The organism is Luteimonas huabeiensis HB2, assembly GCF_000559025.1.
Lineage (GTDB): Bacteria > Pseudomonadota > Gammaproteobacteria > Xanthomonadales > Xanthomonadaceae > Luteimonas > Luteimonas huabeiensis.
The window spans coordinates 1-54905 of the sequence record NZ_JAAN01000052.1 but is presented as its reverse complement, the minus strand read 5'-3'; the positions used below and the strand labels follow the sequence as shown (position 1 = coordinate 54905).

The window sequence follows — 54905 nt, the reverse complement described above, 5'->3', positions numbered from 1 at the left end:
CTCCGCGATCCGGGGGAAGTCGTGCCGGGCGGAGAGTCCACGGGAACGGGCCCACAGATCGATGACGTCGCCGCCTTCGTCGGTCGCAAAATCCTTCCACAGCCCACGCCGTTCACCATCGAGCTCGACCACCAGGCTCTTGCCGCGATTGCCGTCGATATCGCCGACATAGAATTTACCGCCGCGGATGCGGCCCTGCGGGAACAGGTAGAGCAGCACCGCCTCCAGGCGCTCGAGCAGGCCTCGGCGCAGCGAATCGGTATCGGGGAGTGCCATTCCCTGCTGTTCGGGTGCGTCGTTGTAGTCGAGCCAAATGACGTCTGCCATCAAGCCGACCCCCAACACCGGTCCTGCCAAGGGCACGACTTGCATGTGACATGGGTCGGCGTAGTGGCGTGCCGGGGCAGCAGCTCGCCCGCCTCGGTGGCGGTGATGACGCGCACGGCCCGATCCGACATGCGCTGCGCGAGCCCGCCATCGAACGGTACGAGTTCGAACCAGATCTCCTCGCTGTCCTTGTTGATGGCGGTGAACAGCGCGGGATTGCTCGCGATGCCCGGCACGGCGCCTTCCATGTAGGCCTGGTAGACGGCAATCTGCGCGGCATAGATCGGCTTGGCACGTGTCACGCCCTGCTTGACGGTCTCGCGCCAGGACTTGTCGTTCATCGTCTTGCACTCCCACAGCGCGGGATAAGCAAGCTCGATGTCGGCAGGGCCGGCGGCGAGAATCCCGTCGACGTGTCCTTGGATGCGGCCGCCGGCGACGGAAAAACCAAACTGCCCGCCGTCCGCCTTGCGTGTGTAGAGATCGAAGCCGGCGAGGCGCAGCCAGCGGATCGCCAGATCCTCCAGGGCATGGCCGACCTCGAACACCCGCAACACCCGCCCGGGCAGCTCGCGCCCCGGATCGACCGCGGCCTGGGCGTACTCGTACTGCAGGGCGCGCTCGCAGGCCACGCCGAGCCGGGAGGCACCGAGGTAGGTCCGAGATACCTGTGCTGCCCGTTCACGCGCCAGCGCTTCGTCGATGACAGCGTTGACGCGCTCGTGGAACCTGGGGCGGTGGTTGTAATCGAGCATCACCGCCTCCTCAAAACGGCACATCGTCGGGCGTGCGCTCCCGCAGGTTGTCGAAGTAGGCGGTGAGCACCACATCGACCAGTTGCAGGACCTCTTCCCGGGTGTAGCTCGCGAGCGACCGGTCCATGCCGGTGGACGCCACGTACTCGCCGAGCGAGGGCAGGACCGCCTCCATCGCGGCCTTCTCGTTATGGGTGGGATCGATCACGACACCGCCTCCCGCCTTCAGTCGTTGCAGATGAATGTCCTGGCAGCGCATGGAGCAGAAGCGCTTGAACAGGCGCTTGCCGTCCGGCGCACGCGAGCCGTTCCTCGGCGACAGCCAGCAGAAGCCGCGTCCCTCTCGTCCGCAGATCGCGCATATCACGCCGCCCTCCGGTGTTCGTCGTTGGCTGCCAGCACGAGGCGATGGATCGACGACTTGTTGAACTGGAACGCGAGCAGCGCCGAGGCCTGGTAGCGGGTGAGCCCGAAGTCGGCGCGCATGGCCTGCGGCAGGTAGCGCAGCTGCTTCTCGGTGGGCGGTTCGTTGAGCCAGCGGCGGGTCTTGTGGGCGGTGTCGAGGGACTCGTTGTCGTTGAGCCAGTCGTCCGCCTTGGCCATGCAGACGCTGCGGTCGCCGACCGCCAGCAGACGGGGCGGAAGACTCCGGCCGCCACCGACCGCGTGCCAGCGCCCGTTGAGGAAGAAGATGCCGCCCCAGGCTTGGAGGCCGGTGGCCATCAAGGCATCGTCGCAGCCGAAGAGATCGCACCAGCGGAAGTTGGAGCGCTTGAGCAGGTCGATCTCCGTCATGACGAAGTCGTCCATGGCTTCCGCCTGCTCGGCCGGATCAATGGTCCACTCGAAGCCGCACAGTGGGCATTCGCGGCAGCCGAGCGGGACCAATGCCTCGCAGGAGGGGCACTCCTTGGTGGGCGCCTGCCCCTGGTGCTGGTGGCCGTCCAGGTTGGCCTCCTGCTCCAGCGAGCCGTGCATGAGGGTCGCGGTGCCGAAGTCGAGGACGATGCAGTCGGTCTTGACCACGCCGGGATGCTCGGTCGGATCGATAGTCCGCAGCCCACGACCGATCATCTGGGTCAGCGTCGACTTGTGCGAGCTCGGGCGCAGCAGCACCACGCAGGAGGTGGGCGTGTAGTCGTAGCCTTCGGTCAGCACCGCCACGTTGACCACGACCTGGGCATCGCCGGTCTCGTACTCGGCCAGGCGGGTTGCGCGCTCGGCATCCGACAACTCGCCGTGAATCAGTACGGCGCGGATGCCTGCGGCGACGAACGCCTCGGCCACGCACTGCGCGTGCGCCACGGTCGAGCAGAACACGATGGTCTTGCGCTCACCTGCCTTCTCGCGCCAGTGGCGGATCACCGCGTCGGTGATCGGCGTCTTGTTGAGGATCGCCTCCACCTCGGTCATGTCGAAGTCGGTGGCTGTGCGACGCACCTGGGCGAGGGCCGATTGCGCGCCGACATCGATGACGAAGGTGCGCGGCGGCACCAGATGGCCAGAGGCGATGAGCTCGCCCAGGGTGATCTGGTCGGCCACGTTGCTGAAGACCTCCCGCAGCCCCTTGCCGTCGCTGCGTGCGGGCGTGGCCGTGGCGCCGAAGATCAGCGCCCTGGGGTTGCGCGACAGCACGCGATCGATCACGCGCCGATAGGACTTTGATGCGGCATGGTGCGCCTCGTCGACCACCAGCAGATCGAGCGTGGGCATCGCGTCGAGATGCGCGTCGCGTGAGAGCGTCTGCACCATCGCGAAGGTGGCGCGCCCGGCCCAGGACTTCTCCTTGGCATCGAACACCGAGGTCGCGACGCCCGGATTGACCCGGCCGAACTTCTCCCGGTTCTGGGCGGTGAGCTCATCGCGGTGCGCGAGGATGCAGGCCTTCGCGTCGGGCTCCTCCAACACGCCGCCGGCGACCGCCGACAGCATGATGGTCTTGCCGGAGCCGGTCGGGCCGATGGCCAGGGTGTTGCCGTGCAGGTAGAGCGCGGCGAGCGAGCGCTCCACCAGCAGGGCCTGACGGGGACGAAGCATCATGCCCGCAGCCCCCCTTACTGCGCCCAGCTCGGGCGGCCCGTGACCGGAGCGCGACCCGTAGCCTGGGCATAGGCGTTCGGGGTGGTGGTCGACGGCACCGGTGCACGCGCTGCCCCCATCAATGCGGCGTAGTCCTTGTGATCGGGCTGGATCGCCTGCTTGATGACTGCCTTGTCCTGGCCGTTCTGGTCCTTCTCCCAATCGACCTTGCCGAGGAACTCGATGCCGTCGAGGTCGGCGAACCCGGCGATGCGCCGGGCGTTCTGGGCCTGGGGACTGGCGTCGCCCGGATGGACGCCGCGCGCGGAGTTCAGGATCGCCTTGACGAAGGCGCGGCCCATATTGGCCCACTCGGGGCCCTTGGGGCTATGGAGGCCGATCAGCGACCACATCTTGCGGCGGGCGTACTCGCCCTCCATCACGACGAACTCGCAGTTGAGGTACACCGAACCGGTGTTGTCGTTGCGGGTGGCGTAGCCGCCGGTCCAGCCCCGGCTCGCATCGTCGAAGCCGCCGGGGCGGATGGTCATGCGCACGCGCACCAGCGTGCCCTTGGGGATCAGGTCGAACGAAGACTGCTCGTTGGCATCGTTGAAATCGAAATAACTCATGGTCGTGGCTCCTTATTGCTGTACGGGTTCGGAAGGCGCGGGGCGCGCGAAGTCGAGGCGTTCGAGGGCGGGGCGCGCGGGGCCGGCGATCTTGGCCATCAGCCGGCCAAGATGCGGCTCCTCGATCTGGTCCAGGCGGCCGGAGCGGTCCTTGGCGGGGTAGCCCCAGGGATTGAGCGTGTGGCAGACGAAGGCGCGGTAGGCGGTGCCGTCGTCGGCCTTGAGCTCGGCCAGCGTCACCACCTCGTCGACGATGCCGGGCAGCTCGAGCCCGGTCTTGGAGCCGTCGATCTGCAGCTGGAAGACGCGGCGATTGAAGTCGTCGAGACGCTCGTCGAGGATGCCGACGAACCACACGTTCTTGCCCCGGGTGTGCTGTAGGTGGGTGAGCCAGGCGATCATCTCCTGGCCCATCAGGCCGTAAGCGCCGCGTGTGTCCGGCTTGCCGGTCTTCTCCGAGTAGGCCTGCGGCTGGCCCTTGCACCACTGCAGGCACAGACGCCCGGCGACGGTGATCGAGTCGACGAACACGGTGTCGTAGCGATCGAGCACGGTCGGGTCGCCGAAGCGCGCGCAGACGGCATCGAAGTGGGCCTGGCTGAAGGGCTGGTCCTCGCGCAGCGCCGGGTTCGGACCGCCGATGAACACCGCGAAGTCGCGGCACTCCTGCCAGGTGCGCGGGCGGATGGTGTCGCCGGCCCACCCCTCGACGGCGAGGTCGCCCGCCTCGAGGTCGAAGAACAAGGTGGACTCGGGCACCAGGGTCCAGAGCTGCGAGGTCTTGCCGATGCCGCTCTTGCCGACCAGCACGCCCTTGACGCCGCGCTTCTCGGCCAGGCGCTGGTCGGCGGAGATGATGGGAAGGGTCATGAGCGGCCTCCTTTGTCGGCGAAGGCGTCTCCGATCCGGTGCGCGCCGAGTGCGCCGTTTTTGCGGGCGAGGTCGTAGAGCTCCCGCAGAGCGTTCATGCGGCGGCTGATGGGCCGGACCTCGTTTTCGAGGGCGATGACGGCGAAGGCGATCTGGTCCAGGGTGGCGCTTTCGAGCGGCATCTCGATACCATCCACGCGGACCGTGGCCGGCAACTCGTCCAGCAGGTAGGGATGCTTGTTCTTCAGCTTCTCGAGCAAAGTGCGGTTCTTGAACATGGCGGTCACTCCTTCATCAGGGCGAGGCGGAAGCCGGGCTTGCCGGTCTTGAGCGTGCGTGCGGGCGCGAAGGCGCTCTTCAGCGACTCCGGCCAGGCGTTGAACTTGGTTTCCGAGACGCGATAGCTGATCTCGACGTACTCGGCCGGGTCCTCGCCGCCGTTGGCGATGCGGCGAACGACCTCGGCAAGGCGCCGCTGATCCCACTCGACCCGCTTGGGTAGGTCGGCAGTGACGCGCACGTGGCCGTCATCGAAATGCACGATGCCGGTGTCCTTGCCGGCGGCCAGGCGCAGGGCATGGGCGCGGTCGGCGTATTTCAGTTCGAGTGCCCGGTCGATGTGCTCGACGATGGCGCGGGCCACCGAGAGCAGATCGGCGGCATCGTTCTTCAGCTGGAACAGCGCCTCGCTTTGCAGCGCGGCCAGCTCGCCGGCCGGCGTGGCGAGAACCTGGTCGGGGGTGAGGCGGCTCATGCGACACCTCCCGCGCCGACGCGCTCGGAGGTGCTCTTGCGCAGGCACTCCGCCTCGTAGGACTCGACGTCCTCGACGCGGTAGAGCACGCGGCCTTGGATCTTCAGAAAGACCGGCCCGATCCCTTCGGAGCGCCAGCGTTCCAAGGTGGCTTCGCTGACGCCCCAACGGTCGGCCAGTTGGCGTTGGTTGAGGTGTTTGATACTCACGTTTTTCTCCTTTCGGGTGATTGCGAAAACGTGAGGTCAGTGTCGGATTCGTGATGTGCGGGCGTCCGCCACCGCCATGTACGGGCGGATGTACGGGCGCGGCCGAAACGGGGAAATACGGGCCACAGAAAACAAAAAACCGCCCGAAGGCGGTCATGCGGAACAGGGACGGGAAGATGCTGGGGTCAGTCGAGCAGGAACCCGTACTTGCCCTTCTCGGGGTTGGCGATGTAGTCCTCCCACTCGGTGTTGCCGCTGAAGAGGTTCTGCATGCGCTGGCTGCGGGCGGTTTTCTTGTCCGGGTATGCGGCCCCCAAGATTTCGCCGGCTGGCAACAGCCAACGGTCGTTCATTGCCTGCTCGTACATGTAGCGGACGGCCGCCGCTTGGCGTTCGCCCTTGATCACCCAGGGCTTGTTGCTCTTGCTGCGGATGGTGAGCGTGTTGGTGTACTCGTCGAAGTGGACCGGTAGGAGCGGGCGAAGCATCCCGTCCGCAGGCGTCGCCAGGATGCGATGGAGCAGGTCCATGTCCACGGTGGGTGTTGTCACGTAGTCGACGAGTACCTGGCGCACCGCCGCGAATCGGTAGTTCCTGGGGGGACGCACGAACTCGGGCAATGGCTGTCCCGACGTCAGGATCAGGCCTTGATCCGGCAGGGTCGGGGAATGGAAGTGCCGGAAGATGTCTTCAACCGATTGCGCGAGGCCGCGCGCGAACCAGACGTCAGTGTGTGCCGGGCCGACCCGAGCTTTGCCGAGATTCCAGAGCACTCCATCAATTGAGGGCGAGTCGATCCCTTTGCGCAGCGCCTTCGGAATGTCGAGCAGGTCGGCGACCACGCCGAGAAACGCGGTGGGGCGAACGGCATAGACTGCCGCTTCCGCGGCTTCGAGGAATTTCAGCCGGAAGGTTTCCGGGCAGCGATACCGGTACCGGGATGGATCGTCGTCTTCCTCCAGTTCGACGGGAACGTGTTCGTCGCGGCATGGCGCCGGGTAGGAGCCGGAGTACCCGATGCATTCGAGCCACGCATCCCGCTCCTTGGGCGGCATCCGCGTCATACGTGCGAGGTCCCAGCCAGGGACGCCGTGTAGGCGTTGTCCCTCGACATCGACGAGCGGCTGCCGAGATCGCTCGAACAGGTCGATCAGGTCAAGCAGCGACTTCGTCGACAGGCGCTTCGACGACATCGCCGATCTCCTTGACCAGCTGCCATTTGGCGAGCAGCCGATCGCACAGCGCGCGGTCCTTCTCGCGCTTGGTCTTGATGTTGCACTTGTTGTCGTCGCGCAGGATCACGGAGATCGTTCGCGCCCGCTCCCGCCCGACCTTCTTCAAACGGATCGACAATCTGGCGTAGGTCAGGCGGTGATGGCGGAAGTCGAAGGATGGGCCGATCAGCGACTTCGCGGCCGTGTGGATGTCGTCGGGGTCCTTGGCCCAGATCTTCACCAATAGCGAGCGGTGGTTTGAGTCCGAGTAGCCGAGCTCGGCCACCTTGACCGAGGCGACGTTTTCGCCTGAGAGGTCGAAGCTGCGCGGCGCCGCGAGGCTTTGGTAGTCGTACTGCTTGAGCGGGATCCTCTCGCCCGAGAAGGGAGACTGCAGCAGACAGTCCGCAGCGATACGCGCCAGCGCCTCGCGCCCGTCGGTCTCCCTGGACAGCACCTCCAGGTGGCCGTTGGCCGGCTCGTAGGTAATGTGGGAGGATACGGCGCGAACCACTTCCTGGGCCACCAACTCGCTCGCCTGCACGCAGTCGATGATCTCGGGCGGGCGGTTGTTGTGGACGCTGATCTGGTACAGATCGACGTCCTCGCCGGTCTGCGAGTTCGGCCGCAGCCGCTTGAAGATCTGAATGGCGACGTCGTCCTTGGCGCAACCGAGCTGCCGCGCCACGTTCTCGTGGAACGCCTCCTTCGCCTTCTCATCAGTGGCCATGACGAGAGCCTTCGGCGCGACGAAGCCCGAGTAGCACGTGACGCTCTGGCGGAACACGTCGGCCTGCCGGGCATCCAGCGCTTCCTTGAAGATCTCGGCGGCGTTCGCGTACAGCCACAAGGCACGTTCGTATTGGTCGCGCAAGGCATCGAAAGCTTCACGATCCGCATCATCGAAGATGCCGTCCCGGAATCCGTCGACGACATCCTGACCTGCACCGTCAGTCAACAGGATGATCTTCTCGGCGACCTCCTCGATCCTCTGCCGCTCCAGTACGGGCAAGGCGGCCAGCACAGCCTCCATGACTTGGCGATGTTCCGTCTTGGTCTTCTTCTTTTCGAGTTCTGGCATGACGAGCCCGAACTCCTCCGCCATGAAGGCGCGAAACAGCTCGGGCTTCAGGTGCCCGAGCAGCTTGGCCAAGTTTTCAGCATCGTTCATTCGTTCTTGTTCTCCCATGTGACGAAGAATCCTTTCCGGGCGTCAGTGCCGGCCGCTCAATCTTGCTTCGCGGTGAAGAGGGCGAGCCGCTTATTGATCTCGGCATTCGGCAGCCGTGTCCGCGGGTCGTCCAGCATGCCGCGCAGCGCCTTGGCGAGCGTGGGCTTGCGCACGATGCGGTGCTCGGCAAACCGGTCGATGACCCACAAGACGCCGTGCACCTCGAGGTGCTCTTCGTCGGCGAGGGCACGCATGCGCTTGTCACCCGTCAGCAACGGCCAGTCGTTCGTCACGGCCAGGGTGACGGCAAGGCAGTCGTGGAGGGTGAGCTTGGGCCGGGCCGTCTGATAAGTGACGGCCCGGGCCATGCCTTCCGCATCCAGGGACTCGACCCGCAGGCCCAACCCCTTGAGCTGCTCCCGATCGATCTCACCGAGATCGATGAGCTCGTCCTCGTACAGGGCGTCGGGTACCGCAAACTCGAACGGCAGCTTGAAGAGCGCCTCGAGGAGGGACCATTTCGCCAGCTCAATCAGAATCGAGGCGTCGCTCACCAATACCCGCACGATAGGTCACTCCGCGGGTCCTGACATGATCCGGCTCACCTCGCCCGTGCTCGTGCGCAGCAGCTCTGCGGCTTTGGGAAGCGAGATGATGTCCTCAGCAAGGGCGCGGAGCACCAGGCGCTGGAAGCGCCGGGGTTCCTCGTTTTCCGGGAGCGGCTCGGGCTCGGCCTTGCGCCAGGTGCGGCCGATGCCGCGAAACACGGCCTGCAAGGTCCCCTCGGTGATGACGCCGAGATCGCGCAGCCGGACGATCAGGGCGGCGGCGCTGACGCCGTACATGCGCTTGATCTCGATGATCTCGGCATAGCCGAAGGCATGGCGGCGCTGCCCGACCTCGAACAGCAGGTCCTCCCGGGGCATCAAGAGGGCGCTGGCGAAGCGCTGGCACGCTTTCTCCTCGTCCAGGTCGCCGTCGATGGCCATCACCATATGGCCGAGCTCGTGAGCCAGGGTGAAGCGCCGGCGTTCCACCGATTTCGCCACCGAACCCACGATGACCGGTACCTTCTCCTGGCCCGGCCGCGCCACCCGGCAGGTCAGTCCGTCGACCGAGAGCGGGAAGTCGAGCTTGAGCACCTTGATGCCGTGCTCTTCGAGCAGCTCGGTAACGTTGGGGATCGCGTCGCCACCCAGGTTCCAGGCCTTGCGGACGCTCTCGGCGGCGGTCTCCGCATCATCGAGGTCGGAGACCTTGAAGGGAGCCCCTTCGGGCTTGTCCCACACATGGCTGCCGATCTCCAGCAGGTCTTCGACGAGCAGGTAGCGGTCGAGGCTGTCCAGGACGGCGGCTTCCACCATGGCGCGCTCCTGGGCCCGGGTCGCAGCGGTCTTGCGAAACTCCACCCCCTCGAGGCGGATCTCCGAGGGGCTGAACAGGTAGCTCAGCGGGACGCCGAGCGCCTTGGCGAGTTTCAGGGCGGTCGCCGAACCGGGCAGCATCTCGTTGCGCTCATAGCGGCCGATCGCCTGGGCACTGACCGCATGGTTGATGGCATCGGCCAGTCCCCGAAGGGACAGGCCGGAGCGCTTGCGGGCCAGTTTCAGTCTTTCGCCAAACATTGGGGAGCGTCCTCTTTTGTTTACAGTTTACGTATGAAGCTTTGTTTCGTAAACATCGCCAATTCTGTTCGCTTGGCGCAACCCGATCCCGCGAACTCCTTCGCACCAGCCCCCATCGGTCCGCACCGGCCCGAAACTCCCTGATGGCCGAGGTCACGGCCTGACCGGACAATCTCGTCATCGAGCGAGTTGGACGTTCAGGACCGATACCGATGTGCACGATCAACCACCTACCACCCGAACGGATGACGCCGGAGCAGCGCCGGCAAGAGGTCGCGTCCTTGCTGGCGCGCGGCCTCGTCCGACTGCGCGACGCCGCGGTCGCGCAGTCCGCAGGTCACCCCACGGAGAGCGAGTTTGAGCTTGGCTTCTCCGGCCGGAAGCAGCCTCATAGCCACCCCGTCAACAACACTTTGGAGGAGGCTCCATGAAGGCAAGCACCGTCCCACCCACCCCGCCGAGCGTCGCCGCCCGGATCGCCGGGCTCCCGGATCTCTCGATAGAGGAAATGAGGGCGCTTTGGCGAGAACTCTTCGGCAGCGACAACCCGACGCCCAATCGCCAGTTCATGGAGCGGCGGATCGCGTACAAGCTGCAAGAGATCGAGTTCCGCAAGGTCGATCCCAGCCTCTTGGAGCGCAACAAGCGGCGCATCAAGGCCCTGGTGGAGACCGGCAAGGCGCGCAAGCTCGATCGCGACATCCGGCTGATGCCCGGTACCGTGCTCACCCGGGAGTACCAGGGGATCGAGCACCGGGTGACGGTCGCCCAGGACGGACAGTATGAGTTCGAGGGCAGGCGCTACCCGAGCCTGTCCATGATCGCCCGCGAGATCACCGGCACCCGCTGGTCCGGGCCGCTCTTCTTCGGCGTGAAGGCACCGGCCAAGGCGAAGAATCCGAAGAAGCAGGGAGGTCGGCGATGAACGAAGCCCTGAAGCGCCGCCTGCGCTGCGCCGTCTACACTCGGAAGTCCACCGACGAGGGGCTCGACCAGGAGTACAACTCCATCGACGCCCAGCGTGACGCCGGCCACGCCTACATCGCCAGCCAGCGCGCGGAGGGCTGGATTCCGGTGGCCGACGACTACGACGATCCCGCCTTCTCCGGTGGCAACATGGACCGGCCGGCGCTCAAGCGGCTGCTGGCCGACATCGAGGCCGGCAGGATCGACATCGTGGTGGTCTACAAGATCGATCGCCTGACGCGATCGCTGACTGACTTCTCGCGAATGATCGACGTCTTCGAGCGCCACGGGGTCTCCTTCGTCTCGGTCACCCAGCAGTTCAACACCACCACCTCGATGGGGCGGTTGACGCTCAACATCCTGCTCTCCTTCGCGCAGTTCGAGCGCGAGGTTACCGGCGAGCGCATCCGCGACAAGATCGCCGCCAGCAAGCGCAAGGGCATGTGGATGGGTGGCGTGCCGCCGCTCGGCTACGACGTCGAGAACCGGCGGTTGGTGCCCAACGAGCGCGAGGCCAAGATCGTCCGCCACATCTTCCAGCGCTTCGTCGAGCTCGGGTCCTCGACCCTGCTCGTGAAGGAGCTGCGCCTCGACGGCGTGACCTCCAAGGCCTGGACTACCCAAGACGGGCGGGTGCGCGATGGCAAGCCCATCGACAAGAGCCTCGTCTACAAGATCCTCAACAACCGCGTCTACCTGGGCGAGATCCGCCATCGCGATCAGTGGTATCCGGGCGAACACCCGCCCGTCGTCGAGCGCAGGCTGTGGGATGCCGCCCAGGCGATCCTCGCGCAGAACTCGCGTGTGCGAGGCAACAACACCCGCGCCCGGGTGCCGTTCCTGCTCAAGGGGATCGTCGTGGGGATCGATGGCCGGGCGCTCACGCCCTGGTCCACGCGCAAGAAGAACGGACGTATCTACCGCTATTACCTGCCGACGCGGGAGAACAAGGAGCACGCCGGCGCCTCCGGGCTGCCGCGCCTGCCGGCCGGTGAACTGGAGGCCGCCGTGCTGGAGCAGATGCGCCGGGTGCTGCGCGCCCCGGCCATGGTCGCCGGGGTGGCCGAGCGCGCCGCCCGGCTCGATCCCTCCCTGGACGAGGCCCAGGTCACGGTGGCCATGACCCGGCTGGATGCGATCTGGGATCAGCTCTTTCCGGCCGAGCAACAACGCATCGTGCGGCTCCTCATCGACAAGGTGGTCGTCTCGCCGAACGACATCGAGGTGCGGTTCCGGCCCAACGGCATCGAGGTGCTCGCCCTGGAGCTGCGCCCCGAGACCACCCCGGAATCCCTTGAGGAGGCCGTGGCATGACAAATTCGTCGGGAACGAATTTGGACAGCCGCAAGGCTGGTCCCGTAGGGACGGGCTCCAGGGATGGAGCCCGCAGCGAAATCTTGATCGACAAGACCGGTCAGCCAGAGGTGATCACCGCGAGCGACGGCAGCCTCACCGTCACCGTGCCGATCCGGATCAAGCGCCGTGGCAGCCGCAAGGCCGTGGCCCTGCCGGACGGCAGCGCCGTCCAGCCCCGTCCCTGGGACGACACGCCGACGCCGATCCAGCTCGCGCTCGCCCGCGGCCACCGTTGGCTGGCGATGGTGGAGTCCGGCGAGGCGCGCACGCTATCCGAGGTGGCCGAGCGCGAGGGGATGGATCGGGCCTATGTGAGCCGGATGGTGAACCTCACCACCCTGGCGCCGGACATCGTCGCCGCCATCCTCGACGAGACCCTGCCGCCGGAGGTGACCCTGTTCGATCTGGCGTCGGGGACGCCACTGCTATGGGACGAGCAGCGGGCCATCATCAATCCCTGATTACCGTCGCACGTGCATCCTTCGGGTTGGATTACTTGTCGAGAGACCAGCCTGACGCCTTGATCAGCTGCAGAACCCGTCCAACTTCCGATGAGGCCGGAGTCGTGTCGATGGACGGAAAGAGTTCTTTCAGCATGTCGCCGAAGGTCAGTATCTCGATGGGGTTGCCGCCGAGATTCTCGCGGAACGTCGCGTTGTCCTGCCACGCCGCTCGGCTGCCCACGACTTTCGTGACGGCCGTGATGTAGGTGAACGAGGACGAACCCGTCAGTTCGGCGACCATCGTCCTGAACGCTGCGGCCCACTTCTCCCTGGTCAGTTCGCGAAACCCGCGCCAGGCCTCACGCCCCGAGACCACCTTGTTCTTGGCGATCGCATCGACCCAGTATTCGGGACGAAAGCCACCCTGCCAGCTCTTGCAGCTCACGACCATCACCCGACGCGCGCCGTCGAGTCGCGGATGGATGCCGATCACGTCGATGTCGCTATGCACGGCATCCTGGCGGGTGTCGTACTCCACATGATCGCCGGCAGGTCGAAACTTGATGTTGTGCCGGGTGAAGTACCCTTTGTGCTGCAGGTACTCGTCCACCATTTGTTCGAGGATGTCCTCTTTCATGCCTGTCCGCCCTCGCGATCGATCCGTTGGCTGGCAAATCCCTCGAACTCAGGCCGGAGGCGGCACTGCAGAAATGCCTCGAGGAGGTTGAGGACGTGGACACCGAGCGACGCATCGAGGATGAAGTTCACCCGATCGGTGTGCTCCCTGATCCAGCCGGGGACGTTCGTTTCGTTCAGGCCGGCGACGCCGATGCGCTCGCCGTGTTTGATCAAGGAGGCTGCCAGAGTGCTCTTCGCGCTGCCGGCGTTGTAGTGTTGAGCCGTGTAGCGAGCAGCGCTGTTGGGGCCGACCTTCCCGACCTTCAGCACATGAGGCCCAAACGAGAAGACGTACACCGCCATGGTGCCGGGCGGTAATGTCTTGGGCGGCACGTGCGGCGCAGGGCACCGCTCGATCGCGATGGCATCAAGCGCCAACGAGACGCCAGCCATGCCGGCGACACGGTGAAAATCCTCCAAGAGCAGATCGGGATTCCAGGTCATCGGCCCGATTCCTCGCCGCTCGACATCCACCCGTTTCCGGCAAGCCATGTTTGCGGAAATGCAGCACCTTGCTGGAGCGCGTCCAGCGGGAATGACAGGAAGGCACGCAGACCGGCAACGACCTCGGAAAGCTGAAGCTCGTCCAAGGCATTCTTCCTCAAGAATGCTTGCCACTGAGTCTGCTTCTGCCGATCCTGCGCGAATTCGTCGCTCAATCCGAAAGGGACGCCATCCGGCAGCGGTGTCCTGCGGCGCTCGAAGGTGGCGTGGATCGCCTTGCACAGGAGCGCGCCGTCGAAGTCGGTGTAGCGCGACAAGATCCAGAGATCGAAGTAATCCTTCATGCGGCTGTTGGCGATGCCGAGCGACACCAGTGCCTCCAGCTTCTCGGCGACAACCGTGTAGCGGGGGTAGGCGCGCAGCTTCGGGGCTGGCATGTCCGGCAGCATTACCGGGTAGTCGACGGCCTCGGGGCCGGGCGTCACGGCGTCGCCGAAACCCACGTCGACCTGCACGTGGCATCGGGCACCGTCCAACAGGCCGATCAGCGTGACCCGGACACCGGAGTAGTTGGCTTCCTTGCGGATCTCCTCCGCGTGTACCGAGTCAGGCTGGAAGCGTATGCCGTCGTCCAGTTCCACCGTACAGATGTCCCGAAACGCCGCCTCGACATGCGGGATCTCGGCCGAGCCGAAGCCCAGCAGATCGGCGTCGCGTGTCGGACGATGCGGGATGTCGAACCACAAGTCGAACAGCAGCGCACCTTTCAGCAGGAACTGGTCGGCGTGGGGGGAGATGCTGAGCCGGTAAAGCAGGCGCTCAAGCGCATAGCGGGTCAAGATCAGATTGAAGTCTTGCCGGGTCTCGCGGGCGCGGTTGAGCAGGCGGGCGCGCACCGAGGCGGCCATGTTGCGCTGGTTCATGACAGGCTTTCCATGTAGGGGCGCATCACATTGGCCACACGGCACAGCGCAGCAAAACGCCAAAGTTCATCCATGCTGACGCGCTTGGCACGCCAGGACTCCTGTAGCGCCTCCAGCGCGACATCGAGGCCGATCTTGTTGCGGAACTTGAAGCAGTCAGCCACGGTCCGGGCGACGTTGGTCACGCGCACCGGCACACCATCGATGAGGTGCTCCTCGACCCCCTCCGTCAGCGCGGCGCCAGAGAAGCGCACGATGCGCAGCGGGGGATAGTCCATCTTTGGCGCGCGTGCCTTGTTGGGAATTGCCAGCCAGACCTCGAACGGCGACTGTGTGGTGAGTTCATGTAGGCGCAGTGCCGACAGCAGGCAGACGATGGCTTGCGGGTGCTTGCGTGCCACCTCGGAGAGTGCGCCGTGTTCCGAGACGGCCCGGTCCGGAATTGCGTACAGGCCCCGTCCCACGCGCTGGAGCAGCCCTTGCCGCACCAGCCGCGTGAGGGCGATCGTGGGCAGCCCACGCTCATTGAGATCGCGTGGGCGAATAAGGCCGCGCTGGGCGGCAAGATCCAGAATGCTCTGGTGCGAACTGTCCATGTCGTCATAATGTTGCGAAACGTCGGTAGCTGTCAAGAAGTACCGACAAAACACAACGGCCATGGTTTCCTTTGCCTGCCGATGCCGCAATCCAACCGTTTGATTCGTCAGCACGTAACCCATTGATCTGTATAGGTCCACGTTGCGGCCTCTGCGGACTTCGGCCCTTAGCCGGCGAGCGAGGCTGGAGAGAAGAATGGCCAGGAGAGAGCGAAATGGGGCCGAGATGGGCGAGACGACCGGAGGAAGGAAGTCCGCAGGAATCCGCAGGAGTCCCCGCGAACACGCGGGAGCGCGCAAGAAAAAAGGCCAACAGCGAACTGTTGACCTTTGTGTATTGGTGGCGGAACACGGAACCGAACCCGCGCCCACTTCTCGCGCAGGATCGAAACGCCTTGGCCTTGAGGGTGCGAGTTCGATGCATCGCACCGCCCCCTTGGTTCTCACGGATGAGCCGGTTGATCAGGTAGAGCACCCGTCGGTGGTTGATGGGCCACCTGATCTGTGGCCGATACCGTATCGGTGGCGACCAGATAGGCTGTCAAGCCGACCTCTGTGAGTAAGTATTCGACGTGCGTCGGCAAATAGCACTTGATGGCGTAGCCGCGGGTAACGAGCGCTGTCAACACCGCCTGCCTGGCAGCTCCCCTGATGTACGAAGGCAACGGTTCGAGCGCTCGGCTCGGGCGCGACGCCGCCAGTCGGACAGCTTCGTACTGGGCCGCTGTCAACCGATGGGCATTGGTCATGGTGGGTGATCCCGAATGTAGACGAGACCTGGCCTTGCGTTGGCGATATATCGCGTGATATAAAGCCAACCATGGAGCACGCGAGCGCAACATGAATCCCGAGCAGATCCGCCATCTCCGGAGGACCCTGGACCTCACGCAACAGCAGTTCGCAGATCTGCTGGGCGTCTCGTTCGTCACCCTGAATCGGTGGGAGAACGGGCAGTCCAAGCCCTCCGCGATGGGGTTGGCCAAGTTGCGGGAGCTTGCGGGTCGGTCAGGTGGTCATTCAGCGGGGCCGGGGAAGCTCAGCAAGAGTGCGACACCTCCTGACACGGACGATGCGACGCCCCGACTCGATTTCCTGGGGGACGCGAACGCGCTGCGCGTGCTTGTTGAAGGCGAGCGGCTGTCCTACGGACATCTGTTCAACCCGGCATTCGCGACCGAGATCAGCGAAATCGACCCGCTGCCGCACCAGCGGATCGCGGTCTACCAACGCATGCTGCCCCAGCACCGTCTGCGCTTCCTGTTGGCCGATGACGCCGGCGCCGGCAAGACGATCATGACCGGGCTCTACGTCCGCGAGAGTCTGTCACGCAGGACGATCCGCCGCGTCATGGTGGTGGCGCCAGCCGGTCTGGTGGGCAACTGGTACCGCGAACTGCGTAAGCTGTTCCAGTTGCCGTTCAAGATCGTGACCGGCAACGATGCCAAAGACGGCAATCCGTTCGTCGGGGCTGGCAGCGAGCTCGTTGTGGTCAGCATTGACAGCCTCCGCGCACCGCGCCTGTTCAACGCGCTGCGCGACCCTCAAGTCGTGCCCTATGACTTGGTGGTGTTCGACGAGGCGCACAAGCTCTCGGCGAACCGCGACTTGGATGGGACGTTCAGGGCGACCGACCGGTATCGGCTGGCCGAGGCCATCGCCGGGGTACGCGAACTACCCGAGGAGTGGCGCATGCCGTGGGCGGCCCACCACCTGCTGCTGCTCACCGCCACGCCCCACATGGGCAAGGAGTACCCGTATTACTGCCTGTGGCGGCTGCTGGAGCCGGAGCTGTTCAGTACCGAGACCGCCTTCGCCAAGTTTCCGCGCGAGTCGCGCGAGCGCTACTTCATCCGTCGGGTCAAGGAGGAGATGGTCGACCTCCGTGGCAAGCCGCTCTATCCCGAGCGCCTTTGCGACACAGTGAGCTACGACCTCACCAAAGGCCAGATTAGCGAGCAGGCGCTTTACGACCGCACCACCGCGTACATCCGCCATTACTACAACCAGGCGCGGCTGTTGAACCGCCAGGCCGCGCGGTTCGCCATGACGGTGTTCCAGCGGCGCATGGCCAGCAGCACCTGGGCGCTGCTCTGCTCCTTCCGCAACCGCCTGGCAAAGCTCGACGCGCTGATCGATGACATCCAATCTGGTCGAGTGCCTGAGGAAGAGCTGCGTAGCCAGCAGGAGCGCTTGAACCGCAAGGTCCGCGAGGGGCGGCTGGTGGACGTGCTGGCCGCGAAGACCGCCGATGAGGAAACCGAATCGGCAGGCGTCGAAGAGCACGAGGAGAGCGAGGCGGAGGCGCTGGGCGCCTTCATCGCCACCAGCCTCGCGGAGCTCATCGACGAGCGCAACCAGGTGCAGGAGCTGATCGCACTCGCCGAGGCCGTTCACGTGAGCGGCCAAGAGTCGAAGTTCGAACGGATGGCGGAACTGCTGCGCTCGCCGCAGTATCGTGACCAGAAGGTCATCATCTACACCGAGCACCGCGACACACTTGAGTTTCTCGTTCGGCGCCTCGAAGGCATGGGCTACGCCGACCAGGTGGCCTACATCCACGGCGGTCTGGGTTTCGAGGAGCGCGACGCTCAGGTCGAGCGCTTCCGGCGACCTCATGACGCCGATGGCAAAGGAGCCCGCTTCTTCATCGGCACCGACGCGGCAGCCGAGGGCATCAACCTGCAGTTCTGCTGGATCCTGATCAACTACGACGTGCCCTGGAACCCGGCGCGGCTGGAACAGCGCATGGGGCGGATTCACCGCTATGGCCAGAAGCGAGACCGCGTTGCCATCATCAACCTCGTTGCGGGCAAGACGCGAGAAGGACGGGTCATCAAGACTCTGCTGGACAAGCTGGAGGAAATCCGCAAGCAGCTCGGTTCGGACAAGGTGTTCGATGTGGTCGGCCGCATCTTCGAGGGTATGGCCATCACCGAGTACATCCAGCGGGCCATCGAGTCGGATGACGAGGCGGACAAGAAGGCGCTCGAACTCGCCGGCCAGCTCACGCCGGAGCAGATCAAGGCCATCGAGGCCCGCGAGGCATCCCTCTACGGCAAGGGCGGCGACGTCCGCATCGACCTGCCCCAACTGCGCGAGGCCATGGCCATCGAGGAGATGCGCCGCCTTTTGCCGGGGTACGTCCGCCGGTATCTCGAGCACGCCGCGCCGGTCATTGGCATCGACCTTGTCGGCGATCTCGATGGTGCCTTCTTCATCCGGCCGCGCAAGCGGGGGGTGCTCGACAGCCTCCTCCCGGTGCTCGAGACCTACCCAGAGTCGGCGCGCAACCGGTTTACCGTCTACCGTCCTGACGATGGGCGCGATGCCATTTTTCTGCATCCGGGTGAGCCCGTCTTCGAGCGTCTCTCGGCCATAGCCATTGAGCGCGCCCGTCACGATGCCTTGCGTGGCGCCATCTTCACCGACGTCAGTGCCACCGCACCCTACCTGTTCCATGTCGCCCGCGTCAGCGTGGAGCGCGGCGTGGATCCCGGCTTGCCCGCGTTTCTCCAGCCTGAGGTCATCGAACAACGCCTCGTCGGCCTCAAGCAATACGCCGATGGCCGGCTGATCGAGACGCCCGTTGAGCACCTACTGCTCCTCAAACCCACCGACAAACCCAGTCCTGGCAGCGTGGTGTTTCTCGCCCAAAGCGACACGTGGCGGCTGGCCGCGCAGGAACACATCCAGCGCGAGGTCGTCGGCCAGCTGGCTGAGCTACAGCGCATGAAAGCGACCCAGCGCCTCGCGGAGACCCAGGAGTATCTGCAACGGGCGTTCGACTACCAGGAGTCGGAGCTGGCCGCCGCGCGCAAGCGCTTCACCGAGAAGGCCCGTGACGGCAACCGGGCAGCGGCAGCCGAGCTGGAGCGGATCAAGGCGCAACAGAGAAGTCTCGCGCAGCGCCGTGAGCAGGCCTTGCTTCAAGCGCGCCGCGAGGTGGACCTGATCCAGCCTGGCCGCGTGGAAATCCTGGCCTCCGCGCTGGTGCAGCCCTCTACCGATCCCGAAGACATCAAGGCGCGCGACGCCGAGGTCGAGCGGATCGCCATGGAAGTGGCGATCGCCTTTGAATCGGCGCAGGGCGCGGACGTGCGCGACGTGTCAACGCCCGACAAAGCCCGTCTGGCCGGGCTCACGGACTACCCAGGCTTTGACCTGCTGTCCAAACGGACTGGCGAGGAGCGTGGCATCGAAGTCAAAGGGCGTGTAGGCGTCGGCGAGATCGAGCTGACCGAGAACGAATGGGCACGCGCCTGCATCCTGCGTGAACGCTACTGGCTGTACGCCGTGTTCGATTGCGGTGGCGCCCAGCCCCGCCTGCTGCGAGTGCAGGACCCCTTTGCCAAGCTGATCGCCAAGGCGCGTGGCAGCGTGGTGATCGGATACAGCGACATCGTTCGCAGCGCGTCGGAGTAAGGAGCAAGCATGGCAATTCCCGAAAGCCAATTGGAAACCTGGTCGCATCAGGGTGCAGTGACGTCCGCATCCGCGATCTACCAGCGAATCCGAGATGCGTTGCAAGCTGATACCACGCTGTCGGTCCGGAACTTCGACGTGTTCCTTCAGGGCTCATACCGCAACAGTACGAACATCCGTGGCGACAGCGACGTGGATGTGGTGGTCAGGCTCAACGAGACCTACATGCCTGACTACAGCCTATTGGATGTTTACACCAAAGGCATCGTTGAAGGGCATAGCAGCCCGGCGACGTATACGCTTGCCGATTTCAGGCGCGACGTCTCCAGCGCCATCCGGCGTGCCTTCCCGAATCACAACATCACCGAAGGCGGGAAGAGCATCAAGATTCCGAGGACGACCAACAACATTCCGGCCGATGTCGTTCCCTGCTTGGAGTATCGGCTGTATTACAAGACTCAATCAGGTGCAGTTGACCACGCGTCTGGGATCTGGCTGAGGGATGTTCAACGTAATCACGAGGTCACCAGTTTTCCGACTCAGTCTTATGAGAACGGGGTGGCCAAGCACGGCAGAACGAGCAACTGGTACAAGCCGACCGTCCGCATCTTCAAGAACGCCCGCGGTTGGATGGAAGACAACGGCCTGATCCGGAGCGGGACGGCATCGTCCCATGCCATCGAGTGCCTGCTCTACAACGTGCCCGACCAACAGTTCGGCAGCAGATGCGGGAGCACCTTCGTCAACGTCGTGAACTGGCTGAGTAGCGCGGACCTCACGAACTTCGTCTGCCAGAACGGCATCCAGCGCCTGTTCAGTGACGGACGGTGGACCGAGGCAAACGCCCGCGCCTTCATTGCTGGTTTGATCCAGATGTGGAACCAGTGGAGATAGCCGATGCACGGGTACGCATCTGACAACCCTTTCCGAGGACCGAAGGTGTATTTCGCCTTCGGCGCTCTGGCCATTGGTGCGGCTAGTCTTCTGCGTGAGCTGGCCATGCTGCCACCTGTGACTGGGTATATCGATGCAGCCGCGCTCTCAGCAGGCGCGATCTACGGCGGGATGGTGTTTATGTATGAGCGCTGGGGCTGGCGCTGGCTGTCCACGTTGAAAAATCTCAACGGCACTTGGGTCGGGACCATTGCCACCTCGCACAACGGCGGAACCAGTGTGCCTTGCGTCATGCGCGTGCGCCAGACGTGGACGCGCATGGCCATCGATCTCGAGACCGAGCAATCTCGCTCCCACACGACGATGGCGGCGCTCTACGAAGAGCAGCCGGGAGATATCGGGCTGAAGTATGAGTACGTGTGCGAGCCGAGAAACCTCGCCGCACCGACGATGCAAACACATCGTGGCGTCTGCACGCTGGCGATCGCGACGGGACCGAATGAGCCGCGGCTGAGCGGTGACTACTTTACCGGCCGCGGGCGAGAAACCCGCGGCGAAATCACGTTGACGCGCGTAGCGAAGAATATGCTGGACTTCGATGCGGCGTTGAAGAAGGGAAAACAATGAACGACAAACGCCTGATTGAGGTCGCTTTCCCGCTCAAGCAGACCTCCATTGACTCGGTGCACGAGAAGAATGTGCGCCATGGCCACATCTCCACGCTGCACATCTGGCCCGCGCGCCGGCCTCTGGCCGCTTGCCGCGCGGCGCTGATCGCCACGCTGCTGCCCGACCCAGGGGACAAGGAAAAGCGCGACGAGCTGCTCAAGCGCCTGGGCGGTGTACTGAAGAAGACCACCAAGAAGAAGAAGATGCCCAATGGCCGGATCGAGGAGATCGAAGCCTGGGAAACCGAAGGCGGCGTGCTGCGCTGGGGTCGGGAAACGAGTCCGGACATGGAGTGGTTCCGGCAGGAAATCCGCAAGGCCTATGGCGACCGCGCGCCCCGGGTGCTGGACCCGTTTGCCGGCGGCGGGGCCATTCCGCTGGAGGCGATGCGGCTCGGCTGCGAGGTGACCGCCATCGACATCAACCCAGTGGCCTGGTTCATCCTCAAGTGCACCTTGGAGTATCCGCAGAAGCTCGCTGGACAGAGGCGCCGGCTGCCGGATTTTGCGCTCCAAGATGTGGCCTTTCTCACCGAGTACTTCAAGGCTCGCGGCCTCAAGGTCAAGGATGCAGAGCGGCGTGCCCGACAGATCGCGGGTCAGGTGCAAACCGCCCGCAACGAGAATAAGGACTTGTTTGGCCTGCCTGACATCGAGGCTGATGAACTGAACGCCGATCTGGCTTGGCACGTGCGTGCTTGGGGCCGTTGGGTGCTCAAGCACGCGCGCAAGGATCTAGCGCGCTTTTACCCGACCTATGCGGAGTATTGCAGCCTCAAGCCCTATCGACGGGTGGAGCTCGATACCGACGAGCCCCTGAAGCTGGTTCCGGTCAACGACGATGGCGAGCCGCAAATCGAGGTGCTCAACGCCGGTTTCGATCCCGCCTACTTGGAAAACCCCGCCAACCCGCGCTGGGTGGCCAAGCCCACGGTGGCCTACCTGTGGGCCCGGACGGTTACGTGCAAGGCATGCCGTGCTGAAGTCCCACTCCTGAAAACGCGCTGGCTGGCCAAGAAGGACAGCAAGCGCGTGCTGCTCACGATGCGGCCGCGCGAAGACAAGACCGGTGTTGTGTTCGGCATCGACCCCAACGTCCCCGCCAAAGGCGGCAACGCGGCGCAAAAGCGCGAGTACGACAAGAAGCTGGGTGCTGGCACCATGAGTCGTTCTGGGGCCACTTGCCCTTGCTGCGGAACGATCATGACCATGGAGGACTTGCGCCTTGAGGGCCGTGCTGGCCGCCTCGGAGCTGTAATGACCTCGGTCGTCACCGAGAGTCCCCAAACAAAGGAGTTTCGCCTTCCGACGCTTGAAGAGTTGACCTTGGCCAGCCAGGCGGCGTCAGAGCTTGATCGGCTGTATGCAGACGTTCCATTTGGACTACCAACAGAGCCAACCCCAGTTGGCGGGGGTGGCGCATCACGCGCCTTTTCGGTCGATGGTTACGGAATTGATCAGTGGCAGAAGCTCTTTCTGCCGCGTCAGTTGTACGGCCTTGGTCGCATATTGCTCTCGACGCGGGAGGCTTATGCCCAGGCCGCTAAGCACTACCCAGCGGAGTGGGCGGAAGCACTGATTGCGTATCTAGCGGCCGGCTTCTCGCGCCTGCTCGATTTCGCGAACATGGGCACGCTGTGGAAGCTTGACGCTTCGACAATCAACCACTCGTTTGTTCGATTTGCGCTAGCTATCTCGTGGGACTGCGCTGAGAGTCAATTGCTAGGCGATAGCGCTGGCAGTTACTTGATCTGCTGCGATCGTATCGCGACCGCGCTTGACTCATTCGCCGCCTGGGGCCGTCAATTGAACGGAACGGCCAACGCAGTGAACGGCTCGGCGACAAAGGCTCGCGACGCTGGCTTTGACGTTGTTGTCACAGACCCTCCGTATTACGACGCAATCCCCTACTCCGACCTGATGGACTTCTTCTACGTCTGGCTGCGTAGAACACTTGTCGGCATCAATGAAGAGTACCACCGCGTTTTCGCGCAGCCGCTCGCTCCGAAGTGGGACCACGATGCGAACGACGGCGAGCTGATCGATGACGCGTCGCGATTCAAGGGCGACAAGGAAGCGTCGAAGAGGAACTATGAGAAGGGCATGGCTCGGGCCTTCGAGGCGTGCCACGCCGAGCTGGTACCTAACGGACGGCTCGTCATAGTCTTCGCCCACAAACAGCCAGATGCTTGGGAGACGCTGGTCACCGCAATCATCAGGGCCGGCTTCGTTGTTGATGGCAGTTGGCCAATCCAGACCGAACAGGCGTCTCGGATGCGGGCTATCGACTCCGCAGCGCTGGCTTCGTCCGTCTGGCTGGTCTGCAAGAAGCGCGACCCGCTCGCACGCGCCGGTTGGGACACCCAGGTGCTCAAAGAGATGGAGTCGAGCATCACCACCCGGCTGCGCGACTTCTGGGATGCCGGCATTCGCGGCCCGGACTTCATCTGGGCTGCCACCGGGCCGGCGCTGGAGGCCTACAGCCGCTACCCGGCGGTGAAAAAGGCGTCCGAGCCAGGAAGCCTCATGACGGTGAGCGAGTTTCTCGGCCACGTACGCCGCATCGTGGTGGATTTCGTCGTCGGCCGTGTGCTCTCGCATGGCCAATCGGAGCCCACGCCCGGCGATCATCCGCTCGACGACGTGACCACCTATTACCTGCTGCATCGCAATGACTTCGGCCTCAAGGAAGCGCCGGCTGGCCCGTGCATCCTCTACGCCGTGTCTTGTGGCCTCTCGGAGCGTGAGTTGGTCGACCAGTACGAGCTGCTGGCAAAGAGCGGTGGTGGATCGCAAGCCGAGGACGAGGATCCATCGGAAGACGACGAAGAAGGCGATGCCGAGGAGGCCACATCGATCGGCATCGGCGGTGGTGGCAAGTACAAGCTCAAGGACTGGCGCGCCCGCAAGCACCGCTCGCTGGGTGTGGAGACCGCGAGCGGACGCGCGATTCCGCTGATCGACCAGGTGCACAAGCTGATGCAGCTGTGGGTGGCCGGCGATGTCGTCAAAGTCAACGACTACCTAGACAGCCGCGCGCTGCGCCGTAGCCAGGTCTTTGCGCAGCTGATCCAAGCCTTGATCGAGAAGAGCCGCGCTGAAGGCTGCACGGACGAGTGCTCGATCCTGGAGCGCTTGCAGAACTATCTGCGCTCTGTAGGCAGCACCGCGCAAGCGCCGCTTGGGCTTGAGTAAAGAGAATCAGGATCAGGAGAACAACGATGGCCAAAACCACCACCAAGCCCTGGCACCAGGTCGTGCAGCTGCGCGACGACATCACCAATCAGGAACTGTCGCAAAAGCAGTTTGCGGCAGACCTGTACGACGTGGTGATGGGGCGCAACCCGGGCGTCTACCACGATGCGAAGGAGTTCTTCGCGCTCACGTACCCCACGGTCAAGCTGCGAGACCTTGCGCGTGACGTCACCCACCGCCTGGCGGGCAAGTCCGAGAAGGCCGTGCGCCAGTTGCACATGACCTTCGGCGGCGGCAAGACCCACTCCTTGATCACGCTGGTGCACTTGGTGCGCGATCCTGCGAGCCTGCCTGACATTCCAGCGGTGCAGCAATTCAAGGCGCACTGCGCACTCGAAGGCGGACTGCCAAAGGCGCGCGTGGCGTCGGTGGTGTTCGACCGCCTGGACGCCGAAAAAGGCATGGAGGTTATGGCGCCCGACGGAAGCCTGGCAACGGTCAAGATGCCCTGGAGCGCGATCGCCTGGCAGCTGGCGGGTAGCGAAGGCATGAAGCTCTTGAAGGATGACGGCACGGAGCGCACCACCCCGCCGGCCACCGGCGTGATGGAGGATCTCCTCAAGCTCGCTTGCAAGCACGGCGATGGCGTGCTGATCCTGTTTGACGAGGTGCTGTGGTTCGTGCGCGTGATGGCCGATACCGATCCGAAGTGGATCGGTCGCATGCGGGAGTTCATGCACAGCCTGACGCAGGCGGTAGCCAAGGTGCCGCAATGCTGTTTGGTGGCCTCATTGCTGGCGTCCGACCCCGGCAAGATGGACGAACTCGGCAAACAGATCAGCAAGGAACTCTACGACGAGTTCAAGCGCGTGGCTGACGAGGGTATCCAGCCGGTCGAAAGCCAGGACGTGCCGGAGATTCTGCGGCGCCGTCTCTTGAAGCTCGAAAGCTACACCGATCGTTCTCTTTGGGGCGCGCAGGTGGTCGCGGCGCTGAATGGCATTCAGGCCATCGATGACTACACAGCCAAGAACCGCGCCGCGGAGGAAAAGCGCTACGCCGACGCGTACCCCTTTCACCCGGCACTGATCGAAACCCTCTACCAGAAATGGACCCAGCTGGAAGGCTTTCAGCAGACGCGCGGCATTCTCAAGACGCTCGCCTCTGCCTTGCGCGACGCGGTCAAGTGGGACCAGCAGCCGCTGATCGGCCCGCAGATCTTCCTGGTCGACCCGCACTCGGACGGCTTGAGCGTAGCCGCACGTGAGTTGGCGAGCGTTGCGCAGCTTGAGCAGTACGAAGGTCGCCGGCAGAACTGGACGGCCATCCTGGAGGCCGAGCTCGCCCATGCGCGCAAGGCGCAGGAAGGTCTGCTCGGTGTCCAGCACCGAGAGATCGAGCAAGCGGTGATGGCGACGTTCCTCCACTCTCAGCCCATTGGCCAGCGCGCAACCACGCGCGAGCTGAAGGTTTTGATTGGCGTGGGATCCCCGGACCGCATCGAGCTGGACAAGGGGCTGGGGCGTTGGTCAGACGCCTCTTGGTATCTCGATGACACGTTCACCGGCGACCGTGAAGGCGGGTTGCCCAAGGTGTGGCGCCTGGGCTCCAAGCCGAATCTGAAGCAGATGCATCACGACGCGCGCCAGAACGTAAGTTCGACGGCCGTGGAAGAAGTCCTGGAGGCCGAAATCGCCAAGGCAAAACAGCTCACTGAAGGTGCTCGCACGCTGGGCGCTAAAGTCCACGTGCTGCCAGCGCGTCCAGCCGACATCGAAGACGACGAAGACTTCCACTATGCCGTGCTCGGCCCCAAGGCCGCGTGCAATGGCAAGCCGAGCGCCGAGGCCAGGCGCTTCATTGACGAGACGACGGGGCCGGACAAGCCGCGTGCGCGCAACCGCAATGCCGTCGTTCTGGCGGTGCCGTCCAAAGATGGCATTGAGGTGGCCCGTGAAAAGGTGCGTGACCTGCTGGGCTGGGAGAAAGTGCGCGAGATGCTCAAGGAGCGCAGCGACATCGACACCGCAGCGACGACGCGCCTGGAAGGCAATATTCGCGCGGCCCGTGGGGAGATGGGGTCGCAGATCGTCATGGCCTACTGCATCGCCGTCACGGTCAACGACAGCAACGAAGTGGCTGCCTACCGCATCAATGTCGATAACGAACCCTTGTTCCCCAAGATGGTGGCGGACAAGCGGCTGCGCATCGAGAGCACGGCAGTCAATTCCGAGGCGCTGCTGCCTGGCGGACCGTTCGATTTGTGGGCGGATGGTGACAAGGCGCGCTTCGTGAAGGATCTGGTCGGCGCTTTTGCGGCTACGGCCAAGTTGCCCAAGATGCTGAACCGCCGCGCCATCCTGGAAACCCTCCTGGCGGGCTGCGAGGCGGGAGAGTTCGTACTGCGGGTGACGCGCGCCGACAAATCGACGCGCACTTTCTGGATGTCCCGCCCGGACGAGAACGCCGTCAACGACTCCAGCCTTGAGGTGGTGCTGTCAGATGCGGCCGTACTGTCCGAGCTGGATCCGCAACTGCTGGCCCCTGGGCGGCTGCCGGGCCTTTGGAACAGGGAGCCTCTCACCCTGGCGGATCTTACGGCCTACTTCTCCGGTAAGCACTTCGTCGAGGTCGACAAGGGCGGTTACACCGAAAACCTGCTGATCCCCGAGGCGACTCAGCAGGCCATCCTTGACGCCGTCACCGGGGCGGTCAAGAGCGGCCGGATCTGGTTGCTGAACGGGACGGTCAGCGTGCTGGGTGAAGACGTTCCTGCAGGGTTCATCAATGAGGCGGCTCAGCTGTTCTCGCCGCCACCGCTGCTTTCAGCCGTTGATGTGCTGCCTGCGCAGCTGCCCACGGCGTGGCAAAGCGATGCGACCAACGCCCATCTCATTCATGCAGCGCTCTCGTCGAAGGGTGGCAAGGTGCTGCCATGGACGCGCGTTGCTGCGGCACTCGATGAAGCCTTCCGGCTGGGACTGATCGAGCGGTCCCTTGACTCGGGCCCCTGGCCCTGCGATCTGGGCGGTGCGGCGGCGGTCAAGATCGTGGCGCGCAAGAGCGAGGCCAAGGAGCCGGCTCCGCCAAAGCACTACGGGTCGAAAACCGCGACTGCGGAGCTTCAGACGCACGAGGTTCAGGACCTTGCTGACCACATAGACGCATTGCGCGAAGCGACGGCCGGGCATCCGCTGCGCATCCGCGTGACCGTGGAGATCGGTGATGGCAGCCCAGTTGATCAATCCGTTGTCGACCGGGTCAACGCGGTGTTGGCCGAGGTCAAGGCGGGATGGAAGGCTGAATAAGGACAAGGCATCGCGGCATATGCGCTTCATTGCTGGCCCCCTCAACAAGCAATTGCTACAGAACTTGCTCGGCGAGGTTATCGAACCCTGCACGCGTGTTCGTGCAGCGGTTGCCTACGCCAACCGCGACAACATGCAGTTGTTCGAAGCTTGCGCGCGGCACCTGAAGCCGCTGGAGTTCTACGGACGTTACGACCATACGGTTCCTGTCGACCCCGCCGTGTTGAAGTGGTTCCTGGACAAGGCCAGCCCCAACTATCACTGCAAACTGGTGCCTGACATCCTCCACTCCAAGGTCATCTGGTGGGTGGACGCGGGGGCCTACATCGGGTCAGCCAATCTGTCGGACAGGGCTTGGATTTCAAACATCGAAGCCGGCGTCTTTCTGCCACACGACGAGCTCGCCGAAACGGGCATGGAACGCGAGCTGCTGCACTTCTTCGAGGAGGTGGACGACAGATCTGTTCCACTCAGAGAAGAGATTTACCTGGAGCAGCGGCAGCTCGCTGATCGACGACTGCAGCTTTCGAAACAGGACTATGAACTGGAACAGCAGTTCGACAAGAAGCGCTTGCTAGACAAGAATCGCGGTCTCGTGTTCGTTGAGAAGAAGCGGTCAACGGAGAAGCGCTTCCGGAAGTTCGAGCAGGAGTGGAACGATACCCTGCAGCTGATGCGTTCCATTGCAGCCCGTGTATCTGCTCCGGGCGTGAAGCCAGGCTGGATCGATGACTCTGTGCCCCCCGGGGTGCAGGCGGACCAGTTCCTTCACGCGTATTACTACAAGCAGGTCAAGGACGGAAACCGCCATCCTTACGAGGAGTTCTTCGCACGGAACTCGAGGAACCCCGAACTGGCGCTGCGGGAGGCCTTGGAATGGTGGCATGCCGCCGAATTCGATCACTCTTTCGAAGAGCGTACGATTTACGAGTGGTCGCCGCGACTTCGTGAGCTGCTCGCGCGCGAACGCATTCTGAATTTGACTGAGGAAGAGTTCGTTGACGCTATATCTCGGGTGCACGCGATCCGAGACCACGCGATCAAACAGGAGAACGAGCACTTGGGTTTGCCTGACAAACCTCAGGCGGGTGATGACAAGGTGCAGAAGTTCGGCGAGTGGCTGTGGAAGCAACGCTCGCGCGAAGGCAAGACGATGCTCGATCTGCTGAACTACGTTGTGTGGGGAAGTGGCCATGTGGCAGAGCGCATTTGGAATGCCATTCGCAGTGACGACTGGGCAATCCCTCATATCGGTCTGAGCAGTCTTGGCGAGATCGTCGGCTGGGCCAGGCCTGACGAGTATCCGCCGAGGAACATGCGTACGAGTAAGGGACTGCGAGCGCTTGGGTACAACGTCAAGATTGGGATGTGATGCCCCTGCAGCCAGCAGGCCCAAGACCGTAGATCGACCGACACCGTAAGAGCAGGTCCAGATCGAAGAACCAGAGGGGACGAGGTGATCATCAATGGGAAAGTTGATCGAAGGTGACGACGGGATGCCGGCTGAGGAGGTGGGCAGCTGGGCCAAAGAGAAGCATGACTACCTTTGCCGGTACATCGATATCTCCCGCGCTGCGCGAGCAAAGTACATCGGTGATCGAAAGGGGGGCACTAAAAACGGGGGCGCTACGTATATCGACCTCTTCTGCGGGCCAGGCAGGTGCCAGGTCAGGGAGACTGGGGAGTGGATTGACGGTGGCGTTGTTGCCGCGTGGAAGAAAAGCTGTGAAGGCGGAGCACCCTTCACGCAGATCTACATTGCCGACCTCGATGCACAACGGCGGCGGGCGGCCGCCGAACGACTGCGACGGTTGAATGCACCGGTCATTGAAATTGATGGGGCTGCCGCGCAAGCTGTGAAAGAAATCGTCACGCAGCCTAACACCACCCATGCTCTGAATCTGGCTTTCCTTGATCCGTTTGACCTGGCCAACCTGAGCTTCGACATCATCGTCGCGTTAGCCAGCCTGAAGCGAATCGACATGCTGATTCACGTCAGTCAAATGGACTTGCAGCGGAATGCGGTTTCCTACGCGATTGCCGATGAATCTGCCTTCGATTCCTTTGCGCCGGGATGGCGGGACAAGGTGGCCCGAGGCCAATCGCAGCAAGCATTGCGGCAGCAGGTCCTCCAGTATTGGCGAGGAAAGGTCGCAGACCTCGGGGTGTGGCCATCCACCGAGATGAGGCTGCTCAAGGGCGGGAAGAATCAGCCTCTATATTGGTTGTTGCTAGCAGCGAAACACGAGCTCGCACACAAGTTCTGGGCAACCGCGTCCAATGTGGAAGGCCAGGGTAAGTTCGACTTCTAAGGAAGGTCTGAACAACTCCGCCCGATTGCGCGACAATGCCTCACCGTGATCGGGGTGAGTGCGATGCAGCTGTCGTTCGGTGATGCCGAGGGTCTGGGGAGCTGCAAGCGCACGCGGCGCGAGGTGTTTTTGGCGGAGATGGAGCAGGTGGTGTGGCAGGCGCTGCTGGGTCTGATCGAGCCGCACTACCCGAAGATGGGCCGTCCCGGTCGCCAGCCCTATCCGTTGGCGACGATGCTGCGCATCCACTTCCTGCAGCAGTGGTATGCGCTCAGCGACCCGGCGATGGAAGAAGCCTTGTACGACACGCCGGTGATGCGCCGCTTCGCGCAGTTGGGCGGGCTTGCCGACATCCCGGACGAGACGACGATCCTCAACTTCCGCCGGCTGTTGGAGACGCACGGGCTGGCCGAGAAGCTCTTCGAGCAGGTCAACGCCCATCTTCAGCGCAAGGGCCTGAGCCTGCGCAGTGGCACGATCGTGGATGCCACGATCATCAGTGCGCCGAGCTCGACCAAGAACAAGGCGGGCGAGCGCGATCCGGCGATGCACCAGACCAAGAAGGGCAACCAGTGGTTCTTCGGGATGAAGGCGCACATCGGCGTGGATGACGCGTCCGGTCTGGTGCACCACGTGGAATGCACGGCGGCGAACGTGGCCGACGTGACGCAGGTGTACAAGCTGCTGCACGGCCGGGAAGACACGGTGTGCGGCGACAGCGGCTACACGGGTGCCGAGAAGCGCGAGGAGCTGCAGGACGTGGACGCCGGATTCCTGATCGCGGAGAAGCCGTCGAAGCTGCGTGCGATGAAGAACGAGCGCGAGCGGCGCTACGCCGAGCGGTGGGAGCGCTACAAGGCCAGTCTGCGGGCGAAGGTGGAGCACCCGTTCCGGGTGATCAAGCGGCAGTTCGGCTACACGAAGGTGCGCTACCGCGGCCTGGCGAAGAACGCGGCGCAGGTGCTGACGCTGTTCGCGCTGTCGAACCTGTGGATGGCGCGCCGGCGTTTGTTGCCGACGACGGGAGCAGTGCGTCCGTAAGGCGGGGAAACCCGCCAAAAACCGCCCTGCACGGGCGAAATCCGGCTCGAAAGCGACGCCAGGCCGGCGCCACGATGCCGCAATCCGGGCGGCAGAGCGGGTTGTTCAGACCTTCCCTAAGCGCAAGTCATCGCTTCCGGGTACTCGTCCCACGTGCGGCCCCGGAAGATGCGGCCGTTCGCCTTCTTGTGGCGCTTGACACCGTCGGCACCCCAGCCGCCCCATTGCTTGAAAAAGAATGCCGCACCAGCGGCCTCGGCCTGGGCCTGTAGGTTCGCCACCCATTCTTCTCGCATTGGCCGGGCTTTGTGCCCGGACTCGCCACCGACGATGACCCAGTGAATGTCGCGCAGGTCAATCCGCCCGAGGTCTTCCAGCAGCGGCTCGACGGACAAGAATCGAATATGCGCATCTACCTTGCGCAGGTGTGCGATGCGCGGAACGCCGTACTTCTTGTCTTCGACCGACACTCCAAGCCAAACATTTCTCGGGCAGGCACGGCGAGCAAAGTACTCCGGTAACCGTTCCGCGCGCTTGGTGAGGATCTGGTACGTGTGGTGAGGGGTGCGCTCGATGATCGAGAACACACGATCCAGGAAGGCGTCCGGAACGGCCTCGTGGAACAGATCGCTCATGCTGTTGACGAAGTACGTTGTCGGCTTTTTGCGCAGCAGTGGCTGTTCGAGCCGGCTCTCATGCAACGTGAGCTTGAACCCGTTCTCGTAGCCGGGCGCGCCCATGGCGTGGAGCCTGCGCGCCATCACTTCCGCGTAGCAGTTCTTGCACCCCGGTGAAACCTTGGTGCAACCGGTGGTCGGGTTCCACGTCTGCTCAGTCCACTCGATGGTCGATTGAGTCGCCACGTCAGCCTCCAGTGATCATTGAGGCGCAGCACGCGTAACGCGAGTCTGCGCGTGTTCGGACACAAAGGCATCCACCAACCGAGATAGCGCCAAGCGCGCCTGCCGCAGGTCGGGGTCCGCCAGGGCGGCGCGAATGCGTTCTGCCAGTTGGTCGGCGGTGGGGGCGTCTTCCGCCTTTGCCGCATGCACCAGCTGCATGCATTGCTCGATCACTCGGATCGGCGGGCTTGCCTTCCCGCTCTCGTAGCGGCTCACGGAGGACTGTTTCACGCCCAGGAAGGCAGCGAACTCCTTCTGGCTGCGCCCGTTGCGAGCAGCTCTGACCAGTTCTCCAACGCTGGTGATCGCCATTGCCTTAGCCGTTGATGCGTTAAGAGCATAATCTATCATGCCAATGCACGTAGTGCATACACGGCCATGCTCCCGGATCTGTTACCCGTGCACGAGAAGACGCGCCTCGGCTTCCCGTCGAGCAACAAGTCCTGGCAACACCCTCCCACCGCCGTACACCCACCGGCGAAGTTCAGCGGCGGCGGCTGACCAATCCCGCTGGTTGACCCGACGGCGTAGGGTCGACGTTTGCAGACGGCCCGCTCCCAAGTTGAAGGCGAAGTCGGTTATCGCGATCAGCCTCCCCTCCGACTCCGCGGCCAGCACAGGGCAGTAGCGCAGCGTGGCGGCGAGCGCCACCCTCAGATCCTGGGCGAGGTAGGCCTCGGCCTCGACCTCCGTGATCGGCGGGTGCTTCGGATCGCACAGATGCCCGTAGCCGATCGTCGGATAGCCGGCCGGGCAGATGTACGGATAGGCCCGGTTGGGATCGTGCTTTGGAACGCGGTGAAAGCCTTCGAAGCGCTTGGCCAGATCGATAGCCGCTTGCGGAACCGCGATCACGGCCGCACCCGGTCAAACACGCGACCAAGGAACCAGAAGTTCAGCACCCCGGCCCACAGGGCCTGGTCGGCCTCGGTCCAGGCGTGCAGGACCGCGGCGCCCCAGTCGCTGCCGCCGTTGATGGCAGCCACGAACGCCGCCGTCTTGGCCGCGCAATACAGCGCCATGAACCAGTAGGTGATCACCGGGCGCACGCTGACCGACAGCGCATCGGCCCATCGGACCCGGGACCGCTGACCTTGGGCAGCGATCGACTCCCGCAGGGCCTCGATGGCGCCGGTGTTCCACGCGGCATCGGCCCCGGCACCGATCTCGGCCATGCGCTGGGCGCCGCGCAGCTTCTCGAACTCAAGCGCCTTGTCCTGCATCGCCAGTTCGTGGCTGCGCTCGCCCTTGCGGTCCAGCCACTTCAGGATCTCCGGTGCCAGACGGAAGGCTCCGCCCAGGAGGCCGCCGAGCAGGGTCTCGATCATTGGCCACCTCCGAACACCTTGAGCTTGATGACGGCGCCCGCGACCAGCGCCAGGAGGAAGCCAGTGGTGACGAGCCGGATCACGGTCTGCCAGGCGGTGTGCTTGGCGGCGTTGAAGGCTTCGAGCAGGCCGCGCAGCTCGCGGATGTCGTGGGCGGCGTCCTCGCCGTCGAGGCCGACGTCGGCCAAGGCGCGCCTCGCGCCGCGCTCGGCCGCGCGTGCGAGCAGCTCCTCGAACTCGTCGCGCGGCATGACGACCATGCCGTCTTGCAGAGTGGGTGGGCTCATTGCTGGTCTCCAGAAACGAAGAACCCGCCGGGCGGCGGGTTCGGTGGATGCAGTAAAGAGAATGCGATCAGACGGCGATGCCGGGGCTCCAGCCGGTCGCTTTGTAGACGGAGAGCACGCCCTCGTCCTCGACGAAGCAGGTCCAGCCGATCTTGGGGGCGTGGTACTCCCATGCACCGGCGATGCGCACCGCGATCTGGTCGGTGCGACCAGCCCAGGCGCCGGTGGCGGTTGCCGGGACGATGTAGCGATCGCCGTCCACGGGTGTCGCGGGTGGGGTGGCGAGATCGCGGTCCTTGACCGACAGGCCCACCACGGCGCCGAGCCGCTTCAGGTTGGCGTCCATGCCGCCGTTCCAATTGTGTTCGCCCTGGGCCCAGCCGTAGGCGAGGCCGAGGTTCGGGTCATTCAAGGCCATCAGACACCTCCGTAGTAGTCGCCGTAACGCAGGCCGTAGCCGGTACGGTCGAATTCGATGACGTGTTTCTGCCAGGACACGTGGCCGTCGCGGCTCGCCTCGATCTCCACCTTGACGTGCGCGTTGACGCGCCCGAGGCCGGAGTCGGCGAGCTCCTGCGCCAGCGGCCAGGTGGTACCGTTACCCGTGATGCCGCTCACCGTGCGCGCGAGCTGCCCATTCTCGTTGTAGAAGCGCACGGTTGTGGTCTGGCCCGCCTCCGGCGTGATCGCCCCCTCGGTCTGCAGGACGAGGTAGGCGGTCTGGGACTGGCGGTTGCGCGTGGCCCAGCTTACGTTGATCTCGCCGGCCACGACCGTCGGATAGCGCTTGCCGTTGATCTGGGCGTTGCCGGGGCAGTACGGACGGATGAAGCGCTTGTCGAGTGGCAGGCTCATCTCCGTTGCCGCCGCCTCGGGCAGCGTGCCGCGTGCCGTGCGGGTGAGGAACTTCACGCGCACCGTCTCGCCGGCGACGTACTCGGGCGTGAGGTAGTGGCGGAAGCCGTCGACGAACCAGATGCGGCTGCCTGCGGGGTGGCTCGCCGGCACCGTATCGAGCATCCCGCGCTCCAAGGTGACGGTCTGGGTCGCGAGGTTGAGCGACACCACCTTGAGCCATTCGCCGTCGATCACCGTGAGTCCTCCGGCAGTCACCTCCTCGAGGTCGATGCCGGAGGTCAGCCCCACGCTCACCTGCGCGGCCGACTGCGGCAGCATTGCGGTGAGAACCGCCGTGGGCGTGAAGATGCCGAAGCCCTTCTCGGTGAAACTGCCGCTGACGCGGGCCAGTGCCTTGAAGCCGAAGGCGTCCGACGAGGGGCGCGAACCGCAGGCTGCCACCAGGCCGTCGAGATCGTCGATGTCGCCGAGCAGGCTCTGGGACTCGCCGGTGAAGTCCTTGACCACCGACCAGTACGGCACCTCGAACAGGGTCTGGTGGGGGCACGGCGCCGGCAGGCTGGTCGGCTCCGTCCAGCCCGAGGGGGGCGGCGCCGAATAGACCGACTGCGGCAGGCCGAAGATGTCCTGCACGCACTCCACTCGCACCGCCCCGTTCGCCAGCTCCCCATAGGCGATGCGCGCGACGCGCATCACCATCTGGTCGATGCCGTAGGGCGGCCAGGAGAGCTTCACCACGTCGCCGATGTTGAGGCCGGAGGCCTGGCGGTTGGCGACGAAGGTGCATTTGGCGAGGGGGCTTACGAGTTGCTTCAACTCGCGCATGGCCACCCGGTTGGCCAGCTCCGCTCGGCTGATGCCGGGGTAGTTGACCGTGGTCGCCACCACGCCGCCGTTGAGCTGCACGGCGGCGATGTCCTGCACCGTGACGCTGCCGTCCTTGTCCGTGGCGCCGTCGCGGTAGACGACGGTCACCTGGTTGGTGATCTCGCCCCAGGAGGGCCGCGTGAACTCCTCGATGCGCAGGATGTTGCCCGGATCGAAGGTCGGCAGGCTGGAGAGCGTGTAATCGTCGCGCGCGAGCTTGAGGGTGAAGAGCCCGGTGCGCGGATGGACGTAGAGCAGCCCGTCCACGTGCCGGAGCACCGACAGGATGAAGTCCTCGATGGTCTCTTCCTTGTTCCACAGCAGCGACAGCCCGAAGCCCTCGGCATGGAGCGCGTCGGCGGCCGCCATGAAGCTGGCATCGTCGATGTCACTCGTCGGGTAACCCATGCCCCACTCGCCGTTGGTGAGGCACTCGCGCACGATGTGGGCCGGGTTGGCGTCGCCGGAGATCTCGGCCTTGGCCGCGTACCACTGCCTCGGCACCCGCTTGGCGCGCACCGACCATGGCTTGATGTAGGGGTTCATGGCCGCCACCCACACCCGGCGCAGGATCAGCGACACCACGCCGCGGAAGGCCGGGATGTCGGCGCCGAGGCGCTCCTGCAGGTAGGCGTTCCGTCCCTGGGTCGGCCCGCCCATCAGGATGTCCACCGGCCCCTGCACGCCGCCCTCGCGCTCCTCCCCGCCGAAGAGATTGGGGTTGTCGATGGTGATCGTGGTGTTGCCGGTGACGTTGCCCGACCAGGCGACGCGCTCGCCCACCCGGATCTCGGTGATGGCGTCCAGCGGGCCGTGGCACAGGGCGAGGTGGGCGCCGAGGCCGTACCAATAGCCGACCGTGTACTCCTGACTGCCTTTGCCGCCGCCGCTCATCCTGCCTGCTCCTTCTGTGCGCTTCGCGCATCCCTCGCTGCGCTCGGGACCAGCACTTCGTGCTGTCCTGCGGCCCTTTGGGCCTTGTCGGCTTCCTCGGCGACGCGGATCGCCATCGCGTCACCCGTGGCGCGCAGCCAATCGGCCGGGACCCCTCGCTCCACGAACTCGGCCCAGGTGTGGCTGCGCCCCTCGAACCAGCGACGCATGCCGCGGGCGCAGTAGCCCAGGGCACGGGCATGTTCCAGCCGCGCCATCACGCTCACTTCTTGCCCCCGGAGGACTTGCGGATCGGCCGCACCTGCACGTCGCCGTACCAGACCACGTTGGGCCCGGAGATCACCCGCGTACCGAACAGCACCGGGATGGGGGCGTCATGGGAGGCGATGGGCACGTCCTTGTCGCCGATCTGGCCGGGCTGGGCGTCCTGCACCTTGGGGCGCGGCGCGAGCAGCGCCGACAGTACCGTGGTGACGACCCAAATGATGATCTGCTGCCACATAGGAAAGCCTCACACGATGGCGTCGCCGGTGAAGGGGTTCTTCACCGGGATGAAGGGGAAGCCGCCGAAGTTGTCCAGGTTGCCGAACCTGTCCTTGCAATGCGCCATGGTGTGGTCGCAGCCGGCATAGAGCTGGACCGCATCGCCCGCCGTGAGGCCGACCATGGGAGCGACCAGGGTGAGGTCGATCCCGGCGTGACCGACGATCATGCGCGCGCCGGCGGTGGTGGCGAGCATGCCGCCCACGAAGTAGCCGTCCGGCCGGCTGGCGGCGGCGGCGACCTGGACGGTCACGCCGCTCACCGCCGCTACGGTGCCGTCCACGCGGAAGCTGTCCTTCAGCGCGCCGCATCCGCTGGAGTACAGCACGTGGCGGCACAGCAGCTGGTAGCGGGCGCGCAAGCCCGGCCGCTTCAGGCTCGAGGCGATGGGCTCGCACTTGAGGGTGGCCTCACTGCCTGCCAGCCGCGCGCCGGTGATCCGCCCCTTCCAGTAGGTGATGAACTCGGCGTCGCCGACATGGCGCCGGTAGAGGGTAACGCTCACGACACCCTCGGGCGGGGCGGCGAGAAACAGACTCGCCACGGCCAGGTCGCGCGGCATGCGGATCTCCAGCCCCAGCCGCGCGAGCTCGTTGCTCTGCTCGAGGCCGCCGCGCGAGATCGTCGCAGGCATGTAGGTCTCGGACTGGTAGTCCACCGCCGCCTGCCCCGAGGTGTAGAGCCAGCGCTGCGCGCCCTGGGAGAAGCGGTAGAGCTCCTGCGGTTGTCCGCCGTGGGCGGACTGTTCGATGCCCAGATAGCTCATGGTCTTAGCTCATGATCTCAACGTCCGGGTGGAGAGCTGCACGCGCGCCGTGGCGTCCGTCTCCCAATGCAGCTCGACCGCGTCCTGATCGAGCCGGGCCAACTCCAGGTACGAGACCTGCAGGAACTGCTGGGGATCGAGGGTCACGCCCAGCGGCGCGTCCAGGGAGAGCAGCTCCTCGTCCTCGGAGATCTCGTTCGCCCCGGTGATACGGCGATGGAAGGTGCCGGCCGTGGTGAGGAGCCGCAGGTCGCGCCGCAAGGGATCGGCGGCGACGAAGCGGGCGTAGCCGACGTTGCGGACGACGAGGCCGGCATCCGTGGCCGCCACCGTGCGGCTGACTTCGAGGTCGGACTCGAAGGTCGGCAACCAGCAGGGATTCGCCCGTCCCGCGCGTGCGGCGAGCCAGCCCCGGAAGGCGGTCGCCTTGCTCCGGTCGGTGAGCAGCCAGGTCAGCGTGCGTCCGATGAGCGGGGAGCCCGACTCGTCGTCGAAGGTCGGCAGTCCCGTCCCGTAGTCGATGATGGAGAGGCGCCGAAGCCACCTGTCCTCGAGGTCGGTGCTCCGGTTGGGCCGCCAGTCGAACACCCGGTAGCCCTGATAGGCCGGGCCATAGTCGGCGACCGCGGGCGCCGTGATGTCCTCGATGCCGAAACGGCAGCGGCCGACGGCGATGGTGTCGGTGGGACGCGCCACGGCCACCTCGCCCTCGAGGCGGGCGAGCCGCGCCGGAAACACCCGCGTGCCGGCCGGCCAGCTCCCGGCCAGGGGGAGCTTGAGGGTCAGCGTGTTGCCGGCGATGGAGAGGATCTCCACCGCCTCGTGCCGCGTGTTGGAGCGCCACAGTACCGCCAGACCGCCCGCGTGGTAGTCGCTGTTGGCGGCATCCTGCACGGTGAGCGCGGTGCTGCCGACGGCAGCCTCGCCCGCAAGGGTGGAGACGTCGGTCCACACCGGCAGGCAGTAGATGCGTGCGCCCCAGGCGAACAGCAGATGATCCAGCACCTGGGCGTCCCGGCCCTCGATCAGGAATCCATACTCGAAACCGCGTCGCGGCAGCTGCCGCAGGCGCACCCGCTGCTCGGTGCCGTCGTAGGCCTCCAGCACCTCGGTGAGCCATTCCAGCCGCTCGGTGATCCCTTGCGACCAGTCCGGACGCATGCCGAAGACCACCACGCGGCGGCCGGTGACGACCAGCAACGCGGTGAGCCCGCCGGCAAAGACGAAGCGGTAGGCGGCGTCGATCACCGGCGCCCCGCGCGTGCCCGCTGCGAAGGTGTAGAGGCGCGACTGCAGCGGCCCGAAGGCGAGCGGCGGCGCCGGCTGGCCCGAGAGCAGCAGCCCGTCCGTTCCGGTCTCGTCGATGGCATCGAGCGTCTGCGCGTCGAACCGAGCGTTCCACACCTCCAGCACCCGCTCGACCGGGCTCACCAGGTTGCCGAGATCGATGGTCGAAGGGATGACGTGGATGCGGTGATACCAGTCGGCCCCGAAGGCGGGCAGCAGAGCGCCGTTGACGCCGAGCCGCAGCTCGTCGACGGGCTGGGTGTCGAGCCGCGTACCCGGACGCGCGATCGAGCTCGCACTCGGGTCGAACGGAAAGGCGACCGGCACGCGCTCGGAGACCTCCGGCGAGCGCGACCAGGTCGGCGGCTCCTGGCGGGCGGCACCAGGCAGGATGGAACCGGGAAAGGTCGGCATGATCCGCTCAGGGGATGAGTCTCACGGCATAGCCGTGCACGCCGCTCTTGCCGTTCTTGGAGTGGGCCGGGAAGGCCATCCACTGCTCGGCGCCCAACGCGAAGACCTCCGCCGGCGCGTAGTGGGTGATGTTGAGATAGCGCAGGTGCGGCGTGAAGCCGAAGGGCGAGAAGAAGCCGGAAGGCCGCGCCACGAACAGGTAGAACGGCAGCATCGGCGTCACGCCGTTCAAGGTGTTGGGCACGTGACCCCACCAGTAGCGCGCCAGACTGTCGCGCGGCGTGCCCGTGCCCCGTTCCCACAGCGCCTTGGCGCGCTTGCCGGTGAGCGCCCAGTCCTTGCAGACCGAGTGCCAGTCGGTGGCGCCGTCCACCTCGGCGAGGACGAAGTTCGCGCCGCCGTAGTACTTGTAATCGTTGAACGGCAGGCCGAAGTGCCGGTCGTGGTCGTAGCCGAAGACGTAGTCGGTGAAGCCGCTGTACGTATAGGTGTAGGCGTCCGGGCCGAACGCGCCCGACACGAACGCCCCGCCGCCGTAGCTGCCGAACTTCGTGAGATCCCCGAAGGCGAGATGGTGATAGACGCCGGGCGAGACCTCGGCGACGAGCATGATCAGTTCGGGCGTGGCGGCCGAGAGTAGGTGGTAGGTGTTGGCGGTGCCCACCTCGAACAGGCCGCAGGCTTCGGCGCGGTAGCTCGTGGTGTTGCTCACGTAGCTGGCGTTGACGATCGATCCGGGTTGATCCCACCAGGGCTTGCCGGCATCGAATCCCGTCGAGCCGATCAGCCAGATGCCGGTGATGGTGTTGTAGCGTGTGGAGAGGCGCTCATTCACCGCGGAGCGCAGATGGACGTAGAGCCCGCCCTTGGCGAGCGACAGGGTCTGCCCGGTGCCGTCGGGGGCCCAGCGCAGCTGGGTCCAGCCGTTGGCCACCGCGAACACGCGCAGGGCGTCGAGCAGCTGATCGGCGTTGGCGGAGGTACCAGTCTGGTAGGCCATGGTCGGTCACGAAAGGCGCAGCGCCCAGTAGTCGCGCACGCTGGTGCGATACACGTTCTGCACCACGAGGTGGTCCACGCCGCCCACCGTGATCAGGTTCTCGGCGGCGTTGTTGAACCCGGAGACGTGATAGACGCCTTCCAACTCGCCGAAGAGGTCGTGATCGGTGCCGGAGTTGTTCTGCGTGAGCACGATGGGCGAGAGCACGTAGGTGCCGTCCGGCGCCTCGCGCAGGTTGCCGAGGTAGGTGTAGTTCGTCGGCCAGACCGGGCGCGGCCCGTCGTAGCGATACTCGGACGACGAGTAGGCGACGTTCTGGAACGGCAGCCAAGCGCCCGAGGGGCCGCGCAGCATGCAGGCGGTGTTGGCGTTGTTCTGCCCATCCTCGCCCGGGTCGACGAAATGGCGGTGGTTGGGCGAGGTCACGCTGTAGTTGCGGCCCCGCTGGCCGGTCATCGAACCGCCGACGAGCAGCGGGTACGGGTACTGACCCGGCGTCGCGTAGGGCAGGACGAAGCCCAGGTGCGCCGCCTGGTAGACGGTCGAGATCTTCGCCACCACCACGGCACGCCGGCCGTTGGCCACGAACCAGTACGGGATCGCTGTGTTCCAGAGCGACATCATCGGCAGCCAGCCGCTGATCGCGCCCGGTTGCGTATAGAAGTCGTTGGCCGGGTTGAAGCCGATGAAGCCGTTCAGGTCCCACATGTAGTAGCCGGCCGTGGCGTTCTCGTAGGCCCGGATGCCGCAGTAGATCTCCTCGGCACCGGCCAGGCCGGGCGCCTTGAGGATGAGCTCTTTCGTGGCGGCGTCCGTCGTCCAGTGCAGCGCCTGCCACTGCTGGCCCGCGGCGACCAGATTCGGGTGAGTGGTGAGGAAGGCATGGAAGCGGTCCAGCAGATCGCGGTAATCGCTGGCCGTGCCGATTTCGAACGCCATTTACGCAAGCACCTGTCTGACGGCTCCCGCATTGCGTTGCAGGATGTTGAGGATGGTCTTCTCGCCCGCGGACGAGTTGAGGTAGTCGGCGGCCATCGCCGGGTCGATCACGTTGACGATGCGTACCGCCTGGCCCTGGCCCTGGGCCGGCGGGGGCGGCGTCTCGGGCACCAGCCCGCCGGCGGCGAAGGTGAGCCGGGGCCCCTGGATGCGCGGTCCGCCTTCGATGCCGTTGATCGCCTCCAGGAACGCCACGCCCACGCGCTTCACGGCGGCGGCGTTGACTACGTACTCGCCGGCGGAGAGCCGTGCCGGGATCGAGTCGCTGGTGGATGTGCCCGGGCCGGTGACGTAGCCGCCGCCGGCGAAGCCCTGGAACAACGACGAGACCAGCGATCCCAGGCTGAACCCGCCCGCACCGCCGCCCCCGAACAGACTGCCGAACAGCGCCTCGGCGAGCTTCTGCGAGGCGATGCGGTTGATGGCGGCCAGCACCGAGCGGGCGAAGTCGGCGAAGGCGTCCTTGGCCGACTTGGCGCCGCTGCCGATGGCCTCGAACATCTGCGCGAAGCCGTCCTGCACCGCCCCGTCGATGGCGACCGCCACGTCGTCCACCACGAGCTTCACCTGCGCGATCTCGTTCTTCCAGGTCTGTACCCGGGCGACGGCCTCCGGGCCGATGGCCGCGGCGGCGGCCTCCAACTGCGGCAGGAGCGCATCGAGCGATTCGCCCGTCTGGCGATGCAGCGCAAGGATTTGGCTTCGTGCCTGGGATTCGGTGAGTAGCCCCGACTGGCGCTGCAGGTTGATCGACTCCTCGGATGCACGCATCCGGGCGAGCGCGTCGTTGAACTGGCGCTCGTAGTCGGCGAGATCGGCGGCCGCCGACTTGACGTCGATGAGGCGCCCGACCGTGGCCACGCCTTCGGTGTCGCCCTCGGCACGCAGCCGCTCGATCAGCGTCTGGTACTGCCGCTCGATCGCCGCGCGTCGATCCTGGCTGGTCGCCGCCCCGGTGAGGTCGAGCAGTTCGTCGCGCACCTTGGCAAGCTCCTCGCGCAGCTCGCGCTCGGCCTGGGCGGCCTTGCGGGCATTGGCGACCTCGACGTCCGCGCGCTTGTTGTTGAGGACGGTGAGCTCCGCTTCGAGCTTGGCGACCTCGGCTTTCGCCTTGAGGCGTGCCGGTTCGTCCTTGCCGGTCTTTTGCAGGCGCTGCTGCTCCGCGAGCGAGACCTGCACGCGCCGGATCTCCGCATCGATCTCCTGCTGCTCGATCCGGGTCTTGGCCGCGTAGTAGTCCTTGAGCGAGATCAGCCGGTCTTCGAGGGATGCGTCCAGCGCCCGCGCCTGACGGTCCAACGCGTCCTTGAGGAGCTTGAATTCGGCCTCGGCCTGGGCCTGCACGAGGGCGAGCTTCGCTGCTTCGCCTGCCTTGTCGGGGGCGGACAAGGCCTGCGGCTGCGGACGGCCGAAGACGCCCGCCTGGGTTGATTCGGGGCGGATGCGCCGAGCGATGGCTTGCGCGGCCTCCCCGACGTAGTCGCGCGAGACGGCGTCGCGCACGGCTCCAGCCAGCTCCTTCCCGAAATCCCGCACCTCGCCGAGCTGGCGGCCGAGTGCTGCGCGCAGCGCCTGCATCGAAAAGTCGCCGCTGAAGGCCGCTGCCACGTCCTGGCCCAAGGCCTTCGCCAGCTCTCCGATGTCGGAGAAGGCGTTACGAAAGCGCTCGACCAGGAAGGCGGCCGCGATGCCCACGACGCTGCCGATGGCGTTGAACGCGCCGATGACGACGTTGACCATCGCGCGGACGGCCGTGCCGATGGCGTTCAGCGCGCCGACCATCGCCGCGCGCACGCGGGCCCAGGAGAGATCGTTGGTGCCGACCAGCCTTCCTAAGGCGCTGACGACTTCCCCGACCTTCTCGACGACCAGGTTCCAGGCGGCGGCGACGATCTGCTTGATCGAGGCGGTCCTGCCGCCGAACTCGACCACGGCGTCGCGCGCCGAATAGAGTGCGCCCGCGAGCAGCCCCGCGGCGGTCACGATGACGCCGATGGGCCCGCCCAGGAGCGCGAGCACCCCGCGCAACAGACCCGCGGCGCGACCGAGCAGGGACGTGGACGCGACGGCCTGAGCCACGGCACCGGAAGCAGCGGTGGCTTGCAGCCGGGCCTTGGCCGCATCCGCGACCAGCGCGCCGGTGGCAAGCCCTTGCGCACGTGCCTGAGCCAAGGCGGCATCGGCGAGCCGCACCCGGGCGAGCGCCTCGGCTTCCAGCGTGCGCAGGTTGGCCAGGCGCGCGGCCGCTTCCGCCCGGGCGGCAGCAACACTGGTCGCGAAGGCGCCGGCCATCCGCCCGAACGCGGCAACCAGCACGACACCGGCCAAGTCGATCAGCAGCTCGAGATGCCCGGCGACGAGCTGGATCGCCTGCGCCAGTCCCGCCGTCAGACCCGAGCTCGCGTCGCGTTCGCCGAAGGCTCGCTGGAAGGCGTTCTTGAGGCGGGTGAGCGCACCCGACACCGTATCGGGGAGGCTCGCGTACTCCTCGGCGAGGCGCGCCCGCTCCTTCAGCAAGGCGTCGAGCACGGCCTTCGAGGTGATCTTGCCTTCCTGGGCCAGGGCTCGCAGTGAGCCGAGCGGCACGCCCATGCCGTCGGCGATGGCCTGCGCCAGGCGCGGCGTCTGCTCGATGACGGAATTGAACTCCTCACCGCGCAGCTGGCCCGAGGCGAAGGCCTGCCCCAGCTGCAGCAGGGCACCGGCCGCCGCGTCGCTGGATGCGCCGGAGAGCGACACGGCCTGCCCGATGGCGTCGGTAGCCGCCAGCACGTCCGCCTGCGAACGCCCCAACGCCTGCACCGAGGGTGCGAGCCGCGCATAGAGGGTGATGGTCTCTGCCAGGGGCGCGCGGTTTTTCTGGGCGATCTCGAAGAGGGCCGCGTCGGCGCGGTTGAACTCCTCTTGCGAGGTGACCGCGAGCTTGAGGCGCGCCTGCAGGTTCTTGTACTGGTCGGCGACCTCGACCAGTTCGCGCACCCCCAGCCCAAGGCCGATCGCGCCGCCGATGCGGGAGAGCACCTGGCCGACTTGGGCGGCTTCGCCGCGCAGGCGGGCGAGATTTCCCTGTACGGACTGGAAGGCCCGTCGCGTCTCATCAACGGCGGTGATGAGGATCTGGGCACGGTTACCGGCCATCAGGCCTCCTGCCGGGCCGCCCCAAAGGAGGCCTGCGCCCCCTCGGGGGGCAGCGAACGGAGTGAGCGTGGGGGCTGATTCATCTCAAACCTTCGACATTGCTTTACGGATGGCCGCCGTCAGGCGGGGAAGATCGCCTCGCACCGAGCGGGCGAGGTCGAACCGTTTTCTCAAGCTCACACGTCGCACGAGCACGGCGATGGGAATCTCCTGGCCGCGCCGCACGCGCCTGGCGCCGGTGCGCTCCCGCTCGGCACGGCGAAAGCGCGCGAGCGGCCGGGCGTTCTCGGCGATGTTCTCGGCCATCAGGATCTGCTGGCCGTTCTTTTCGATGAAGAAGGCGTTGCCGGAGCGCATCAGGGCATCGATCACCCGAGCGAACGCCTTGCGCCCGATGCGCCGGTGCTGCGGCAGCAGCGGGACGAGCATCCGCCCCCGGATCGTTCCGCCCTGTTCGTGGATACCCAGCCAGGGCACCTTCGAGCCGATGTAGAGGGCCGGGAATTCCTCGGCCTTGCGGTTGAACACCTTGGCGTGCATCGAGCGGAGGAACTTCGGCTTCACGACCTTGAAACCGGCGCGCACTTCGCTCCGCGCCCGCTCGGCCATCTCCTTGCCGGTGTCGCGCATCGCGCGGGCCACGGCGGTGTGGATCGTCTTGCGGGTGTCACCTTGCCAGGCGCTGAAGCGCCGCCGATCCAGCAAGCCCTCAGCGACCAGATCGATCTTCATCACGCATGCCCCGATGGAGTTCGGCCTGGAGCTCACGGATGCCGTCGCGACTGCCCTGGGCGGCAGCGGTCATGACGGCAAGCCGGGTGGCGAGCCGTTCGTGTTCGAGGCGGCGATCGGCGGCGAGGAAGGCGTTCAGCTGGCCCAACGTGTAGCCGAGGATGTCCGGGTAGCGGTGACCGCCCCGAATCAGGCGGGCGATGGCGTCAGCCCAGCCAGACGGCCGTTCAGACGCTGCGCCAGATCGCCGACTTTCGGCGCGATCCGGCGCACGAAAAAATCCGCGTTCACCTCGAACACGGTCGCCGCCAGGGTGATGGCATCGTCGAGAGCCAGCGCGTCCACCCACTCGCGCGGTTGGCGGCTGGCGATCGCCAACCCGGTGAGCAAGGCATCGCCGTGGTCCGAGAGCAAGGCGAGCCAGTCCGGCTCGCCCGCCAGTCGTTGCGCGAAGGGCTGCACGGCCTTGAGCATCGCCGGCAGCTCGCCGAGCACCAGCGGGCTGATCGCGAGGCGTTGGCCGGCCAGATCCACAACTTGAGGCTGCGGCACGAGAACATCCAGATCGGAAGCACTCATCGTCATCCCCCTCACAGCAGCACGACGCGGCCGAACTGGCCGAGGTCGCCGGCGGCGGGCTTGAGCGTGTCGGCCAGTACCTGGCCCGAAAGCTCGAACTTCAGCAGCTCGTCGGTGATGACCGAGAGCTCCTTGGCCGGGTTGATGGCCACGCGGTAGAGATCGATCACCACCTCGCGGTTGCCGTCGGCGGTATTGAGTCCCTCGAAGCGCACCCAGCGCTCGGGCAGCGGCTGGGTGAACATGGCGGTGACCGATGCCGTGCCGTAGGCGTAGTCGACCTTGAAGGGCTCGACGTAGGGTCCGCCGGTGGTGGCGTCGAGGATCACCAGCGAGCCGTGCTTGGCGTTCACCGAGTACTGCGCGGCCGGCAGAATCTTGGGGGTGGCGCTGGAGTCCTTTACCACCACCGACGAGACGTCCTGCTTGGCGAGCAGGTAGAGGCTGCCGGGAGTGACCGGGTTCGGCAGCGCCTCGGCGGTGACCGTGCCCGGGGTCTGGGCGGTGGTGGCGCCGTAGAGGGCGAGCGCCAGGTTGGTCGTGATGAGCTCCTCCAGCGTGCAGGCGAACTCGCCCTTCTTGGTCTTGATGAGCTGCAGGTCGGTGAGGCGCTGGCCGCTCACCGACTCCTGGTGCTCCAGGGTCTCCACCGAGAGGGAGACCTTGAGTTCGGGCACGTTGCCCACGTAGGCCAACCCCTGCGGGTTGCCGAGTGCGTCGCGGGCGCCGATGTAGACGCGCCCCTGTCCGGAAAAGTACGGCATGGTCAGTCTCCTTTACGGGTCTTGATCTGGGTCTGGGGTTGGGGGTCGGCCGGCCGTGCGGCTCCGCGCTCGATCAGCCCCCGCGCGGTCCCGCGCTCGATCAACCATTCCGCCGCTGCCTCGTCGAGATCGAGGATCTCGCCGGGGGCGTGGAGTCGGCCGGCGTGGGTGTGCGGTTCGATCAGTTCGATGTGCATGGTGACTATCCTTTTTGGGTGAGGTCGGAGGCCAGGGTGCGGTAGCGGATCTCGTAGCGCGCGGGCACGGCCAGTGCTTGGCTGTCGGCGTCCTCCGTGTCCCACTCGCAGTCGATCTCGCGCACGCCCAGGGCCAGCCCGCCGAGGCTCGGCTCGGCCATGAGCGCGCCGTGCGCCGCGACGATGAGCGCGTCGGCCACGTCGAAGGCGTCGTCTTCGCGCGCGAGCGCGACCAGCCTCAGCGTCAGGGCGCGGTCGAGCCGGTTGTTCGCCTGCGTGAGGACCTGATCGCCTTCGATGAACAGCAGGAGCGCGGGGCTCGCCTCGCGCGGGAGCGGCACGGTGGGCTGGCGATGCAGCGGCGTCGGTGCGATCGCGGGACCGATACGCGCCACGACCGCCCGGACCAGACGCTCGCGGACGGAGGACGTCATAGCCGGGTCAGCTTGGCCTGCATCTCGGAGCCGTCGCGCAGCTGGCGGACCTCGCGCACCCGATACGGGCTTCCTGCGATCTCCACCGTGTCGCCAGCGGCGAGGGTGAGCCAGGCGCTCGGGTACTCGAGGTGGTAGTCGCGGTTCAGTGCGAGCCCGTCGAGCGCCAGCTCATCCGGGGCGCTGAAGACGCACTGCACCGTGAGCGAACCCACCATGACGTCGGTGAGCAGCCCGGCGCGGCCGGCGGCCTCGTAAAGATCCGTCACCTGCGTCATCACGCTGCCGTCAGCTTCACCAGCACACCGGGCCGGTGGCACATCGGCAGCGGGTTGCTCTGGGTGTGCAGATCGGTGCCGCGGTCGAACTTGCGCGGCTCCTGCTTGGCGTAGAGCGGCTGGCCCAGGGTGTTCACGGTCTCGTTGAAGTCGGCCGGGGCGAAGTAGGTGGCGAAGGTGTCCACCGTGCCCAGCGGGAAGGCGTGGGCCTCGCCCGCGGCGATGAAGCGGCGCGCGTTGCCGTGGGCGTCGGTCGCCTGGCCCCGGTACTCCTCGAAGGTGATGCCGGCGAAGACGAAGCCGGCGCGCACGTCGTTGATCAGGATCGCGCCCTGTTGCCACTGCGCGTAGGCTTCCTTGACCGACTTGTGGCCGGTGAGCTGACGGAAGAACTCGGGCGAACAGAGGACGTGCACGCCGGTCATGAACTCGCCCTTCAGGTTCTCCTCGATGTGGGCCAGCACCTCGTAGCAGTGGCCCTTGACGTCGCTGTTGGCATTGGCCAGATCGAAGGCGATGGTGGTGGGCCTGAGATCGAACTCGTCGAACAGGTCGTAGATCGTGCTGCCGTCGGCGTCCAGGATCTGGCCCTTGAGTGCGCCCATACGCAGGTGTTCGAGGGTGATCGCGTGCTTGTTGCGCATGGTCTCCAGGTGCCGCGCCAGCACGCCAGCGACGGCCTCAACTTCCGTCTCCGAGCCGAAGGCCCGGATGCCCTGGACCTCCTCGGGCAGCACCACGTCGTCGTGCGGGATGTGCGGGACGACGAAGGAACGCAGCCGGCGCTGGCCGCGTTCGCCCACCGTGCCGGGCGAGCCGGGCGGCCGGGTGGGCAGCAGGTTCAGGCGCCCGGCGTACTCCTCGATGACGACCTGGCGCGTGCGCACGGGCTTGGCCGGAAACAGGTTCAAGGCTTCCAGCCGCCCGTAGCGGTTGGGGATCAGGTTGATGGCGGCGGTCAGGCTCGCCATCGAGAAGCCGGGGGAATCGAAGGGGTTGAGCATCGGGAGACTCCAGAAACGACGAACCCGCCGAATGGCGGGTCGTCCGAGGTGTGGGGAGGGGCGGAATCAGGCGCTGTCGCGCACCACGATGCCGCGTGCTTCGAGCTGGGCGATCGCAGCGAGCTGCTGCGCGGTGGTGATCCCCGCAGGCCAGACCAGCGCGTTTCGTGCGACGATGGCGTGGCGGGCGATCAGGATCGCGTCCTCCCGGTCGATCAGCGTCGCATCGACGGCCAGCGCGAGCACGCCCACGGCGACTTCGCTGCCGTCGCCGGCGGCGGGGTCGAGGGCCTTGAGCTTGCTTGTGGCCGTCTCGCGACCGACCACGGCGCCGAGCGGCAGGTTCTGCCCGGCCGCCACGGTCGCCCGCTCGCGCGAGTACAGATTCGGCGCCTCGTACTTCAGCAGGTCGCCGAGGGTGGGGGCTTGGGTGAGCGTGGGCATGGTTCACTCCCGGGTCACGAGTTTCTTCACGGCGGCGACCACGGGCGAGGCGGCCGGATCGGCGCCGGGGGCGGCCCAGTCCTGGGGCGCGTGGGTCGAGCGCACGGCCGACTCCATGCTGTGGGCGGCGCGCGCCTCGATCAGGGCGCGGCGCACCTCGGCTTCGCTTCGGCCTGCGGCGATGAACTCGGCGGCGCGCTCGGGGCAGCCGGCGATCAGGCACAGTTCCGCGATCGCTTGCGCGGACTGCGCCACTTCGCGGCGGGCCTCGGCCACCAGGGCGGCGGCCTCATCCACGCCGAGGGTCTCGGGCGGGGTGTCGGTCATGGTGGGGGTTCCTCGGAGAACGGTCGCCTTCCCGGTCGGGGCTTGGCGCGGCGGGGAAGACGGACGCCGCGCGGCAGAAAGATGTCGGTCGAACTCGGCGAGCACCGCGGGGAGCGTGGCCACCCCGTCGGACAGCCCCGTCTCGACAGCCTGCGGGCCGAAGAAGAGCGCGGCTTCGGTCGCGCGCACCACGTTCTCGTCGAGGCCGCGCATCGCCGCCACGTGCGCGACGAAGAGCGCGTGCAGCCGGTCCACCTCGGCCTGCAGCGCCGCGCGGGCGGCGTCCGCGAGCGGCTCGTGCGGCGAGTAGTCGTTCTTGCGCTCGCCCGCAGTGATCGCGGTGTAGCGCAAGCCGTCCCGGGCGTCCTTGACCGACTGGTCGACGTGCAGCGCGATCACCCCGATCGAGCCCACGCCGCCGGTCTCGGTGACGAAGAGCCGATCGGCGGCGCAGCCGATGGCGTAGGCCGCGGAGAAGGCGGCGTCGTTGGCCACGGCCCAGACGGGCTTCACGGCGGCCGCCTCGCGCACGCGGCGGGCGAGTTCGAAGCAGCCGCCGGTCTCGCCGCCGGGCGAATCGATGTCGAGCACGATGCCGGCGACCATCGGGTCGCCAAGTGCCGCCTCCAGCCGCGCGTCGATCTCGGCGTAGCTGGTCAACCCAGAGGCCGCCTCCAGCCCCAGCGTGCGCTTGACCAGCGTGCCGTGGATCGGCAGGACCGCGATCGAAGCTTCCGGATAAGCCGGAGGGTTCGGTGCCCTCGGCAGCGGCGGCGCGAGTTCGACGTCCGGCGCGGCCAGATGCAAGCGCTCGGAGAGCACCGCGAGGATCAGGTCGAGCTTGGCGCGCTGGACGAGCAAGGGCGTGCCAAAGAGCCGGGAGGCGAGATGGGGCAGCATCGGTGTCAGTCCTGGAGTTCGGTGTCGGGCGCAGGTGTCGGCACCGGCCTCGATGCTTGGTCGTGCCGCGGATCCGAGTCGAACACCAGCCCCAGTTCATCGGCGCGCCGGTTGTCGGCGGCGATCTCGCGGTCGATGTCCTCGGCGTCGTAGCCGTAGGCCGAAATCGCCTCCGAGCGGCTCATCAGCCCTGCGCGGATCGCGAGCTTGAGCGCGTTGAACTCCTTCAAGGGATCGACCCACTGCCAGCCCTGCGGGATCCACTTGGCGGCCTGGTACGCGCGAGGGCGTTGCGCGTAGCCGGGCAGGCTCAGCGCCCCTTCGAGCACGGCCTGCTCCATCCAGGCCCGCCACACCGGGCGGCACAGCTGGTGCACGATCACCCCGTGCTGGATGGCCTCGCAGCGGCGGCGAAACTCCAGCAGCCCCGCGCGGATGCTGGAGTAGTTCACCTGGGTGAGATCACCGGTGAGCATCTCGTAGGTGATGCCCATGGCGGCGGCCACCGCCCGGAACTGTTGGCGCATGAACTCGCCGTAGCTCGAGCCCACGTCGGCCGGCGCCGAGAACTTGATGTCCTCGCCGGGCTCCAGGATCTGCAAGGTGCCGGGTTCCAGCCCGGCGAGTGCCGCGCCCTGGGCGTCCGGCAGCCCTTCGCCCATCAGGGTGTCCTCGGGGGCGAGCCGCGTGATGAAGCCGGCGAACATCGCCGCGGTCTTCTTGCGCACCAGTTCCGCGTCGTCGTACTGGTCGAGTTCGTGCAGCTTCACCAGCGCCCGCGCGAGCCACGGCTCGCCGCGGATCTGCCCCGGGCGCAGCGGGCGGAACAGGTGGATGACCTCGGAGGCACCCACGCGCACGGTGTCGAGACCTCCCGCGGAGGCGCCCGTGCCCGACATCGGCGCCAGGCTCCCGTCGCCCGGGTGCGAGCGGTGCAGGTGGTAGGCCACGCGCCGCCCGAGCCGGTCGAACTCGATGCCGGCGCGGATGACGTGGCCCGAGGGCAGGTCCCGGTTCAAAGTGGTCGGCAGGTGCTCGGGCTCCAGCACCTGCAGCTGCAGACCCACCGGCAGACCGTCCTCGGGACGGCGCCAGCGCAGCCGCACCAGCGCCTCGCCGCCTTCGAGCATCGCGCGGCAGGCGAGCGCCTGCAGGCCGTAGAAGTCGGTGAGTCCTGCGGCGTCGGCCTCCTCCACCCAGTCCCACCACAGCGCGTGGATGGCCTCGCGCACGGCCGCATCAGTCACCATGCTCTGCGGCTTGATGCCGGTGCCGATGGCGTTGGCGACGAAGGCTTCGATGCCCGCGGCCGCCCAGGCGTTGCGCCGCGCGAGATCGCGGCTCTTGGCGCGCAGTTCCTTCTGCGTGAAAGCCAGCGCCGCGACCGCCCCGGGATTGCCGACCTGCCAGGCGACGGCCCTGCGGCCGCCGCCCACGCCGTCGTAGGTGGGGCTCGCACCGAAGATGCGGCGCTTGAGACCGCTCCACCAGCTCACGCGTAGCTCCACAGGGTCGGACGCGGACGGTCCGTCGTGGCGTCCAAGTCGTCCAGATGGATGAAACGCCGCAGTCCCCGCTGCTGCACCCCGATGCCGGTAAAGCCGTGGGCCACCGCGAGCACGACGAGATCGAGGGCATCGCGACCGTGCACGGCCACGTCGCAGGCCCGCCCCAGGGTGTGGGCGCCGCTGCTCGTCTTGGCCGCCTCGGCCGGGTGGGTCGGATCGCGGTAACCGCTGGTGATCACCATCGAGCGGCCATAGGCGCTGCGCAGCCGCTGCAGCCGCTCCATAAACCCCGGATCCATGCGCAGCCGCCCAGTGTGCCGGCAGCGAAACTCCTCGGGACGAAAGTTGGGATAGCGGCGCCAGTCGAGCGCGCTTTGCGTCGTCTCACGCATGATGAACCCTCAGGTCGCTTTGCGGGTATGAATCCGGATCTGCCGCGGCGCGCTGGGCCACAGCCCCGTGGCCACGGCCTGTTCGTGCAGGTCACGCTTGACCGCCCGGATGGCGGCTTGCAACTCCTCGATCGAGCGGTACTCGACCGTCTTGTCGCCGAGGCTCACGCGCTTCTCGCCCTTGGCGAGCGCGGCTTGCAGGGCCTCGAGATGGGCTTCGGTGTAGGCCATCAGCGGTAGACCACGAGGTCGATCTCGGGGGAGTCGGCGAACGACGCCGCGGTGGTCGCACAGCCCACATCGACGTGCGTCGGCGTTTTCTCGTCGGCGGTCGAGCGCACGATCAGCAGCCGCTGTGTACCCGTGTTGGTGTTGCTGCGGGCCACGCCCACCCAGCAGTAGTTCGCGTCCGGCAGCGGCCTGGCGAAGTGCACGCGGTAACGCCCTGCGGCCAGCCGCGTGACCGAGGCGACGTTGTGCGCAGCGCGCACGACGACCTGGTTGCCGACATAGCCGAAACACACCCAGGCGCGCGCCAGACCCGGGTGGTCGGCGCCGACCTTGACCTTGACCTCCCGCCCGATGCGGCCGGCCAAGGCGCCGATGCGCGAGGCCAGACTCATCAGAGCAGCGCCCCTTCGAAGATCGCGACGAAGTCGGTGTCGGTGTCGCCCACGTCAGCCGTGGCCACGGCGCCGATGTTGCTGCGCGCCTGGGCTTGCTCGGCTGCGGTGAGGGTCTGCGCCGCGTCGAAGCGCACGCGGTGGTTCACCGCAGTGAGCAAGGCGTCCAGGCCGCTGGTGCCGTCCTGCAGCAGCTGCTGGATCTCCAGCAGCGTGTCGTAGGCGGCATCGGCCCCGCCCAGGATCTCGGCCTTGAGCACCTCCAGCAGCGTGACGATCTTGCTCGACGAGTAGGTGCTGGTGGTGGCGACCTGGGTGTCGTCGATCGCGCCCGAGGCCACCACCGCGGCCTTCAGCTCGTTGATGGCCGCCACCAGGCTCGACTTGTCGGTGGTGGTGAGGTGGGCGAGATTGCCGGCCTTCGCGCGGACGTCGTTGAACTCCTGCGCGACGCGCAGGACGAGGCTTTCGATGCGGGTGGCCAGGGACATAGCGTCTCCTCGTCAGGACAGCCAGCGGCTCTTGATCACGCGCCGGCCGGTGTTGCGGTTGCCAGAAACACCCAGGCCACCTCGATGGGTGGCCTCGGTGATCGATTCAGTAGGTGTTTCAAGGGCTGGCGGACTGGCCAGCCCCAGTTGCCGCTCCAGTTCGCGCCAGTGGCGTTCCTCGAAGCGGTCGAGCCCTGCGGCCGCAGCAGCAGCACGGGCATACACGTAGCAGTCCAGCGCTTCGTTGCGCTCGCGCACCTTCTGCCACTCCCGCACCGGAAAGCCATTCCTGTCGCGGCGGGTGATCAGTTGCTCGGCGCAGAGCTGCTGGATGAACTCGGCGTCGATCTTGGGCAGGTGGACGAAACCGGCCGGGTAGGTCACCGTCACGCCGTCGTCGGCCACCTCCGCGCTCTGGCGCAGGTGGTTGTAGAACTCGAGTTTGGCGAGCCCCACCGCGACCGCATACACCTTGATGCCCCGGCGCAGCTTCTTGCCCGCCTGCGAGACATCGACCGCCGTCGGTGTGCCGATCAGGGCTGCGCCCCCCATCGAACCCGTCCGCACGCCCTTGACCGCCATCACCCGCGCGTCGCGGCAGGCGCGCACGAAGGCGTAGGCCTCCTGTGTCGCAAAGCCGGTGTCCAGCGCCAAGCGGGCCAGCGGCATGGCCGCGCCCGAGGCATGGGTCCAGGTCTCGGCGAGCATCCCGCCCAGCGCCTTCCACACCGCATCCCGTGCGGTGTCGCCCATCAGCACCCGGTGCTCGATGAGCCAACACTCCTTGCCACGCCCGAAGGCCCACACCGAGACCTCGATGCGGTCCTTCTGCACGTCGGCGCCGGCGGTGAGCAGCAGGCCGCCTGCGGGAATGGTGCCGATGGCATAGTCCTCGCGGCGCTCCAGCAGGCGTTGCCAGTCGGGCGCTTCGCCCTCCTCGACCCAGGTCTCGCCGAGCTCGGTGTTCTTGAAAGTCTTGATGGCAGCGGCCGATCCCGACTCTTTACTGACGGCGGCTTCCCACGCAGCGGCGATCTCGCACCAGGCGCGCCAGCCCAGCGGGCTGTACAGCGACGACAGATGAAACCCCGCCGTCTTGCCCGAGCCTTCCGCCGTCGCGCGCCACTCGCCGTGCTCCAGCATCCAGGTCTTGTGGTGCTCGGCGATCGCCGTCTCGCACGATTCGCAGACGTAGGCCGCCGTCTCGGGCCGGCCCTTCTCCCAACGCAGTTGCTCGAAGCGCAGCCACTGCCGGTGCGAGCAATGCGGGCAGGGCACGAAGTAGCGGCGCTGGTCGCTGGCCTCGTACTCACGCTCGATGGCCGAGGCGCCCGCGATCGTCGGCGTCGAGACGATGAAGATCTTGCGCCGCGCAAAGGTGCGCGTGCGCGCCTCAGCGAGCGAGATCGCATCGCCCTCCCCCTCGACATCGAGCGGGTAGGCGTCCACCTCGTCGAGAAAGAGATAGCGCACCGGCATCGAGCGTAGACCCACCGCGCTGTTCGCGCCAGTCATCACCAGCACGCCGCCACGAAACTCCTTGGCGAGGATGGTGTTGCCCGAGTCGCGGCTTCTCGCCGGGGCGATGAGTTCGCAGAGCACCGGCGACTCCTCGATCAGCGGGTCGATGCGCTGCTTGGAGTTGCGCTTGGCCATCTCCACGGTGGGCCACACCGCCATCATCGGCCCGGGGGCGTGGTGGATCACGTAGCCGATCCAGTTCGAGCCGGTCTCGGTCGCGCCCACCTGCGCGCCCTTCATGAACACCACGCGCTCGACGGGCGAGGTCGGCGACAGGCAGTCCATGATCGCCTTCAGATACGGCGTGCGGCTGGTGCGCCAGCGCCCCGGCTCGCTCGAGGCCTTGCTCGACAGCACCCGGTGACGGTCGGCCCATTCGGAGACGGTGAGCAGCGGGTCGGGCGTGAGGCCCTCGCGCCAAGCGCGCTCGATGACGTCCCAGCCCTCATAGGCGAACTCGTCCATCAATCGACCCGAACCTTGAGTTCCCCGAGCTCGGCGAGGTGCTCGCGCACGGCGGCATCCAGGGCCACGTGCAGGGTGTGGGCCTCCACGCCGAGCCGGGCCGCCATCTGCGCCGAGATGCGCGCCGGCCAGTTGAGCCAA

The 54905-nt window shown here is 66.1% G+C and carries 60 protein-coding genes (1 of these 60 running past the window's edge); 12 read left to right on the top strand and 48 right to left on the bottom strand.

Translation table 11 applies throughout. The features are described from left to right. The 13 genes from Z164_RS0119220 to Z164_RS0119160 all read right to left on the bottom strand — a co-directional run. Positions 1 to 327, bottom strand: the start of a protein-coding gene (locus tag Z164_RS0119220; protein WP_024892265.1) for an AAA family ATPase. The gene continues 1863 nt to the left of window position 1, outside the view; only the first 327 of its 2190 coding nucleotides appear in the window; the start codon lies at positions 325 to 327; its stop codon lies beyond the left edge, outside the window. Beyond that, entirely contained in the window at positions 327 to 1082 is a 756-nt protein-coding gene (locus Z164_RS0119215) for a hypothetical protein (protein WP_024892264.1), read from the bottom strand. The genes Z164_RS0119220 and Z164_RS0119215 overlap by 1 nt, the downstream gene beginning before the upstream one ends. Positions 1083 to 1092: 10 nt before the next feature. Beyond that, positions 1093 to 1449 carry a DUF6511 domain-containing protein gene (locus Z164_RS21055; RefSeq protein ID WP_052338529.1) on the bottom strand — a complete coding sequence of 119 codons (357 nt, stop codon included), beginning with the start codon at positions 1447 to 1449 and terminating at the stop codon, positions 1093 to 1095. Continuing rightward, complete coding sequence (locus Z164_RS0119205; RefSeq protein WP_024892263.1) at positions 1446 to 3122, bottom strand: DEAD/DEAH box helicase; 1677 nt, start codon at positions 3120 to 3122, stop codon at positions 1446 to 1448. The genes Z164_RS21055 and Z164_RS0119205 overlap by 4 nt, the downstream gene beginning before the upstream one ends. Positions 3123 to 3136: 14 nt before the next feature. Then, a complete protein-coding gene (locus Z164_RS0119200; protein WP_024892262.1) occupies positions 3137 to 3733 on the bottom strand; it encodes a hypothetical protein in 597 nt (198 codons plus the stop codon). Positions 3734 to 3745: 12 nt separating this feature from the next. Next, entirely contained in the window at positions 3746 to 4603 is an 858-nt protein-coding gene (locus Z164_RS0119195; RefSeq protein WP_024892261.1) for an ATP-binding protein, read from the bottom strand. Continuing rightward, complete coding sequence (locus Z164_RS0119190; protein WP_024892260.1) at positions 4600 to 4881, bottom strand: hypothetical protein; 282 nt, start codon at positions 4879 to 4881, stop codon at positions 4600 to 4602. The genes Z164_RS0119195 and Z164_RS0119190 overlap by 4 nt, the downstream gene beginning before the upstream one ends. A 5-nt stretch (positions 4882 to 4886) precedes the next feature. Next, positions 4887 to 5357 (bottom strand): hypothetical protein, encoded by a 471-nt coding sequence (locus tag Z164_RS0119185; protein ID WP_024892259.1) that lies wholly within the window; start codon positions 5355 to 5357, stop codon positions 4887 to 4889. After that, positions 5354 to 5566: a helix-turn-helix transcriptional regulator gene (locus tag Z164_RS0119180; RefSeq protein ID WP_024892258.1), complete on the bottom strand. Its 213-nt coding sequence runs from the start codon at positions 5564 to 5566 to the stop codon at positions 5354 to 5356. The genes Z164_RS0119185 and Z164_RS0119180 overlap by 4 nt, the downstream gene beginning before the upstream one ends. Positions 5567 to 5751: 185 nt before the next feature. Next, positions 5752 to 6759 (bottom strand): hypothetical protein, encoded by a 1008-nt coding sequence (locus tag Z164_RS0119175; RefSeq protein ID WP_024892257.1) that lies wholly within the window; start codon positions 6757 to 6759, stop codon positions 5752 to 5754. Beyond that, positions 6722 to 7933 (bottom strand): hypothetical protein, encoded by a 1212-nt coding sequence (locus Z164_RS0119170; protein WP_201769619.1) that lies wholly within the window; start codon positions 7931 to 7933, stop codon positions 6722 to 6724. Before Z164_RS0119170 ends, Z164_RS0119175 begins: the two co-directional genes overlap by 38 nt. Positions 7934 to 8007: 74 nt before the next feature. Further along, the gene (locus Z164_RS0119165) at positions 8008 to 8517 is read right to left on the bottom strand and encodes a PIN domain-containing protein (RefSeq protein ID WP_024892255.1); all 510 of its coding nucleotides are present in this window, start codon (positions 8515 to 8517) and stop codon (positions 8008 to 8010) included. Between the two features lie 6 nt (positions 8518 to 8523). Beyond that, positions 8524 to 9576, bottom strand: coding sequence for a helix-turn-helix domain-containing protein (locus Z164_RS0119160; RefSeq protein WP_024892254.1), 1053 nt, complete (start codon positions 9574 to 9576; stop codon positions 8524 to 8526). A gap of 212 nt (positions 9577 to 9788) precedes the next feature. Here Z164_RS0119160 and Z164_RS0119155 point away from each other — a divergent pair, with 212 nt between their 5' ends. From Z164_RS0119155 to Z164_RS0119140, 4 genes are all read left to right on the top strand, one after another. Then, complete coding sequence (locus Z164_RS0119155; protein ID WP_024892253.1) at positions 9789 to 10007, top strand: helix-turn-helix domain-containing protein; 219 nt, start codon at positions 9789 to 9791, stop codon at positions 10005 to 10007. Continuing rightward, on the top strand, positions 10004 to 10501 hold the full coding sequence (locus Z164_RS0119150) for a DUF2924 domain-containing protein (protein WP_024892252.1): 498 nt from the start codon (positions 10004 to 10006) through the stop codon (positions 10499 to 10501). Before Z164_RS0119155 ends, Z164_RS0119150 begins: the two co-directional genes overlap by 4 nt. Next, entirely contained in the window at positions 10498 to 11856 is a 1359-nt protein-coding gene (locus Z164_RS0119145; RefSeq protein WP_024892251.1) for a recombinase family protein, read from the top strand. Before Z164_RS0119150 ends, Z164_RS0119145 begins: the two co-directional genes overlap by 4 nt. Positions 11857 to 11939: 83 nt before the next feature. Further along, positions 11940 to 12359: a LacI family transcriptional regulator gene (locus Z164_RS0119140; RefSeq protein WP_236621832.1), complete on the top strand. Its 420-nt coding sequence runs from the start codon at positions 11940 to 11942 to the stop codon at positions 12357 to 12359. 31 nt (positions 12360 to 12390) lie between these two features. On the opposite strand, the gene Z164_RS0119135 is transcribed toward Z164_RS0119140, so the two are convergent. From Z164_RS0119135 to Z164_RS22695, 5 genes are all read right to left on the bottom strand, one after another. Then, positions 12391 to 12978 (bottom strand): NERD domain-containing protein, encoded by a 588-nt coding sequence (locus Z164_RS0119135; protein WP_024892249.1) that lies wholly within the window; start codon positions 12976 to 12978, stop codon positions 12391 to 12393. Continuing rightward, complete coding sequence (locus tag Z164_RS0119130; RefSeq protein WP_024892248.1) at positions 12975 to 13463, bottom strand: hypothetical protein; 489 nt, start codon at positions 13461 to 13463, stop codon at positions 12975 to 12977. Before Z164_RS0119130 ends, Z164_RS0119135 begins: the two co-directional genes overlap by 4 nt. Then, complete coding sequence (locus Z164_RS0119125) at positions 13460 to 14386, bottom strand: nucleotidyl transferase AbiEii/AbiGii toxin family protein (RefSeq protein WP_185974921.1); 927 nt, start codon at positions 14384 to 14386, stop codon at positions 13460 to 13462. The genes Z164_RS0119130 and Z164_RS0119125 overlap by 4 nt, the downstream gene beginning before the upstream one ends. After that, the gene (locus Z164_RS0119120) at positions 14383 to 15105 is read right to left on the bottom strand and encodes a type IV toxin-antitoxin system AbiEi family antitoxin domain-containing protein (protein ID WP_236621831.1); all 723 of its coding nucleotides are present in this window, start codon (positions 15103 to 15105) and stop codon (positions 14383 to 14385) included. Before Z164_RS0119120 ends, Z164_RS0119125 begins: the two co-directional genes overlap by 4 nt. A 320-nt stretch (positions 15106 to 15425) precedes the next feature. Then, positions 15426 to 15731, bottom strand: coding sequence for a hypothetical protein (locus tag Z164_RS22695; RefSeq protein WP_152541062.1), 306 nt, complete (start codon positions 15729 to 15731; stop codon positions 15426 to 15428). A 91-nt stretch (positions 15732 to 15822) separates the two neighbouring features. Between Z164_RS22695 and Z164_RS0119115 the strand changes: the two genes are divergently transcribed. From Z164_RS0119115 to Z164_RS0119080, 8 genes are all read left to right on the top strand, one after another. Further along, positions 15823 to 19404 carry a helicase-related protein gene (locus tag Z164_RS0119115; protein ID WP_024892245.1) on the top strand — a complete coding sequence of 1194 codons (3582 nt, stop codon included), beginning with the start codon at positions 15823 to 15825 and terminating at the stop codon, positions 19402 to 19404. Positions 19405 to 19413: 9 nt separating this feature from the next. Then, positions 19414 to 20298 (top strand): nucleotidyltransferase domain-containing protein, encoded by an 885-nt coding sequence (locus Z164_RS0119110; RefSeq protein WP_024892244.1) that lies wholly within the window; start codon positions 19414 to 19416, stop codon positions 20296 to 20298. A gap of 45 nt (positions 20299 to 20343) precedes the next feature. Next, the gene (locus Z164_RS0119105; RefSeq protein ID WP_024892243.1) at positions 20344 to 20925 is read left to right on the top strand and encodes a Cap15 family cyclic dinucleotide receptor domain-containing protein; all 582 of its coding nucleotides are present in this window, start codon (positions 20344 to 20346) and stop codon (positions 20923 to 20925) included. After that, positions 20922 to 24161 carry a DUF1156 domain-containing protein gene (locus Z164_RS0119100; RefSeq protein WP_024892242.1) on the top strand — a complete coding sequence of 1080 codons (3240 nt, stop codon included), beginning with the start codon at positions 20922 to 20924 and terminating at the stop codon, positions 24159 to 24161. Before Z164_RS0119105 ends, Z164_RS0119100 begins: the two co-directional genes overlap by 4 nt. A 26-nt stretch (positions 24162 to 24187) precedes the next feature. After that, on the top strand, positions 24188 to 27469 hold the full coding sequence (locus Z164_RS0119095) for a DUF499 domain-containing protein (protein WP_024892241.1): 3282 nt from the start codon (positions 24188 to 24190) through the stop codon (positions 27467 to 27469). Between the two features lie 19 nt (positions 27470 to 27488). Then, positions 27489 to 28841: a phospholipase D family protein gene (locus tag Z164_RS23740; RefSeq protein ID WP_024892240.1), complete on the top strand. Its 1353-nt coding sequence runs from the start codon at positions 27489 to 27491 to the stop codon at positions 28839 to 28841. A 94-nt stretch (positions 28842 to 28935) separates the two neighbouring features. After that, positions 28936 to 29781 (top strand): three-Cys-motif partner protein TcmP, encoded by an 846-nt coding sequence (locus Z164_RS0119085; protein WP_024892239.1) that lies wholly within the window; start codon positions 28936 to 28938, stop codon positions 29779 to 29781. 63 nt (positions 29782 to 29844) lie between these two features. Then, positions 29845 to 30822, top strand: a complete 978-nt coding sequence (locus Z164_RS0119080; RefSeq protein ID WP_024892238.1) for an IS5 family transposase — start codon at positions 29845 to 29847, stop codon at positions 30820 to 30822. A 116-nt stretch (positions 30823 to 30938) separates the two neighbouring features. Here Z164_RS0119080 and Z164_RS21050 read toward each other — a convergent pair whose 3' ends face one another. The 30 genes from Z164_RS21050 to Z164_RS0118935 all read right to left on the bottom strand — a co-directional run bounded on the left by Z164_RS21050 (position 30939) and on the right by Z164_RS0118935 (position 54764). Beyond that, the gene (locus Z164_RS21050) at positions 30939 to 31685 is read right to left on the bottom strand and encodes a DUF5131 family protein (RefSeq protein ID WP_043691018.1); all 747 of its coding nucleotides are present in this window, start codon (positions 31683 to 31685) and stop codon (positions 30939 to 30941) included. A gap of 15 nt (positions 31686 to 31700) precedes the next feature. Beyond that, a complete protein-coding gene (locus Z164_RS0119070; RefSeq protein WP_024892236.1) occupies positions 31701 to 32036 on the bottom strand; it encodes a helix-turn-helix domain-containing protein in 336 nt (111 codons plus the stop codon). An 81-nt stretch (positions 32037 to 32117) separates the two neighbouring features. After that, on the bottom strand, positions 32118 to 32579 hold the full coding sequence (locus Z164_RS0119065; protein ID WP_024892235.1) for a lysozyme: 462 nt from the start codon (positions 32577 to 32579) through the stop codon (positions 32118 to 32120). Continuing rightward, positions 32576 to 33052 (bottom strand): hypothetical protein, encoded by a 477-nt coding sequence (locus tag Z164_RS0119060; RefSeq protein ID WP_024892234.1) that lies wholly within the window; start codon positions 33050 to 33052, stop codon positions 32576 to 32578. Before Z164_RS0119060 ends, Z164_RS0119065 begins: the two co-directional genes overlap by 4 nt. Next, positions 33049 to 33339 (bottom strand): DUF6127 family protein, encoded by a 291-nt coding sequence (locus Z164_RS0119055; RefSeq protein WP_024892233.1) that lies wholly within the window; start codon positions 33337 to 33339, stop codon positions 33049 to 33051. The genes Z164_RS0119060 and Z164_RS0119055 overlap by 4 nt, the downstream gene beginning before the upstream one ends. Before the next feature lie 67 nt (positions 33340 to 33406). Continuing rightward, the gene (locus tag Z164_RS0119050; protein WP_024892232.1) at positions 33407 to 33757 is read right to left on the bottom strand and encodes a DUF2793 domain-containing protein; all 351 of its coding nucleotides are present in this window, start codon (positions 33755 to 33757) and stop codon (positions 33407 to 33409) included. Further along, entirely contained in the window at positions 33757 to 35958 is a 2202-nt protein-coding gene (locus Z164_RS0119045; protein WP_024892231.1) for a phage tail protein, read from the bottom strand. The genes Z164_RS0119050 and Z164_RS0119045 overlap by 1 nt, the downstream gene beginning before the upstream one ends. Beyond that, a complete protein-coding gene (locus Z164_RS0119040; RefSeq protein ID WP_024892230.1) occupies positions 35955 to 36215 on the bottom strand; it encodes a hypothetical protein in 261 nt (86 codons plus the stop codon). Before Z164_RS0119040 ends, Z164_RS0119045 begins: the two co-directional genes overlap by 4 nt. 5 nt (positions 36216 to 36220) lie before the next feature. Then, the gene (locus tag Z164_RS0119035) at positions 36221 to 36460 is read right to left on the bottom strand and encodes a hypothetical protein (protein ID WP_024892229.1); all 240 of its coding nucleotides are present in this window, start codon (positions 36458 to 36460) and stop codon (positions 36221 to 36223) included. A gap of 9 nt (positions 36461 to 36469) precedes the next feature. Further along, entirely contained in the window at positions 36470 to 37267 is a 798-nt protein-coding gene (locus tag Z164_RS0119030; protein ID WP_024892228.1) for a DUF2163 domain-containing protein, read from the bottom strand. Between the two features lie 9 nt (positions 37268 to 37276). After that, entirely contained in the window at positions 37277 to 38968 is a 1692-nt protein-coding gene (locus tag Z164_RS0119025) for a hypothetical protein (RefSeq protein WP_024892227.1), read from the bottom strand. 7 nt (positions 38969 to 38975) lie between these two features. Further along, entirely contained in the window at positions 38976 to 39968 is a 993-nt protein-coding gene (locus Z164_RS0119020; protein ID WP_024892226.1) for a hypothetical protein, read from the bottom strand. A gap of 6 nt (positions 39969 to 39974) precedes the next feature. Further along, positions 39975 to 40907, bottom strand: a complete 933-nt coding sequence (locus Z164_RS21570; RefSeq protein ID WP_024892225.1) for a hypothetical protein — start codon at positions 40905 to 40907, stop codon at positions 39975 to 39977. Further along, on the bottom strand, positions 40908 to 44105 hold the full coding sequence (locus Z164_RS0119010; RefSeq protein WP_024892224.1) for a tape measure protein: 3198 nt from the start codon (positions 44103 to 44105) through the stop codon (positions 40908 to 40910). It abuts the gene before it with no gap. 84 nt (positions 44106 to 44189) lie between these two features. Then, positions 44190 to 44837: a DUF6441 family protein gene (locus tag Z164_RS0119005; RefSeq protein ID WP_024892223.1), complete on the bottom strand. Its 648-nt coding sequence runs from the start codon at positions 44835 to 44837 to the stop codon at positions 44190 to 44192. Continuing rightward, complete coding sequence (locus Z164_RS22190) at positions 44815 to 44985, bottom strand: hypothetical protein (RefSeq protein WP_201769617.1); 171 nt, start codon at positions 44983 to 44985, stop codon at positions 44815 to 44817. The genes Z164_RS0119005 and Z164_RS22190 overlap by 23 nt, the downstream gene beginning before the upstream one ends. 41 nt (positions 44986 to 45026) lie before the next feature. Beyond that, positions 45027 to 45416: a DUF6631 family protein gene (locus tag Z164_RS0119000; protein ID WP_024892222.1), complete on the bottom strand. Its 390-nt coding sequence runs from the start codon at positions 45414 to 45416 to the stop codon at positions 45027 to 45029. A gap of 11 nt (positions 45417 to 45427) precedes the next feature. Beyond that, entirely contained in the window at positions 45428 to 46180 is a 753-nt protein-coding gene (locus Z164_RS0118995) for a phage tail tube protein (protein WP_024892221.1), read from the bottom strand. Positions 46181 to 46182: 2 nt separating this feature from the next. After that, positions 46183 to 46377, bottom strand: coding sequence for a DUF7210 family protein (locus Z164_RS0118990; protein ID WP_024892220.1), 195 nt, complete (start codon positions 46375 to 46377; stop codon positions 46183 to 46185). Between the two features lie 5 nt (positions 46378 to 46382). Further along, positions 46383 to 46811 carry a hypothetical protein gene (locus Z164_RS0118985; RefSeq protein WP_024892219.1) on the bottom strand — a complete coding sequence of 143 codons (429 nt, stop codon included), beginning with the start codon at positions 46809 to 46811 and terminating at the stop codon, positions 46383 to 46385. Then, entirely contained in the window at positions 46808 to 47089 is a 282-nt protein-coding gene (locus tag Z164_RS21040) for a head-tail joining protein (RefSeq protein WP_037411660.1), read from the bottom strand. The genes Z164_RS0118985 and Z164_RS21040 overlap by 4 nt, the downstream gene beginning before the upstream one ends. After that, positions 47089 to 48093: a major capsid protein gene (locus Z164_RS0118975; RefSeq protein WP_024892217.1), complete on the bottom strand. Its 1005-nt coding sequence runs from the start codon at positions 48091 to 48093 to the stop codon at positions 47089 to 47091. Before Z164_RS0118975 ends, Z164_RS21040 begins: the two co-directional genes overlap by 1 nt. Positions 48094 to 48159: 66 nt before the next feature. Then, positions 48160 to 48537, bottom strand: a complete 378-nt coding sequence (locus Z164_RS0118970) for a head decoration protein (RefSeq protein WP_024892216.1) — start codon at positions 48535 to 48537, stop codon at positions 48160 to 48162. 3 nt (positions 48538 to 48540) lie between these two features. Next, complete coding sequence (locus tag Z164_RS0118965; RefSeq protein WP_043691009.1) at positions 48541 to 49764, bottom strand: S49 family peptidase; 1224 nt, start codon at positions 49762 to 49764, stop codon at positions 48541 to 48543. Positions 49765 to 49769: 5 nt separating this feature from the next. Then, on the bottom strand, positions 49770 to 51260 hold the full coding sequence (locus tag Z164_RS0118960) for a phage portal protein (RefSeq protein WP_024892214.1): 1491 nt from the start codon (positions 51258 to 51260) through the stop codon (positions 49770 to 49772). Next, positions 51257 to 51664 carry a D-Ala-D-Ala carboxypeptidase family metallohydrolase gene (locus Z164_RS0118955; RefSeq protein WP_081770272.1) on the bottom strand — a complete coding sequence of 136 codons (408 nt, stop codon included), beginning with the start codon at positions 51662 to 51664 and terminating at the stop codon, positions 51257 to 51259. The genes Z164_RS0118960 and Z164_RS0118955 overlap by 4 nt, the downstream gene beginning before the upstream one ends. Before the next feature lie 9 nt (positions 51665 to 51673). Continuing rightward, entirely contained in the window at positions 51674 to 51895 is a 222-nt protein-coding gene (locus Z164_RS0118950) for a phage head-tail joining protein (protein WP_024892212.1), read from the bottom strand. Beyond that, positions 51895 to 52287 (bottom strand): hypothetical protein, encoded by a 393-nt coding sequence (locus tag Z164_RS0118945; protein WP_024892211.1) that lies wholly within the window; start codon positions 52285 to 52287, stop codon positions 51895 to 51897. The genes Z164_RS0118950 and Z164_RS0118945 overlap by 1 nt, the downstream gene beginning before the upstream one ends. Further along, positions 52287 to 52778, bottom strand: coding sequence for a hypothetical protein (locus Z164_RS0118940; protein ID WP_024892210.1), 492 nt, complete (start codon positions 52776 to 52778; stop codon positions 52287 to 52289). Before Z164_RS0118940 ends, Z164_RS0118945 begins: the two co-directional genes overlap by 1 nt. 12 nt (positions 52779 to 52790) lie before the next feature. Further along, positions 52791 to 54764, bottom strand: a complete 1974-nt coding sequence (locus Z164_RS0118935) for a phage terminase large subunit family protein (protein WP_024892209.1) — start codon at positions 54762 to 54764, stop codon at positions 52791 to 52793. Positions 54765 to 54905: the final 141 nt, after the last annotated feature.

What these genes read in the sequence shown, in the direction of transcription:
- Z164_RS0119215 (WP_024892264.1), bottom strand. Translation starts at nt 1,082, where the DNA reads ATGCTCGATTACAACCACCGCCCCAGGTTCCACGAGCGCGTCAACGCT.
- Z164_RS0119205 (WP_024892263.1), bottom strand. Translation starts at nt 3,122, where the DNA reads ATGATGCTTCGTCCCCGTCAGGCCCTGCTGGTGGAGCGCTCGCTCGCC.
- Z164_RS0119200 (WP_024892262.1), bottom strand. Translation starts at nt 3,733, where the DNA reads ATGAGTTATTTCGATTTCAACGATGCCAACGAGCAGTCTTCGTTCGAC.
- Z164_RS0119195 (WP_024892261.1), bottom strand. Translation starts at nt 4,603, where the DNA reads ATGACCCTTCCCATCATCTCCGCCGACCAGCGCCTGGCCGAGAAGCGC.
- Z164_RS0119190 (WP_024892260.1), bottom strand. Translation starts at nt 4,881, where the DNA reads ATGTTCAAGAACCGCACTTTGCTCGAGAAGCTGAAGAACAAGCATCCC.
- Z164_RS0119185 (WP_024892259.1), bottom strand. Translation starts at nt 5,357, where the DNA reads ATGAGCCGCCTCACCCCCGACCAGGTTCTCGCCACGCCGGCCGGCGAG.
- Z164_RS0119175 (WP_024892257.1), bottom strand. Translation starts at nt 6,759, where the DNA reads ATGTCGTCGAAGCGCCTGTCGACGAAGTCGCTGCTTGACCTGATCGAC.
- Z164_RS0119160 (WP_024892254.1), bottom strand. Translation starts at nt 9,576, where the DNA reads ATGTTTGGCGAAAGACTGAAACTGGCCCGCAAGCGCTCCGGCCTGTCC.
- Z164_RS0119155 (WP_024892253.1), top strand. Translation starts at nt 9,789, where the DNA reads ATGTGCACGATCAACCACCTACCACCCGAACGGATGACGCCGGAGCAG.
- Z164_RS0119150 (WP_024892252.1), top strand. Translation starts at nt 10,004, where the DNA reads ATGAAGGCAAGCACCGTCCCACCCACCCCGCCGAGCGTCGCCGCCCGG.
- Z164_RS0119145 (WP_024892251.1), top strand. Translation starts at nt 10,498, where the DNA reads ATGAACGAAGCCCTGAAGCGCCGCCTGCGCTGCGCCGTCTACACTCGG.
- Z164_RS0119135 (WP_024892249.1), bottom strand. Translation starts at nt 12,978, where the DNA reads ATGAAAGAGGACATCCTCGAACAAATGGTGGACGAGTACCTGCAGCAC.
- Z164_RS0119130 (WP_024892248.1), bottom strand. Translation starts at nt 13,463, where the DNA reads ATGACCTGGAATCCCGATCTGCTCTTGGAGGATTTTCACCGTGTCGCC.
- Z164_RS0119125 (WP_185974921.1), bottom strand. Translation starts at nt 14,386, where the DNA reads ATGAACCAGCGCAACATGGCCGCCTCGGTGCGCGCCCGCCTGCTCAAC.
- Z164_RS0119120 (WP_236621831.1), bottom strand. Translation starts at nt 15,105, where the DNA reads ATGGGTTACGTGCTGACGAATCAAACGGTTGGATTGCGGCATCGGCAG.
- Z164_RS22695 (WP_152541062.1), bottom strand. Translation starts at nt 15,731, where the DNA reads ATGACCAATGCCCATCGGTTGACAGCGGCCCAGTACGAAGCTGTCCGA.
- Z164_RS0119115 (WP_024892245.1), top strand. Translation starts at nt 15,823, where the DNA reads ATGAATCCCGAGCAGATCCGCCATCTCCGGAGGACCCTGGACCTCACG.
- Z164_RS0119110 (WP_024892244.1), top strand. Translation starts at nt 19,414, where the DNA reads ATGGCAATTCCCGAAAGCCAATTGGAAACCTGGTCGCATCAGGGTGCA.
- Z164_RS0119100 (WP_024892242.1), top strand. Translation starts at nt 20,922, where the DNA reads ATGAACGACAAACGCCTGATTGAGGTCGCTTTCCCGCTCAAGCAGACC.
- Z164_RS0119095 (WP_024892241.1), top strand. Translation starts at nt 24,188, where the DNA reads ATGGCCAAAACCACCACCAAGCCCTGGCACCAGGTCGTGCAGCTGCGC.
- Z164_RS23740 (WP_024892240.1), top strand. Translation starts at nt 27,489, where the DNA reads ATGCGCTTCATTGCTGGCCCCCTCAACAAGCAATTGCTACAGAACTTG.
- Z164_RS0119085 (WP_024892239.1), top strand. Translation starts at nt 28,936, where the DNA reads ATGGGAAAGTTGATCGAAGGTGACGACGGGATGCCGGCTGAGGAGGTG.
- Z164_RS0119080 (WP_024892238.1), top strand. Translation starts at nt 29,845, where the DNA reads ATGCAGCTGTCGTTCGGTGATGCCGAGGGTCTGGGGAGCTGCAAGCGC.
- Z164_RS0119070 (WP_024892236.1), bottom strand. Translation starts at nt 32,036, where the DNA reads ATGGCGATCACCAGCGTTGGAGAACTGGTCAGAGCTGCTCGCAACGGG.
- Z164_RS0119060 (WP_024892234.1), bottom strand. Translation starts at nt 33,052, where the DNA reads ATGATCGAGACCCTGCTCGGCGGCCTCCTGGGCGGAGCCTTCCGTCTG.
- Z164_RS0119055 (WP_024892233.1), bottom strand. Translation starts at nt 33,339, where the DNA reads ATGAGCCCACCCACTCTGCAAGACGGCATGGTCGTCATGCCGCGCGAC.
- Z164_RS0119050 (WP_024892232.1), bottom strand. Translation starts at nt 33,757, where the DNA reads ATGGCCTTGAATGACCCGAACCTCGGCCTCGCCTACGGCTGGGCCCAG.
- Z164_RS0119045 (WP_024892231.1), bottom strand. Translation starts at nt 35,958, where the DNA reads ATGAGCGGCGGCGGCAAAGGCAGTCAGGAGTACACGGTCGGCTATTGG.
- Z164_RS0119040 (WP_024892230.1), bottom strand. Translation starts at nt 36,215, where the DNA reads ATGGCGCGGCTGGAACATGCCCGTGCCCTGGGCTACTGCGCCCGCGGC.
- Z164_RS0119035 (WP_024892229.1), bottom strand. Translation starts at nt 36,460, where the DNA reads ATGTGGCAGCAGATCATCATTTGGGTCGTCACCACGGTACTGTCGGCG.
- Z164_RS0119030 (WP_024892228.1), bottom strand. Translation starts at nt 37,267, where the DNA reads ATGAGCTATCTGGGCATCGAACAGTCCGCCCACGGCGGACAACCGCAG.
- Z164_RS0119025 (WP_024892227.1), bottom strand. Translation starts at nt 38,968, where the DNA reads ATGCCGACCTTTCCCGGTTCCATCCTGCCTGGTGCCGCCCGCCAGGAG.
- Z164_RS0119020 (WP_024892226.1), bottom strand. Translation starts at nt 39,968, where the DNA reads ATGGCCTACCAGACTGGTACCTCCGCCAACGCCGATCAGCTGCTCGAC.
- Z164_RS21570 (WP_024892225.1), bottom strand. Translation starts at nt 40,907, where the DNA reads ATGGCGTTCGAAATCGGCACGGCCAGCGATTACCGCGATCTGCTGGAC.
- Z164_RS0119010 (WP_024892224.1), bottom strand. Translation starts at nt 44,105, where the DNA reads ATGGCCGGTAACCGTGCCCAGATCCTCATCACCGCCGTTGATGAGACG.
- Z164_RS0119005 (WP_024892223.1), bottom strand. Translation starts at nt 44,837, where the DNA reads ATGAAGATCGATCTGGTCGCTGAGGGCTTGCTGGATCGGCGGCGCTTC.
- Z164_RS0119000 (WP_024892222.1), bottom strand. Translation starts at nt 45,416, where the DNA reads ATGAGTGCTTCCGATCTGGATGTTCTCGTGCCGCAGCCTCAAGTTGTG.
- Z164_RS0118995 (WP_024892221.1), bottom strand. Translation starts at nt 46,180, where the DNA reads ATGCCGTACTTTTCCGGACAGGGGCGCGTCTACATCGGCGCCCGCGAC.
- Z164_RS0118990 (WP_024892220.1), bottom strand. Translation starts at nt 46,377, where the DNA reads ATGCACATCGAACTGATCGAACCGCACACCCACGCCGGCCGACTCCAC.
- Z164_RS0118985 (WP_024892219.1), bottom strand. Translation starts at nt 46,811, where the DNA reads ATGACGTCCTCCGTCCGCGAGCGTCTGGTCCGGGCGGTCGTGGCGCGT.
- Z164_RS21040 (WP_037411660.1), bottom strand. Translation starts at nt 47,089, where the DNA reads ATGACGCAGGTGACGGATCTTTACGAGGCCGCCGGCCGCGCCGGGCTG.
- Z164_RS0118975 (WP_024892217.1), bottom strand. Translation starts at nt 48,093, where the DNA reads ATGCTCAACCCCTTCGATTCCCCCGGCTTCTCGATGGCGAGCCTGACC.
- Z164_RS0118970 (WP_024892216.1), bottom strand. Translation starts at nt 48,537, where the DNA reads ATGCCCACGCTCACCCAAGCCCCCACCCTCGGCGACCTGCTGAAGTAC.
- Z164_RS0118965 (WP_043691009.1), bottom strand. Translation starts at nt 49,764, where the DNA reads ATGCTGCCCCATCTCGCCTCCCGGCTCTTTGGCACGCCCTTGCTCGTC.
- Z164_RS0118955 (WP_081770272.1), bottom strand. Translation starts at nt 51,664, where the DNA reads ATGCGTGAGACGACGCAAAGCGCGCTCGACTGGCGCCGCTATCCCAAC.
- Z164_RS0118950 (WP_024892212.1), bottom strand. Translation starts at nt 51,895, where the DNA reads ATGGCCTACACCGAAGCCCATCTCGAGGCCCTGCAAGCCGCGCTCGCC.
- Z164_RS0118945 (WP_024892211.1), bottom strand. Translation starts at nt 52,287, where the DNA reads ATGAGTCTGGCCTCGCGCATCGGCGCCTTGGCCGGCCGCATCGGGCGG.
- Z164_RS0118940 (WP_024892210.1), bottom strand. Translation starts at nt 52,778, where the DNA reads ATGTCCCTGGCCACCCGCATCGAAAGCCTCGTCCTGCGCGTCGCGCAG.
- Z164_RS0118935 (WP_024892209.1), bottom strand. Translation starts at nt 54,764, where the DNA reads ATGGACGAGTTCGCCTATGAGGGCTGGGACGTCATCGAGCGCGCTTGG.